Annotated in this window: 63 protein-coding genes (1 of these 63 running past the window's edge); 31 read left to right on the top strand and 32 right to left on the bottom strand. The window is 32.2% G+C overall.

Annotation, left to right across the window (positions count from 1 at the left end; translation table 11 throughout):
• Positions 1-1,453, bottom strand: partial view of a DNA-directed DNA polymerase II small subunit gene (locus tag AB0A59_RS15220; protein ID WP_458745138.1) — the 5' portion only. Its footprint begins 161 nt before the window's first position; the window shows 1,453 of its 1,614 coding nt (coding positions 1-1,453); its start codon is at positions 1,451-1,453; the stop codon falls past the left edge of the window.
• Positions 1,454-1,589: 136 nt separating this feature from the next.
• Here AB0A59_RS15220 and AB0A59_RS15225 point away from each other — a divergent pair, with 136 nt between their 5' ends.
• The 4 genes from AB0A59_RS15225 (at position 1,590) to AB0A59_RS15240 (ending at position 4,117) form a co-directional block, all read left to right on the top strand.
• Entirely contained in the window at positions 1,590-2,066 is a 477-nt protein-coding gene (locus AB0A59_RS15225; RefSeq protein WP_458747626.1) for a stage II sporulation protein M, read from the top strand.
• A gap of 108 nt (positions 2,067-2,174) precedes the next feature.
• Positions 2,175-2,468, top strand: coding sequence for an NADH-quinone oxidoreductase subunit I (locus tag AB0A59_RS15230; protein WP_144734520.1), 294 nt, complete (start codon positions 2,175-2,177; stop codon positions 2,466-2,468).
• A 146-nt stretch (positions 2,469-2,614) separates the two neighbouring features.
• Positions 2,615-3,337 (top strand): SAM-dependent methyltransferase, encoded by a 723-nt coding sequence (locus AB0A59_RS15235; RefSeq protein ID WP_458745140.1) that lies wholly within the window; start codon positions 2,615-2,617, stop codon positions 3,335-3,337.
• Positions 3,338-3,625: 288 nt separating this feature from the next.
• Positions 3,626-4,117, top strand: a complete 492-nt coding sequence (locus AB0A59_RS15240) for a DUF192 domain-containing protein (RefSeq protein ID WP_458745142.1) — start codon at positions 3,626-3,628, stop codon at positions 4,115-4,117.
• Between the two features lie 162 nt (positions 4,118-4,279).
• Here the strand turns inward: AB0A59_RS15240 and acs are convergent, their stop codons facing one another.
• On the bottom strand, positions 4,280-6,211 hold the full coding sequence (acs, locus tag AB0A59_RS15245; protein WP_458745144.1) for an acetate--CoA ligase: 1,932 nt from the start codon (positions 6,209-6,211) through the stop codon (positions 4,280-4,282).
• A gap of 270 nt (positions 6,212-6,481) precedes the next feature.
• On the opposite strand from acs, the gene AB0A59_RS15250 reads away from it, so the two are divergent.
• Positions 6,482-6,739, top strand: coding sequence for a winged helix-turn-helix domain-containing protein (locus tag AB0A59_RS15250; protein WP_458745146.1), 258 nt, complete (start codon positions 6,482-6,484; stop codon positions 6,737-6,739).
• A gap of 161 nt (positions 6,740-6,900) precedes the next feature.
• Here the strand turns inward: AB0A59_RS15250 and AB0A59_RS15255 are convergent, their stop codons facing one another.
• The gene (locus AB0A59_RS15255; RefSeq protein ID WP_458745148.1) at positions 6,901-7,779 is read right to left on the bottom strand and encodes a CdvA-like protein; all 879 of its coding nucleotides are present in this window, start codon (positions 7,777-7,779) and stop codon (positions 6,901-6,903) included.
• Between the two features lie 118 nt (positions 7,780-7,897).
• On the opposite strand from AB0A59_RS15255, the gene AB0A59_RS15260 reads away from it, so the two are divergent.
• Positions 7,898-9,583 carry an FAD-dependent thymidylate synthase gene (locus AB0A59_RS15260; protein WP_458745149.1) on the top strand — a complete coding sequence of 562 codons (1,686 nt, stop codon included), beginning with the start codon at positions 7,898-7,900 and terminating at the stop codon, positions 9,581-9,583.
• 73 nt (positions 9,584-9,656) lie between these two features.
• Here the strand turns inward: AB0A59_RS15260 and fen are convergent, their stop codons facing one another.
• The 4 genes from fen to AB0A59_RS15280 all read right to left on the bottom strand — a co-directional run bounded on the left by fen (position 9,657) and on the right by AB0A59_RS15280 (position 12,472).
• Positions 9,657-10,685, bottom strand: coding sequence for a flap endonuclease-1 (gene fen / locus AB0A59_RS15265; RefSeq protein ID WP_458745151.1), 1,029 nt, complete (start codon positions 10,683-10,685; stop codon positions 9,657-9,659).
• 560 nt (positions 10,686-11,245) lie between these two features.
• Complete coding sequence (locus AB0A59_RS15270; RefSeq protein WP_458745153.1) at positions 11,246-11,407, bottom strand: hypothetical protein; 162 nt, start codon at positions 11,405-11,407, stop codon at positions 11,246-11,248.
• Entirely contained in the window at positions 11,404-11,556 is a 153-nt protein-coding gene (locus tag AB0A59_RS15275) for a hypothetical protein (protein WP_458745155.1), read from the bottom strand. The genes AB0A59_RS15270 and AB0A59_RS15275 overlap by 4 nt, the downstream gene beginning before the upstream one ends.
• 157 nt (positions 11,557-11,713) lie before the next feature.
• Complete coding sequence (locus tag AB0A59_RS15280; RefSeq protein ID WP_458745157.1) at positions 11,714-12,472, bottom strand: SDR family NAD(P)-dependent oxidoreductase; 759 nt, start codon at positions 12,470-12,472, stop codon at positions 11,714-11,716.
• A 200-nt stretch (positions 12,473-12,672) separates the two neighbouring features.
• On the opposite strand from AB0A59_RS15280, the gene AB0A59_RS15285 reads away from it, so the two are divergent.
• Positions 12,673-13,029, top strand: a complete 357-nt coding sequence (locus AB0A59_RS15285) for a TFIIB-type zinc ribbon-containing protein (protein ID WP_458745159.1) — start codon at positions 12,673-12,675, stop codon at positions 13,027-13,029.
• A gap of 580 nt (positions 13,030-13,609) precedes the next feature.
• The gene (locus AB0A59_RS15290; RefSeq protein ID WP_458745160.1) at positions 13,610-14,575 is read left to right on the top strand and encodes a GNAT family N-acetyltransferase; all 966 of its coding nucleotides are present in this window, start codon (positions 13,610-13,612) and stop codon (positions 14,573-14,575) included.
• Between the two features lie 237 nt (positions 14,576-14,812).
• Here AB0A59_RS15290 and AB0A59_RS15295 read toward each other — a convergent pair whose 3' ends face one another.
• The 4 genes from AB0A59_RS15295 to AB0A59_RS15310 form a co-directional block, all read right to left on the bottom strand.
• Entirely contained in the window at positions 14,813-15,346 is a 534-nt protein-coding gene (locus AB0A59_RS15295) for a hypothetical protein (RefSeq protein ID WP_458745162.1), read from the bottom strand.
• Positions 15,347-15,432: 86 nt separating this feature from the next.
• Entirely contained in the window at positions 15,433-16,914 is a 1,482-nt protein-coding gene (locus tag AB0A59_RS15300; RefSeq protein ID WP_458745164.1) for a cytochrome P450, read from the bottom strand.
• 185 nt (positions 16,915-17,099) lie between these two features.
• The gene (locus tag AB0A59_RS15305; RefSeq protein WP_458745165.1) at positions 17,100-17,969 is read right to left on the bottom strand and encodes an arginase family protein; all 870 of its coding nucleotides are present in this window, start codon (positions 17,967-17,969) and stop codon (positions 17,100-17,102) included.
• Between the two features lie 96 nt (positions 17,970-18,065).
• Positions 18,066-18,704 (bottom strand): DedA family protein, encoded by a 639-nt coding sequence (locus AB0A59_RS15310; protein ID WP_458745167.1) that lies wholly within the window; start codon positions 18,702-18,704, stop codon positions 18,066-18,068.
• A 660-nt stretch (positions 18,705-19,364) separates the two neighbouring features.
• Between AB0A59_RS15310 and AB0A59_RS15315 the strand changes: the two genes are divergently transcribed.
• From AB0A59_RS15315 to AB0A59_RS15355, 9 genes are all read left to right on the top strand, one after another.
• Positions 19,365-19,664, top strand: a complete 300-nt coding sequence (locus tag AB0A59_RS15315) for a hypothetical protein (RefSeq protein ID WP_458745168.1) — start codon at positions 19,365-19,367, stop codon at positions 19,662-19,664.
• Between the two features lie 647 nt (positions 19,665-20,311).
• Positions 20,312-20,614 (top strand): hypothetical protein, encoded by a 303-nt coding sequence (locus AB0A59_RS15320; RefSeq protein WP_458745170.1) that lies wholly within the window; start codon positions 20,312-20,314, stop codon positions 20,612-20,614.
• A gap of 797 nt (positions 20,615-21,411) precedes the next feature.
• Positions 21,412-21,831, top strand: a complete 420-nt coding sequence (locus AB0A59_RS15325) for a VOC family protein (RefSeq protein ID WP_458745172.1) — start codon at positions 21,412-21,414, stop codon at positions 21,829-21,831.
• A 224-nt stretch (positions 21,832-22,055) separates the two neighbouring features.
• Positions 22,056-22,625, top strand: coding sequence for a macro domain-containing protein (locus AB0A59_RS15330; RefSeq protein WP_458745173.1), 570 nt, complete (start codon positions 22,056-22,058; stop codon positions 22,623-22,625).
• Positions 22,626-23,010: 385 nt separating this feature from the next.
• The gene (locus AB0A59_RS15335) at positions 23,011-23,724 is read left to right on the top strand and encodes an SDR family oxidoreductase (RefSeq protein WP_458745175.1); all 714 of its coding nucleotides are present in this window, start codon (positions 23,011-23,013) and stop codon (positions 23,722-23,724) included.
• Between the two features lie 230 nt (positions 23,725-23,954).
• A complete protein-coding gene (locus AB0A59_RS15340) occupies positions 23,955-24,503 on the top strand; it encodes a hypothetical protein (protein ID WP_458745176.1) in 549 nt (182 codons plus the stop codon).
• A gap of 101 nt (positions 24,504-24,604) precedes the next feature.
• On the top strand, positions 24,605-25,240 hold the full coding sequence (locus tag AB0A59_RS15345) for a DUF1326 domain-containing protein (protein ID WP_458745178.1): 636 nt from the start codon (positions 24,605-24,607) through the stop codon (positions 25,238-25,240).
• 54 nt (positions 25,241-25,294) lie between these two features.
• The gene (locus AB0A59_RS15350) at positions 25,295-26,272 is read left to right on the top strand and encodes a DUF2182 domain-containing protein (protein WP_458745180.1); all 978 of its coding nucleotides are present in this window, start codon (positions 25,295-25,297) and stop codon (positions 26,270-26,272) included.
• A gap of 119 nt (positions 26,273-26,391) precedes the next feature.
• Positions 26,392-27,033 carry a DUF1326 domain-containing protein gene (locus tag AB0A59_RS15355; RefSeq protein ID WP_458745181.1) on the top strand — a complete coding sequence of 214 codons (642 nt, stop codon included), beginning with the start codon at positions 26,392-26,394 and terminating at the stop codon, positions 27,031-27,033.
• A gap of 581 nt (positions 27,034-27,614) precedes the next feature.
• Here AB0A59_RS15355 and AB0A59_RS15360 read toward each other — a convergent pair.
• Positions 27,615-28,310, bottom strand: a complete 696-nt coding sequence (locus AB0A59_RS15360; protein WP_458747627.1) for a GNAT family N-acetyltransferase — start codon at positions 28,308-28,310, stop codon at positions 27,615-27,617.
• A gap of 451 nt (positions 28,311-28,761) precedes the next feature.
• Between AB0A59_RS15360 and AB0A59_RS15365 the strand changes: the two genes are divergently transcribed.
• The 5 genes from AB0A59_RS15365 to AB0A59_RS15385 all read left to right on the top strand — a co-directional run bounded on the left by AB0A59_RS15365 (position 28,762) and on the right by AB0A59_RS15385 (position 33,064).
• Positions 28,762-28,905 carry a hypothetical protein gene (locus AB0A59_RS15365; protein ID WP_458745182.1) on the top strand — a complete coding sequence of 48 codons (144 nt, stop codon included), beginning with the start codon at positions 28,762-28,764 and terminating at the stop codon, positions 28,903-28,905.
• A 595-nt stretch (positions 28,906-29,500) separates the two neighbouring features.
• Positions 29,501-30,454 (top strand): hypothetical protein, encoded by a 954-nt coding sequence (locus AB0A59_RS15370; RefSeq protein ID WP_458745184.1) that lies wholly within the window; start codon positions 29,501-29,503, stop codon positions 30,452-30,454.
• Between the two features lie 295 nt (positions 30,455-30,749).
• Positions 30,750-30,965 (top strand): dodecin family protein, encoded by a 216-nt coding sequence (locus AB0A59_RS15375; RefSeq protein ID WP_458745186.1) that lies wholly within the window; start codon positions 30,750-30,752, stop codon positions 30,963-30,965.
• Positions 30,966-31,355: 390 nt separating this feature from the next.
• Positions 31,356-31,685: a hypothetical protein gene (locus AB0A59_RS15380; protein ID WP_458745188.1), complete on the top strand. Its 330-nt coding sequence runs from the start codon at positions 31,356-31,358 to the stop codon at positions 31,683-31,685.
• Positions 31,686-31,828: 143 nt separating this feature from the next.
• Positions 31,829-33,064: a S8 family peptidase gene (locus AB0A59_RS15385; RefSeq protein ID WP_458745189.1), complete on the top strand. Its 1,236-nt coding sequence runs from the start codon at positions 31,829-31,831 to the stop codon at positions 33,062-33,064.
• Positions 33,065-33,547: 483 nt separating this feature from the next.
• Here the strand turns inward: AB0A59_RS15385 and AB0A59_RS15390 are convergent, their stop codons facing one another.
• From AB0A59_RS15390 to AB0A59_RS15410, 5 genes are all read right to left on the bottom strand, one after another.
• Positions 33,548-33,850, bottom strand: a complete 303-nt coding sequence (locus tag AB0A59_RS15390; RefSeq protein WP_458745190.1) for a hypothetical protein — start codon at positions 33,848-33,850, stop codon at positions 33,548-33,550.
• A 1-nt stretch (position 33,851) separates the two neighbouring features.
• Positions 33,852-33,977, bottom strand: a complete 126-nt coding sequence (locus AB0A59_RS15395; protein ID WP_458745192.1) for a hypothetical protein — start codon at positions 33,975-33,977, stop codon at positions 33,852-33,854.
• Between the two features lie 338 nt (positions 33,978-34,315).
• Positions 34,316-34,594 carry a DUF2795 domain-containing protein gene (locus AB0A59_RS15400; protein ID WP_458745194.1) on the bottom strand — a complete coding sequence of 93 codons (279 nt, stop codon included), beginning with the start codon at positions 34,592-34,594 and terminating at the stop codon, positions 34,316-34,318.
• A gap of 130 nt (positions 34,595-34,724) precedes the next feature.
• Positions 34,725-34,913, bottom strand: coding sequence for a hypothetical protein (locus AB0A59_RS15405; protein ID WP_458745196.1), 189 nt, complete (start codon positions 34,911-34,913; stop codon positions 34,725-34,727).
• A gap of 285 nt (positions 34,914-35,198) precedes the next feature.
• Entirely contained in the window at positions 35,199-35,561 is a 363-nt protein-coding gene (locus AB0A59_RS15410) for a hypothetical protein (protein ID WP_458745197.1), read from the bottom strand.
• 302 nt (positions 35,562-35,863) lie between these two features.
• Between AB0A59_RS15410 and AB0A59_RS15415 the strand changes: the two genes are divergently transcribed.
• Positions 35,864-36,754, top strand: coding sequence for a GNAT family N-acetyltransferase (locus AB0A59_RS15415; RefSeq protein ID WP_458745199.1), 891 nt, complete (start codon positions 35,864-35,866; stop codon positions 36,752-36,754).
• A gap of 112 nt (positions 36,755-36,866) precedes the next feature.
• Here AB0A59_RS15415 and AB0A59_RS15420 read toward each other — a convergent pair whose 3' ends face one another.
• Positions 36,867-37,682: an alpha/beta fold hydrolase gene (locus tag AB0A59_RS15420; protein ID WP_458745201.1), complete on the bottom strand. Its 816-nt coding sequence runs from the start codon at positions 37,680-37,682 to the stop codon at positions 36,867-36,869.
• Between the two features lie 1,538 nt (positions 37,683-39,220).
• Between AB0A59_RS15420 and AB0A59_RS15425 the strand changes: the two genes are divergently transcribed.
• A complete protein-coding gene (locus AB0A59_RS15425; RefSeq protein WP_458745203.1) occupies positions 39,221-40,357 on the top strand; it encodes a DUF7482 domain-containing protein in 1,137 nt (378 codons plus the stop codon).
• A gap of 100 nt (positions 40,358-40,457) precedes the next feature.
• A complete protein-coding gene (locus AB0A59_RS15430; RefSeq protein ID WP_458745205.1) occupies positions 40,458-41,162 on the top strand; it encodes a hypothetical protein in 705 nt (234 codons plus the stop codon).
• Between the two features lie 67 nt (positions 41,163-41,229).
• Here the strand turns inward: AB0A59_RS15430 and AB0A59_RS15435 are convergent, their stop codons facing one another.
• On the bottom strand, positions 41,230-41,415 hold the full coding sequence (locus AB0A59_RS15435) for a hypothetical protein (RefSeq protein ID WP_458745207.1): 186 nt from the start codon (positions 41,413-41,415) through the stop codon (positions 41,230-41,232).
• Between the two features lie 1,181 nt (positions 41,416-42,596).
• On the opposite strand from AB0A59_RS15435, the gene AB0A59_RS15440 reads away from it, so the two are divergent.
• Positions 42,597-42,821, top strand: a complete 225-nt coding sequence (locus tag AB0A59_RS15440; RefSeq protein WP_458745209.1) for a hypothetical protein — start codon at positions 42,597-42,599, stop codon at positions 42,819-42,821.
• Positions 42,822-43,146: 325 nt separating this feature from the next.
• On the opposite strand, the gene AB0A59_RS15445 is transcribed toward AB0A59_RS15440, so the two are convergent.
• From AB0A59_RS15445 to AB0A59_RS15460, 4 genes are all read right to left on the bottom strand, one after another.
• Positions 43,147-44,001 (bottom strand): sulfite exporter TauE/SafE family protein, encoded by an 855-nt coding sequence (locus AB0A59_RS15445; RefSeq protein ID WP_458745211.1) that lies wholly within the window; start codon positions 43,999-44,001, stop codon positions 43,147-43,149.
• 172 nt (positions 44,002-44,173) lie between these two features.
• A complete protein-coding gene (locus AB0A59_RS15450) occupies positions 44,174-44,488 on the bottom strand; it encodes a DUF190 domain-containing protein (RefSeq protein WP_458745213.1) in 315 nt (104 codons plus the stop codon).
• Positions 44,489-44,500: 12 nt separating this feature from the next.
• Positions 44,501-44,854: a fluoride efflux transporter FluC gene (locus AB0A59_RS15455; RefSeq protein ID WP_458745214.1), complete on the bottom strand. Its 354-nt coding sequence runs from the start codon at positions 44,852-44,854 to the stop codon at positions 44,501-44,503.
• A gap of 101 nt (positions 44,855-44,955) precedes the next feature.
• Positions 44,956-45,381 carry a winged helix-turn-helix transcriptional regulator gene (locus AB0A59_RS15460; RefSeq protein WP_458745216.1) on the bottom strand — a complete coding sequence of 142 codons (426 nt, stop codon included), beginning with the start codon at positions 45,379-45,381 and terminating at the stop codon, positions 44,956-44,958.
• A gap of 57 nt (positions 45,382-45,438) precedes the next feature.
• On the opposite strand from AB0A59_RS15460, the gene arsM (AB0A59_RS15465) reads away from it, so the two are divergent.
• The 4 genes from arsM (AB0A59_RS15465) (at position 45,439) to AB0A59_RS15480 (ending at position 48,449) form a co-directional block, all read left to right on the top strand.
• A complete protein-coding gene (gene arsM / locus AB0A59_RS15465; RefSeq protein WP_458745218.1) occupies positions 45,439-46,245 on the top strand; it encodes an arsenite methyltransferase in 807 nt (268 codons plus the stop codon).
• A gap of 163 nt (positions 46,246-46,408) precedes the next feature.
• Positions 46,409-47,218 (top strand): arsenite methyltransferase, encoded by an 810-nt coding sequence (arsM, locus tag AB0A59_RS15470; RefSeq protein WP_458745220.1) that lies wholly within the window; start codon positions 46,409-46,411, stop codon positions 47,216-47,218.
• Positions 47,219-47,244: 26 nt separating this feature from the next.
• Positions 47,245-47,697, top strand: a complete 453-nt coding sequence (locus AB0A59_RS15475; protein WP_458745222.1) for an arsenate reductase ArsC — start codon at positions 47,245-47,247, stop codon at positions 47,695-47,697.
• 53 nt (positions 47,698-47,750) lie between these two features.
• Positions 47,751-48,449, top strand: a complete 699-nt coding sequence (locus AB0A59_RS15480) for an MIP/aquaporin family protein (RefSeq protein WP_458745223.1) — start codon at positions 47,751-47,753, stop codon at positions 48,447-48,449.
• A 370-nt stretch (positions 48,450-48,819) separates the two neighbouring features.
• Here the strand turns inward: AB0A59_RS15480 and AB0A59_RS15485 are convergent, their stop codons facing one another.
• From AB0A59_RS15485 to AB0A59_RS15520, 8 genes are all read right to left on the bottom strand, one after another.
• On the bottom strand, positions 48,820-49,773 hold the full coding sequence (locus tag AB0A59_RS15485; RefSeq protein WP_458745225.1) for an endonuclease/exonuclease/phosphatase family protein: 954 nt from the start codon (positions 49,771-49,773) through the stop codon (positions 48,820-48,822).
• 164 nt (positions 49,774-49,937) lie between these two features.
• The gene (locus AB0A59_RS15490; protein ID WP_458745226.1) at positions 49,938-50,747 is read right to left on the bottom strand and encodes a cupredoxin domain-containing protein; all 810 of its coding nucleotides are present in this window, start codon (positions 50,745-50,747) and stop codon (positions 49,938-49,940) included.
• A gap of 176 nt (positions 50,748-50,923) precedes the next feature.
• A complete protein-coding gene (locus tag AB0A59_RS15495) occupies positions 50,924-51,382 on the bottom strand; it encodes a hypothetical protein (RefSeq protein WP_458745227.1) in 459 nt (152 codons plus the stop codon).
• A 429-nt stretch (positions 51,383-51,811) separates the two neighbouring features.
• Positions 51,812-52,219, bottom strand: a complete 408-nt coding sequence (locus AB0A59_RS15500; protein WP_458745228.1) for a response regulator — start codon at positions 52,217-52,219, stop codon at positions 51,812-51,814.
• Between the two features lie 44 nt (positions 52,220-52,263).
• Positions 52,264-52,440 carry an ATP-binding protein gene (locus AB0A59_RS15505; protein WP_458745230.1) on the bottom strand — a complete coding sequence of 59 codons (177 nt, stop codon included), beginning with the start codon at positions 52,438-52,440 and terminating at the stop codon, positions 52,264-52,266.
• Between the two features lie 32 nt (positions 52,441-52,472).
• Positions 52,473-52,736 carry a hypothetical protein gene (locus tag AB0A59_RS15510; protein WP_458745232.1) on the bottom strand — a complete coding sequence of 88 codons (264 nt, stop codon included), beginning with the start codon at positions 52,734-52,736 and terminating at the stop codon, positions 52,473-52,475.
• A gap of 32 nt (positions 52,737-52,768) precedes the next feature.
• Positions 52,769-53,443: a hypothetical protein gene (locus AB0A59_RS15515; protein WP_458745234.1), complete on the bottom strand. Its 675-nt coding sequence runs from the start codon at positions 53,441-53,443 to the stop codon at positions 52,769-52,771.
• Positions 53,440-55,215, bottom strand: coding sequence for a multicopper oxidase domain-containing protein (locus tag AB0A59_RS15520; protein WP_458745235.1), 1,776 nt, complete (start codon positions 55,213-55,215; stop codon positions 53,440-53,442). Before AB0A59_RS15520 ends, AB0A59_RS15515 begins: the two co-directional genes overlap by 4 nt.
• Positions 55,216-55,872: 657 nt before the next feature.
• On the opposite strand from AB0A59_RS15520, the gene AB0A59_RS15525 reads away from it, so the two are divergent.
• Positions 55,873-56,340 (top strand): NmrA family NAD(P)-binding protein, encoded by a 468-nt coding sequence (locus AB0A59_RS15525; protein ID WP_458747628.1) that lies wholly within the window; start codon positions 55,873-55,875, stop codon positions 56,338-56,340.
• Positions 56,341-57,125: 785 nt separating this feature from the next.
• Here AB0A59_RS15525 and AB0A59_RS15530 read toward each other — a convergent pair.
• Positions 57,126-57,281 (bottom strand): hypothetical protein, encoded by a 156-nt coding sequence (locus AB0A59_RS15530; RefSeq protein ID WP_458745237.1) that lies wholly within the window; start codon positions 57,279-57,281, stop codon positions 57,126-57,128.
• Positions 57,282-57,671: the final 390 nt, after the last annotated feature.

Below are 57,671 nucleotides of genomic sequence, written 5' to 3' on the forward strand. Positions count from 1 at the left end.
TTACGTGTACATGACCGGAATGGAAAATATCTGGAACGTCTTCAATAACCATCATATCCTCTAATTCTGGAGCAATAGGTGTTCTTTGACCGTATATGGGTGAAAGATGTCTTGATTTTAATAAAATCTTCATCGCCTCGGCTGGTTTAGAATAACTTAGACCAGGAATTGTAGCAATCGTATCGTCTAAGCTTTGACCATGAAACATTAAAGTTTTTACTCCTTCCATATTTATCATACAGGGATTTCCCAGCATAGTAATATTACTCAGAGAATAAATCTTATCGGCATATTTTCTTGGTATTGCTGGTTGAGGCAATGCTCGTCTTCCCAAGTCATGATTTCCAGGAATCATAAAGACCTTGATGTGTTTAGGAATTTTCGCCAACAAATTTGTAGCATGCTCCATCTGGGAAAATGAATCCTTTTCTAATAATTCTCTGTCTTGATGCGGAAATATTCCTATTCCATCAATTAGGTCTCCACAAATGCAAATATACTTTATTTTAGAAACAATGTCTTTATTCTCTTCCTTTCCATTTAACCAATTCAAAAACATTTGAAATTCATCTTCCATGAAGAATTTACTGCCTATGTGCAAATCAGATATTAACACACTATATACCTCAGAGTGAGATCTATTTGGAATTCTGTCTGGCACATCTAATGAAAATATTTTTCTTATTACGTGGTTCTTTCTTTTTGAATTATTCTCAAGTTCTATCATTACCATTTGATCTAACGTTAATGATGAAATCTGTTTTTTTAAATCATCATCGTATGCAAATGCTTCTAATAATCCACTCTGGTCATCAATAGTTAAATTATAGCTATTTTTTTTTATTTTCTTTTCCATTACTAATCCTGCTATGAATAAAGATTCTTCCGGATTCTCCTTAGATTGTGACTTTAGATTTATTCTTGATTGGTTAAGAGATTGTTTAATGAAAGCTATTCTTTTGATCCTTTTACTATCTGGCCTATTGGACAAAATTTTCAAGGATTTATCAAATCGGCTTCTAAACAGCGATGTATATCCTTCAACTCCTTCACTGCTGTTGATACTATTATTAGAATCATAAATTATATTATTGATATAATAGTTATTCTCAAAATCATCAGTATGAGTTACTAATTCTAAAATAGGCTCTTCATTATTTTTTTTGGTATCAATGATTTCAGAATGATCTAACCTATTTATGATACTAGTACCATTATTAGCATTATCATTCACAATCAATGAACTATGGGTTGAAAACTTTAAAATATTCTTTACATCGTCAGATAAAATAACCTTAGACTCGTCTCTCTTTTTGATTAAGAGAATCTCTTCTACTATTTGATACACATCTACCTGCAGATTCTCGATTAACACTAACGCATCGGGATGAATCTGAAATCCTTTGCTAGTTATAAAGGAAATTATTTTTAAGAGATTGGAATTATCGGTCAATAATCAAATTAACTAATCGACGATATTCTTTAAACCTTTTTATATAAATAATAAAGTATTATAATTGATAAAAAAAGTATTATAATTGATTATGCTTATCACATTTAAAAAGAGACTGGCGTTTTTCTTTATAGCCATGTTATTTTTCTTGAGTATATTTTACCTTGGATTTTCCTTTGAAATGGATGAATCGTTTTCTAAGGAGTTATCAAAAAACTTTATGAATCAGATAAGTGACATAGACGAATTTGGGATATTCTTAAATAACTTAAAAATAGCATTAGTAATGTTTCTTCCTGTCATAGGTCTGGTAATGGGAACTATCTCTGGCTTTTCTACCGGTTTAGTATTTAATTCAATAATGAATCTATCGGGTGTTACATATTCTAATCCCCTAGTCATCTTCTTAACACCATTTGGAATTCTAGAGCTAGCATCATATGGACTAGCAATTTCTCGAGGCTGTATTTTATTATTTGAACTACTAAAGAAGAAATTTACAAAAAAATCTTTGTTTTATCTGCTAATCGAAGTAGCATTAGTTTCTGGAATGCTTTTTGTTGGAGCAATAATAGAATGGATGATGATTGAAAATATTCCAAAAAGGTTATAATCATCTATTATTCACGCATGGTTTTCTGGATTAATTTTATATCATTGTTATAAAATGCCATAGTGTTTAAATAGTTTTAATGAAGATTTACCTACAGTGAATTATTAGATGCCAGTAGCAATACTTCCAGATATTAGTGAACAGCATTGTATTGGGTGCGCTTTATGTGTAGAAATTTGTACAGCTCTTGGTCCAGATGTATTAAGAGTAAAACCTGTGGAAGGTTGGAAAAGAGGTAAAGCATTTGTCTTTTATCCAGAAAGATGTATTTCTGATGGTGCTTGTATTGGCGTTTGTCCAACAAAAGCAATTTTCTGGATGAGACCAATGGATTATACCCCAGGACAACCAATTCCATTAAAGAAAAACGCCATATTTACAAAAGGCTGGGAAGAGGGCTAAACTCTCCACCAATTTTTATTTTTTCTCAAATTATAGTTATTTTCCCATACAAAGCTGATAAGATTATATTCAATATACTTATATTCTAATATCGTTTTCTCTAGCAATTAGTACTTAAATATCCAATAGGCTACTAAAATGCCTAATTGACAAAAGAATTGTATGTTATAGGTGTAGGTCCAGGATCAAAAAAATATTTGACGGATTTTTCAAAAGAAATTATCAAGAAATCTCGTTTTATTATAGGATATAAATACACTCTAAATACAATAGATCACCTGCTTGATAAATCATTTAATCAAGTATTTGAAATAACCATGAAAAATCAAGAGGAGACTTATTTGAATGTATATAATAATTTAATGGAAGAAAATGATATATGCACTGTTCCATTTACAGGAGATGTAAATTTCTCAGAATCAGAAGTAGTGGACCGACTTTTACATCTGTTCGGTGATGAAAATGTCCAAATAATTCCTGGTATTAGTTCCATACAGATAGCAGCTGCAAAGTCTAGAGTTCCATTGGATAAATCTAACATTATAACTTTTCATGTCACTGGTGATATTGAAGAAAAAAAAATAGAAATGGTTAAATCAATTGTTGATAAAAAAAGCGTAATATTAGTGCCAAGACCATGGCCGTCAGATCCATCAAAAAACTTTATGCCCTCGGAAATTTCTTTATTTATCAAAGAGAGAGGATTAGACACTTCAAAAATTGACGTTTGGCTATTTGAAAATTTGACGAATGACGGAAAGGAAACAACTTTTACGGGAAAAATGAGTTCGCTGGAAAATAAAAACTTTAGCGATTTATCAATAATGGTTATAGATCAGAACAAGCGACAAACTTACTTGGAGTTCTAAAACTATTCTATGCTTTATTATTTCGGTTCTTAATGTAAATAAAATATATTACAATTAATTTCATATATTGTTGAATGAGCAATAACGAATTTAGATGTTGTATTGAATGTGGTTCAAGAATGTCTAAAAATACTAAACTATGCCCAGCCTGTGGAGAATCTCAGGCCTAGGATTAGATATTTTTGCTAAACTCATTTCTATTTTATTGCTTTTATTTATCGATCATTATGACGGTTCATTGTCGCTATACTCATTATTAAAATACCTCTATTTTTTTATAATTAAACGATGGTAAAAAAAATAACTCTCCTTATTCCAATAATTATTTCGGCTTTTGTAATAGGGATTTTGGGAATTATCTTTGTTCCATCAGATATTAAAAATGTAAATACCGCTTTTTCAAAAGGAACCATAAAAATAGACGAAAAACTTTTGACTGTCGAAATTGCTGATTCGGATTTTGATAGACAACGATGGCTAACATTTAGGAATGACAAGCCAAATTTGGATTCTGGACTACTATTGTTATATGATAAACCTGATCTATATTCCATGTGGTTGTTAAATATAAAATATTCATTAGATTTAATGTGGTTTGATCAAAATGGTGGCATAGTTTATCTTAAAAAAAATGCCCAACCCTGTGATAATATTCTTGATTCATCCAAATGTACATTTAAGAATACAAAGCCGGCAAAATTTGTGTTGGTTAGTTCATCGGGATTCATCCAATACAATAATATAACGGAAAGTTCAAAATTAGAAATAATTTCAGTTTGAATTCTATTTTTCTCTTTTACTATACATTGCTTATACTAAGATCAATATCGTTATTTCAAGTTCAACTACAAAAAGCAAAAGGCATAATCGCTTTAAACTGATAACAAATAGAGTAGGATGTCTGTTAATCAGAGAATCAAGAATATCCATACCAGATTATTTTCATAGATGCTTGTTTATTTCTTGTAGTTCATGAGTTATCTCTTCAATGGATGCCTCATCCTCAAGAGTAGTGATATCTCCAATAGTTTCGTTATTCACAATAGATTTTAAAAGTCTTCTCATTATTTTGCCACTGCGTGTCTTTGGTAACTTATTCACAAAATAAATCTTTTCAGCCGATGCAATTGGCCCTATCGTATTCTTAATATGCTTATTTACCTCAATATCTAAATTTGAAGATGAATCCACTCCTGCCCTTAACACGAGAAATGCAATGATTGTTTCACCTTTAATTTCATCCTTTCTACTGGTGACTGCTGCCTCAGCTATTGAAGGATGAGAAATAAAAGCACTTTCAAGTTCTATCGTTCCTAATCTGTGACCGGCAACCTTCAATATATCGTCTGCTCTTCCTAGTATCCAGTAATATCCATCCTGATCCGAATATGCAAAATCACCTGCAAAGTAACTATTATGTGCCTTTTCCCAGTACGTTTTTCTATATCTTTCGTCATTATTCCACAATGAAAGTAGCATCCCTGGCCAGGGTTTTTTAACGGTTAAATACCCTTTTTTACCAACTTCTACTTTTTTACCCTTGTCATCGACTATTTCTATTTCTATACCTGGCAATGAGAATGTTCCTGAACCAGGTTTCATTTGGATGATCTCGATTCCGGTACACATACTTATCATAATACCACCAGTTTCAGTTTGCCACCATGTATCTATAATAGGACAGTTGTTTTTTCCAATTGTATTGAAATACCACCTCCAAACCTCTGGATTTATTGGTTCTCCTACTGTGCCCAATAATCGCAAACTTGATAAATCATACGAATTGGGTATGTCGTTACCATATCTCATATATGATCTCAAGGCTGTGGGTGTAGTGTATAGAATAGTTATCCCATGCTTTTCAATTATTTTCCAATATTGACCTTGGTCAGGGTAATCCGGTGCACCTTCGTAAAGAATTTCAGTTATTCCATGCATCAATGGGGCATATACTATATAGCTATGTCCAGTTACCCAGCCTATATCTGCTGTACAGAAAAATATATCTGTTGGGGCAAAATCAAAGACCCATTTTGCCGAGTTAAACAAATGAGTCAAATATCCTCCACTTCCATGTACAACACCTTTCGGTTTACCTGTGGTCCCTGATGTATATAATATAAACAAAGGATCGTTACTTTCCATCCATTCTGACACACAATAGTTAGATTCTTTATTTACTAAATCTTCAAACCACAAGTCTTTTTCATCCATGTCTATATCTTCATTAGTTCTTTTAACAACTATTACTTTTTCAATAGTAGGAGCTTGTTTTACTGCTTCGTCAACTATTTTCTTAAGTGGTATTGTTTTTCCCCTTCTGTATCCTCCATCTGCGGTAATTATTATCCTGGATCCAGCGTCATTCACTCTGTCAATAATTGATTGAGAGCTAAACCCTGAAAAAATAACAGAATGAATGGCTCCAATTCTAGCACAAGCAAGCATTGATATAACTAACTCGGGTATCATTGGTAGGTAAATTGTAATCCTGTCTCCTTTTTTTATACCTTGCCTTTTGAGTGCATTAGCTAATTGATTTACTCTATGAAATAGTTGATTATATGTAATAGTAACAGATTTTCCGTCTTCTCCTTCCCAAATAATCGCTGCCTGATTTTTCTTTTCACCTGTTAAATGTCTATCAAGACAATTATAGGCGGCATTTAGTTTTCCTCCTAAGAACCATCTAGCAAAAGGGGGGCTCCAGTCCAATACTTGCTGCCATTCTTTAAACCATGATAAGTTTTTTGCACAATTTGACCAAAATTGTTTTGGATCTTTTTCGGATATTCTCTTTATTTCTTTTATCTTATTTCCTTCTAGAGAAATGATTTCTTGATGTCCATCCTTGCGATATTGAGGATCAATCATGAAAAAGAAAAGATTTTTCTTTACTTAAATGCTATCTTTATTTATTATAGAGTATTATCAATATATAATTATAATATTCCATAATTGTACTATCTAATTTCTCTATCAAAAACCATACAAAACCACACTAACCAACATAGATTTTATCATTTAAAAGAATTTTTCCTTCAGAGACAAATATAATTTCAAATTATATAATAAACTTATATAGGAATGTTATATCTGATTGTTGCAATAAACTAAAATAAATAAAGAGAACGAAAATAAAGTGTGAAATATAGAAGTAGAACTGAAATAGTGGCCATGATTTTGGATGCAGGCAACGGTGGAGCAACCAAAACAAAAATTATGTACAAGGCATTTTTAAGTTATGCACAGTTACGTGAATATTTATCAGTATTAATTGAAAATAATCTAATCGAATATGTTGAAGGTTCTCAAACCTACAAAACCACAGAAAAAGGCTTAAACTTTCTTAAAATGCACAATGAAATTGGAGAACTATTAAGTTCAACTACACAAAAGTAAATCAACTTTTCAAAATTTTATGAACTCTTGTAGTTTATGATTTTTGATAATTTTACAAGTGCAATCAAATAAATAAATTAAAAATGAAGGAATGAGCAAAAATAATTAGCTTTTAATCAGATGTTAACATGTTTCACATACTCTTTGTTGTTTTGTACTCATTAATTGTTTGTAGCCATCATGTGGCTGGGTTCGTTATTTTCTACATTATTTTCTACTGAAGCTTCTACATAGTTTGTTACTTCGTTAGAAGAACCTCCCGCGCCACGTTCCTCTGATTCTACTTCTTGTTGTTCTTGGTCTTGTTGAATCTCTTGATTATAACTTATATTTGGTTCCGATTCTTGGGTTAGCTTTTGAATATTATACTCGAGTACCTCTTCTTTATCTTCATTTTGGACGTTTAATTGATCATTTTTGATGTCGTTATTGTTTGAGGTAACCGTGTTATCTACTGTTTGTTGTGTAAGCTTGTTAATTATATTATTTATTTCGTTTTTTTCTAAATTGACATGATCTATTAGTTCATTGGTGTGCATAGTTATCTGCTGATAAATATCTTCTGTTATTTCGTTACTCTTATACTGTAACTTTGCATCGAACAAAACCGCTTTTATTCTTTTAGATTCCATATCTATTTCAGATATTCTTTGATGAAGTCTCTCAACAATCTCTTTGCTGTTTTCGCCTAAATCATCCAACCTTTTTTCATACTTTAAATATACCAATTCTGCATCGTCTTTCATATTGTCGTTATCAGTTACAATTTCTTGCAAAGCTTTAATCCTCTTCAAAGTTAAAGATTTTTCTCTCAAGAGTTTTTGTGCGTCCAATCGCCACCTAGGAATAAAAATGACATAGTCACCTTGTACCAACAGTTGTTCATATGGTAAATTTTTGATGCCACTTGATCCACAATCTACACTTACGGACTCTATAGATCCTTCTAAATCTGTGATGATGCCTACAACTTTTCCAATGAATGTTCCATACATGTCTTTAACTTTTTTACTGACAAATTCGAGCTTCAATTCGCTCATGCAATTTAATTTGTAGACGAGTATAATGCTCGCGGTGTGAAAAAAATTTTATAATATTGTAAGATTTAATCAACTATAGTTACAATTACATACGTACAATAATCTTTATTTTAAGAAGTTGGATCAGGAAAATTTTAATAATGTAGAGCGAAAAAAACTCGAATCTCATTTTTCCAATTCAGATCGTAGTGTATTTGTAATAATTACTCCACATCAGGTCGATCGTGGAGCTTTGATGTCTAGATATTCTAGAACTGATAAAACGATGAGAAGGATATTTATCGATGAATTTCTACCAAATCCCAATAGAGGTCTGGAATTTTATAACAGAGTTCTTTTAGAATATGGCGATGAATCTGTAGCTGAACTCGGAACAGCTCAATGTGCTTTAGAATGGATATCCAATATATCTGCACAAAAAATAGAAGATCATAGGATCGGATTATCATTTTTAGAAAAATCATCTCGTTATGTTGCCTTTGATAAAAAAATCAACGGAGTTTATAAATATTTTAGGGATGAAAAAATTATGTCATCCGTTTATGCCGATAGGTATATACAGTCATGTGACTTGGCATTTGAAACTTATTCAAAGAATATCTTACCTATGCAACAGTATCTAAAAGAAAAAATTCCAATAGATAATCTTACTTTTTATGATTCTGAAACAAAGACTGATAACCTCTTTAGCCACTTAAAAAACTCTATAGATGTTGATAGCGCAAAAAAAATATATAATTCATCCATTAAGGCCAAAGCTCTGGATATATTAAGAAATCTCCTTCCGTCCTCAACCCTCACTAATCTGGCAATTACAGGAAATGGAAGAGCGTTTGAATATCTTTTGTTTAATATGAACTCTTCCGAATTAGGAGAAATCAACAAGTTAGGTGATTTATTATATAAAGAACTGGAAAAGTACATCGAACCATTTATCAAGCGATCAAAAGATAAACACAGTATTTCATATTGCAATTACATTGATAATACCGAGAAATCTATTTTAGGAATTCTGGATAAGGATCTTTATCAAAAATATGATAAGGTTTCTGATAATAATCTTTTAGCCCATACTTCAAATAATATCAAAAGTTTCATAGATGTTAAATTGCTTTATCATATTCCCAATATTGAAGCAGAAATCAAATTGGTCGCTTCTATTTTGCATGAATATGGTAGAGATTTATTAATGTCTTTTTTACTAGATCTTGTTACTACTTTCTCTCGAGAAAAGCGACATGAGATTATCCGTGCTTATTCTCATTTTAGAGAAAATAGAAGACATAGACCAGGAAGAGCTTTTGAGGTAATTGATTATTCGTTTGAATTAGTAACTAATTATGGAATATTTAGGGATCTACATAGGCATAGACTTTTGACCATGAGTCGACAGTTGTTATCTACAAAGTATGGGTTTGATATTCCAGAGGAAATAAATGAATTAGGAATAGAAAAGGACTATAATGATTGTATGTATCACAGTGGTGATACATATAAGTTAATCTCCTCTACAATGCCTGCAGAAGCACAATACGCTATAAATTTTGCTTATAGGTATCCGTATTTTATAAAAATGAATCTTCGTGAAGCATGTCATATGATTGAACTACGGACAACTCCACAGGGCCATGAAGATTATAGAAATGCTTGTCAGAAGATGCATTCACTGATAAAACAGGTCAATCCCGTTATTTCTGAAGGTATCAAATTTGTAGATATGAATAGTTATGATTTAGAAAGATTCAAATCAGAAAAAAATATAGAGTTGAAAAAATCTAAAATAAATATATCTGATAATAGTTGATACATTCTGATTCCTCATTATGGTATCTCTATACATATAACTGTTATTTGTATCAAGATCACTACTTTTTTTCTTAAAACCATTTGTCAAGCGATTGACTTTTCTTAATAATGCTTTTTTCAAGTCTTCCCAAGTGGTTGATAACTCTTTCATTGGAAAAATTTTTCTCATCACAGAGATATTTTATAGTTTTTTCCTTCTCTATCTGATTAAATTCAATATTTAAGTCCTCTAAGTCAGTAACCTGAGGGTTCAGAAATATTTCCCTTATTTCATTGTATGGAGTAGTTAATAATTCTGTTTTTATTTTTTCTATATCTTCAAGTTTCTTGTACTTTTGTATCAATTTTAGAGCATTTTTAGGACCGATGCCACTAAATCCATCGGGATTGAAGTCAGTACCAATCAAGATTCCAATATCCACAAGCTGCTGGTGAGTTAGATTATTAGTCTTTAGTACTTGAGAGTACTCTATTATTTCTGGTACAATATCAACATACACATTTCTATTTGGGATTTTTCGTTTCCCACTGACTGTCAAATTCCTTATCAACCTTTTCGCACCAAACAGTATTGAATCATAATCTTGACTCACAGATGAATATGCTAGATCCTTTTTAGATAAGAGAGCAGCGGTTGCTTCTCCTTCTGACTTTGCATTAATATATGGAATTCCCATTAATGACAACAAATATTTTGATTCTTCAATCATTTTGGAGGTTAGAACTGAAGTCCCCTGACTAAATTTTTTTGCATCATCCATTCTTCCCTCTTCCAATGCCACATTATACTTCTCAGTTGCTTCTTCTTTGACTTTTCTTCTTCTTTCAATTTCTCCTGATTTCAGTCTGTTGGGTAATCCGTCAAAAATATATACTAATTTGACCCCATCACTAAGTAAATTTATGTTTCTATAAAAAAGTCCACTGAGATGACTGGTGGGTTCTCCTTGGTTATTTGCCAGTAATTCTCCAGTCGGGCCTCTAATTGTCGCTAAGAATTGATAAATTACATTAAAAGCATCTATTGCAACCACTTTTCCATCCAAATCAGAAATTCTAATAGGGTTAGATGTAATCAATGGTTTTAGATTTAATCCCATATTTTGATATTCTATCCTTTATGATTTTTAAATATTTGACAACTTAAAGCCTTGTAATAATGTGAAATTTTTTATTTATGATACTATCAATTTCATTAAATATACCCACTAAAAATAAAAAATTTAAATACTGATAAACAAATTGTTCAATACGATTTACAGATAACTGCTAGATAACTATCTAATACCTTCAAAATGTATCAAATTCTCAAAAGTTTTGTCAAAGGATTTAAAAAGTACATTCTTTTGATTTTAGTATGTTTAGATATTATCAAATAGTTTGTTATGAATAAAGTTCTGATCTGAAAATTATTATGATTTACAAAACATATTATTTGGTTATCAAGTAAATAGTTCTAATAAAGAAAGAATAAATGATTGTTGATTAAAAAAAGATAAAATAGTTACTATTGTTTAATACAATAACCACATAAATACACGGATCTTTATAATTAGACATTTCTATTCCCTGTTTTTGTTTTGTTATCTTCATTATTGTTACTAATGAAATCAATATTATTAGTTTGCTTACTAGCAATTATATTATTATATCTATTAACTCAATTTACAACTATTTTATTCGTATTTACTATATCTTCATCAAACCCGTTCTGAAATATATAGGATAATTTTTGTCCCAAAAATGGCTGTAAAGAAAGCAAAATTCTATTATAGGTTTTTTCATTGTTTACTGTATTTAACTCATTTTTCTTTTCAATCACTTTACTTTCAAAACCAACTTCTTATCATAATTATCTTCAATATCCTTCAAAAATATTAATACAGCAAGATCATTAGGTATCTTATTAGCTTTTGCAATTTCTTGAATTGTAAGCCAAAGCTGTTTAAGCTCTTTAAGACCCAGTCCCATACACTACAATTCTTCATATATGTTCATAGTTTGACGATTGATGTTTACAAGCTGTAGCATAAAATATGAGAAGAATATTGATTCACAATAATAAAATAAATTTTATAAGAAATTAAAAGTATTTAATAACATCTCATTATTTTTTACTTTGAAGATATTATAGTTTAGCTGATATTCCTCCATCTAGTGTCATCACTGTTCCAGTTATCCATTTTGAATCATCTGAAGATAAAAATAAAATGGCGTTAGCAACATCCTCTGGATCGCCAATTCTTTTTAATGGAAATGATCCCTCTAACATTCTTTTTGCGTTTTCGTCCTGTAAATATGGTTCCATCATAGGACTCCGAATGGTAGACGGTGCTATACAATTACATCTTATATTGTATTGTCCATATTCTACTGCTATACTTTTTGTTAACATTATGATGCCTGCCTTTGTTACACCATATACTGAAAATGGTACTTTTGGTATGGCTCTAATTCCCAATAATGATGATATATTGATTATATTACCTGATTTTTGTTCGATCATCAAGGGAATTACTGCTTTGATAGGCTGAAACGTTCCTTTTAGATTAACATTCATCAGGTTCGTCCATTGATCTTCAGTCATTAGATGGAATGGTGTAGGATCATTAATTATTGCTGCACAATTTATGAGATTATCTATTTTATCAAAAGCAGTCAAAGTCTGTTCAATGACACTTAATACTTCAGATTCATGAGATACATCAGCTGCTACATATATCAAATTATCATTATTGCCCAACTCATCTACTGTTTTTTTTAATTTATTTTTATTTCTGGAAACTAAAACTACTTTACTACCTTCTTCAAGAACTTTTTGCGCTACTGATTTTCCAATCCCACCAGATGCACCTGTAATTATAGTTACTTTTCCATTCAGTTTCATGAAGTAATTACAATACAATTAATTAAAAGGCTTTTCAATTTTACACATACAATTCTCGTTGTTTATGTAAAAAGGCATTAATAATGTAGTTTGTTGTTACAAAATGCTGAATATGATTAATTATGAGCAGGTAACATTACTTGTCTAACGATAAGAATTGCGCCAAAATAGATTAATATTGGAAAAATCTTATTTTCTATATGGTTAACGAATTAACTTGTCCTAATTGTTCAACCATGATGAGAACCAATCAAAGATATGGAGTTGATATTGATTTCTGCCCGTCTTGTAAAGGTATATGGTTAGATAGAGGGGAAATAGAAAAAATCGCTAATGCTTCAAAAAGATATGATGAGGATCCTGCATATTCAAATGAACGTCCTGCATATTCAAATGAACGTCCTGTAAATTATGATGATCATCCAAGGGAAATAAGAAAATATCGAAACGACGACGACAATTATGATCATGATGATGATTATCGTTATAAATCTAGTCAATATGGTTACAAAAAGAAAAAACGAGGATTTTTCACCGACTTTTTTGATTTTGACTAGCGAGTAACAAATATCCTTATTTTTTGAGATATTCAAAATTTATCAATTCTGTCCTATTCAAATAATTAAGAAACCAGAACTTATCAATCACAAAGTAGGATTCCCCTCTCTATCTCGATTTTTGCTGTTCTTTTTGATAATGATTTTCTTTTCTCTGTTTAATATGATTATTATGAGAAGAGGGAAAATAAAACCTAAAAGAATCATTATTTCAAATGTAATGATTATAAAAAAACAGATAATAATCAACCAAACGTAACAAATTGTTAGAATATAGTCATACGTACTCTTCAGCATATAGTTGGATATATTTTACTTTATAATAAACTAAAAGATCAATGTCTAAAGTAATCTATCAAATATCTATCGTCACCTCCAGCACCACTCGAGCGATTCCATAAGTCTCTATAATACGTAAAATTTAACTACTTTATTCTTGGTTTTTCATTTGGATCATCCTCCCCGACGGTTGAACATTATTTATATCCTTTTGAAAAAATATCATATAGTAACATGCATAGATTATGATGAGTAAATCGGTATATTATAATAATTTGGAAGTTCTTTGATTATTCTTGACATGAATATACGTAGAGCTAGATCCTCTGACAAGAATAAAGTCTTGGATTTCTGCATGAATACATTTGAATGGGGAGATTATATTGATAGAGCTTGGGATAATTGGATAAGTGAGCCATCAGGCCTATTATTAGTCTGTGAAACTCATCTATCACCTTTCATTTCAAAATCAAATCTCGTAGGAATCATCCATATTCTCCAATGTTCGAATAATTCATTATGGATCGAAGGATTAAGGATAAATAAGTTATATAGAAATAATGGTTTTGCCACTGCCCTCATAAATCATAGTATTGATTATGGAATCGAAAATAACTTAAATGAATGCTGTGCTTTAGTTTCTAAAGGTAATTTTGCCTCACAAAAAATGCTAGAAAAATTAGGATTTTTGAAACTCTTTAACTGCAATTATTATAATATAGAGTTAGAAAAATTAGGATTTACTGGCAAGAAATTATCTGCATCTACAAATATGTCATCATTGAAATTAATTATAAAGACACCACAATTGGCTGATGTCCCAAAGATTCTCAGATACTTATCTAATCCAAATACTACAAAGTATATGGATAATAGATATTTTCATTCTTGGAGATTCTATAAATTCAATATGGATTATTCAAATTTGATTTTACTCATAAAGAGTGACGAATTATTGATAATTCTAAATGAAGATGATGGAATAATAGGACTTGTAATGATAAAAACGTTTGTTAGTCGTGATAGCTCCGACAAAAAATCCGTGATACAAATTGGTTACTTTAATTGTATCAAAGAGTCGTTATACTCAAAAATCATTTATCTCTTATTGGAGAAATATTATGATGATAAGCGATTTAATAATGTTCAAGTTTTTTTACCAACCTTCCTTGAATTGAGAAAACTTCTTAGTTTCGAATCAATTAATTACTCTGATCAGTTCTATTTGTATTCAAAAAAATTAAAAAACATTAGGCAGAATCTGTAAGACACCACAGTTAAATCAATTATTATCATATTGTTACATTATTATCGCTTAATCAATTCTGATATGCTAGAAATATCCAGCAGTAGCGGTGAGAATTCAAATAGTTGTAGCCTCGAAACCGGGATTGTCAGATAATCCAAAAACATTCTTAGATAAGGTAATAATATCGACGTCAATTTGAATAGTAAAATATACAAAAGTCAAAATTCAAATAATTCTAATGAGGATGTAAAAAATCTATTTAGTTTCCTCTTTTACTTCTTCTTTTCCACTCAATATTAACCTATAATGAACTAACATTCGCCTGTGCATACCTGCCAACACGGCTTTCCCGTAAATTAATAAAAAGTCAAAAATAATTGTAACAAGTATAAATATCGACATGGCCTCTCCAAAGAAAAAGAAAGTCAATTCAGAATCCATTCCTATTTTTTCGAGTAATCCAAGCCTCAAAATTAAGCCAAGAGAAGTAATGATGATACGCGTTACGGTAGCTAATATATAACAGAAGTTAGAAAACCATCCGAGATCAACAAAAATTATACCTTTACTATTTTTATAGAATCTTAATATCTTATCAGAATATTTGTTGGCTAAATATAGTACTATCCCAAAAACAATCAAATAGGGAACTATAAGCTCGATTGGAACTCCAATGATGAAAAATGAACTATAGAGTAAAAATAATGTAAGCGCAAATTGTATAATTGAATGGATGATAACTTTCCTCTTATTTGGTTTTTCAACTTGTCTTATTGATTTAAATCTCATATCTTTACCGCTAATTCATTTTATTCTTTGATTCATGAATTGTGTCATTTTGTATTTAAACAATATATGGTTAATGATATCTGATTTCATATCGATCTGATGCTTGACTTCATCTTTATGCCATTTTTCGGATTAAGTGTGATTCCGGGATCCATTTTAATTTTCTGATTTGGGATCAGTTCTAATTTCCAATAGCTCGAAACGGTAGCGATTAATAATATTCCTTCTTGCCATGCGAAAGATTCCCCTATACAACCACGTAGTCCTCCTCCGAATGGAAAATAACTAAACCTTGGTAAATGTCTTTTGAATTCATCAGTCCATCTGTCAGGATTGAATTCGCTAGGATTGTCATAATATCGACTATCATGATGCATGACATATTGACTCATTAGGATTGAAGATCCTTTTGGAATTGTATATTTATCAATCAAATAATCTTCTTCAACCAACCTGCCAATGCTCCAAACAGGTGGATAAATGCGCATTGATTCTCTAAATATCTTTTCAATATACTTGAATTTGGGAAGATCCTTGATCGTTGGATTTCTATAAATCTTTTTCTTTCCATCACTATTTTTTAAAAGTATGGAATCTATCTCTTCAAACATTTTTTGTTCTACCTCCGGATGTTGGGATATGAGATAATATGTCCATGTAACTGCATTTGATGTGGTTTCGTGTCCTGCTATTAGCATAGTTATAACATTGTCTCTGATTTGCTGATCAGTCATGGGGCTAAGGTCTGATATGGTGTTGGTTTGAAGTTTGTCTAATTCATTATTTTGCTCCACTTTTGATTTAATGGTTGATAGTAACTGTGCTTTTATTAATCTGGATAACAAGTCTTCTTCCTGATCTACTAGCTTACTTGATCCTATACCATCATCCATACTGGTAGTTTTCTTTCTATCTTCAATTAATTGATAAACTATGGAATCAAGTGTCTTTATTGATTCCCTACTTTTAGATACTTCTGGTAGAATTTTAAAATGATCTAAAATGTGTCCTATTGGATGTTGAAGGCGTTTAAAGTATTTTTTTGAAACTTCTAATGCAGACGAAAATTTGGATGCCTCTTCGGAATCAATTTCATAATTCATGATAGATTTACAAATTATTTTTAGAGTAACATTCATCATTTCTTTATGAATATCCATCATGGAACCATCTTTCCATTCTTTGCACATCAACGATGTCTTGTCCACAACAATTTGACCGTAAGAAGCAATTCTCTTTGGCAAAAACAAGGGGTGAATTATTTTTCTCTGACCATCGTGCTTCTCGCCTTCACTTGTTACTAAACCTTCACCCAACAATCTTTTAGCTGTTTGCAGTCTTTTACCTTTTTTAAAATTTTTATGATTATAGATCAAAATCTTTTCAATGTAATCTGGATTGTTTATTAAATATACATGACCATTACCAATTCTAAAGTGAGTAATCTCTCCATAACTATGAGCAAAATCACTTAAGGTTTTGATTGGATCTTTTGATAATTGACGTAATAATCTTAAGGAAAACTTTGATGATGGTCCTGGAGGAAAGTCTAGTATTGCCTTTGACATTTTAGATTAAGACAGGGATAACTTGCTTATATAATTTGGTTAACTTTTCTATCTATATGACCATAAATAATTTATAAAAAATTATATTATCTAAAATGTTATCAAAGATCACTATCTTACATTGGTTAGAAAAATAGATTATTAATAGTTATATATCTAGTGTTAAATTTTAGAAACAATAAGAATCAGTATGGCGGGAGATCAATTGAAGCAATCGATTCAAGTAAGATTCTAGAGGCTAGAACTGAAGTTGCATTATTGATGTCAAAATCCGGTGAGAGTTCTACTATATCAAGACCGAGAATACCTGAACCAACTGCCAACTTAATCAGAGTTATCAAATCAATACTTGATAGTCCACCTGCTGAGGGAACAGAAACTCCAGGAGCAAAAGCTGGATCCAAGCAATCCAGATCAATAGAAATATACTTCTTACCCTTGTTGCTTTTTGCTTTCACTTTGTCCATAATTTTCGCAATTCCGGATTCATTTATATCTAGAGGTGTAACAATTTCTAATCCTGCTTTTGAAGCATTTTCTAATTCTTCTGGCTCAGCCGAGCGTGTTCCTATTAAAATGCTTTCGTTAAAATCTATCCATCTTGAGGCATCATACAGTACAGAACCATAATAGTCATTTGTGGTTGAAACAAAGTCGGGATGAGCATCAAAATACATCAGTCCCGTTTTACCTTTACCTATATAATCCCCTATTGCATGTAATATAACAGTAGTAATCGAATGATCTCCTCCTATAACTATGGGAATTTTTTTTGAAGAAACTAGCTCAAGTATTAATCGGTACAAGTCATCTCTACTGATATTGCCGTAGTCCATAATGCATTTTCCGTTTATTACTCCGCGCATTGGACATATCGGAATAGTTTTTCCTCCTCTCTCAAAAAAATTAGATTCATTAGATGATATTCTAAGAATGTCTGGACCCTTTATTGTACCCTTTCTCTTCGAATGGGATTTAGATTCATCAGGTACACCAATTATAACAATATCAGCTTTTGAGACCTCATTTACATTTGAATAATTAAAAGTAACCATGTATCCGTATTACACTAGTTTTCATAATAATCTTGCTCTAAATTAATTCACTTGACAATGAATTGCAATATGGAAGTAGATGATAAGCAACAACCGTCACTTTGAACTTCTACTTCTATTCTTTCTCAAAGATTTTATTTTTACAAAAAATCTTTCGAGAAAAACAGCCCATTTAATCTTTAAGAAGAATACAAATAAAATACTAAATACGACTAATGATATTATTACTGCAACAATTAACATATTAATATCCAAAGACATTTCAGAAAAATTTCCTATTATTGGTTTTCCAATAATTATGGTTCCCCACACAACTATTACATTCAGTAGTATTTTCGAAAAAAATGTGATCAAGATGAATTTTAGAGGACTATATCTATACATTCCAAATGGAATAAAAATAATATTGTCCGGTATAGGTGTAATACCAGCCAGAAATATTGTTAAACCTCCATATTTTCTCAGGATTCTATAAGTTTCTGGATAATCTTCTGAATTAAAGTTTCTTTTTAAATTACCAATGTTGGTTCCATAATAGCTAGCCATGTATACAATTGATTTAGCACTTACTGCCCCAAGTGCGCCAAATAGAATTATTAAATTTGGATCTAAATTAGTGACCAAAACTGCTGTCATCAGAATGGGAAAATAAGGAATTGGGACAATAATTAATACTGCAGAAATAAATGTCAATAGAAATATTGCCAAGTAATCCATTCCCTCAATGAAGTGCATAAAGTCAAAGACCTCCATGATAATAAGTACATTAAATATTCTTGATTAATTACTTTTTTTTATGATCCAGCGGAATCTTTTCGTGATTATTGCCCGAAAAGATATTCCGATCTAATTTTAAGGCTTAAAATTCGTGGTATTTCACCAGTTGTGATCATATCTGAACATATTAGTCTTAAACCTTTTTGATTTATTTAAAACTATTTAACCTACAAAATGTATGACATACTATAATTTTAAACAAATTTTATACATTCGTCTTATCAAATTCAACCTACTAGAATATTTTTAGTAGTATCTATAGGTGAATTTTCATATGTTACACACTTCTGTAAACATAAATTTTTGCAATCATGTTCTATATTTGCACAAGTTGATAAACCTAGATAGTCGTAATTTAATTCTAATATTGGTAGTTAATTTTAGAAATGACTAGATCATGGGAATCATCATTATATTCCCGGTCTGAATAATTGATTGGAATTGTTAGGAACTATCATCTCATCACTGTAGTTATAATCATAAATTCTGAGTTTAGGCATCATAGTCAATATTTTAGTGATAAAATGATGGTTTTTGAGATCGTTACTATATTCTTATTGTATTTCAATTCAAATCAGAGCCAATAAATTTATTTAATACCCCATAATAGATTGATTATTGGATAATAATCAGAAAGCAACAAAAGCAACAAAAGCAACAAAAGCAACAAAAGCAACAAAAGCAACAAAAGCAACAAAAGCAACAAAAGCAACAAAAGCAACAAAAGCAACACCTGTAAAAAGTGGAACAAAAGCAACAAAAGCAACAAAAGCAACACCTGTAAAAAGTGGAACAAAAGCAACAAAAGCAACAAAAGCAACACCTGTAAAAAGTGGAACAAACGATAAACCTGTAGTAAAAAAGACTGTAACCAAAACTAAATCAAAGCCATCTACAAAAAAAGAGAAATCTCTGTAAGTTAGTTTTTTTACAATTTTTTCATATTTTATTAAACCTGTTTCTCTCTTTTATTTGCTCTACCATTTGGATGATAAAATTTCAATTTATTGGATCATGATACAATAGAAAATTCAAAATAACCAGAAAAAGGATCATCTACATTCTTGAGCTCACAAGTAGAAAAACCCTGTCCTTATAAATGTAGTATTAAAAAATTCAGTAAAAAGACTCTTCTGATTAAGATGATTAACTTATACCTCGATAATAACTGATTAAGAATAAAATTAAAGTCGATCAAGCCGGTTTATCGAAACTATTCAGTTTTTTTGTTACATATATGAAATATCTTTACCTAAAATTTAGTACATTGTACATTTAAATCTGTAAAGTCGCGAAAATTAAAGTCATTCATTACTTTTATCTTTGGTATATCATACTATAAAGGCCAACATCGGAATAGATGTACTTTGTCTATGCAAATATGATTACAATGAACAAATAATATATTACCTGTGATGTTTGTACAATATTTGAATTTAAACATGGTGTTAAGATTGTCGTATAACTATCTTGGGAACTGTAGCTTTCTATCTCGAGCATTCATAAAATGACTCTTGATCAAGTTGTAGTTAATATAGATAAAGGAGGACTCAAGTTAAGTAGGTATGGGTATTAATATAGTATATACTTCTGAGGATAATAAATTTAAGCCGTTCAATCTATACTTTGAACCATATGTTTCTGACAGCAATGCCCCAAATCATTCTACTTTGAAGCTAGTTAACAAAGATTTGGCATTAGAAATTTACTTGGAAAATAATGACGATGAACTTATCATAAATCAAAAAATACAATATGATCTTATGTTGTCATATGAAAAAATTGTGATTGAATATGATGATAGTAAACAAATATTCCGAACTTTGAAAAAAGTTAGAACAAATCTAGAGAACTTAGTTAACCAATGATTACAGATTTACAAATATTGCTAATTAAATAGAGACGTATAGTCAAACATGTCTACAGCTGGTAAATTAAATTAATAAATTGATGATTAAAGCCAAGCTCAATTTTTATTATCAACAATGACATTGAATACAGATACCTTTTTCCAGTGTACAAAGAATATGAAATTTGCAATTGTAACACATATTGATATAAAGATCCTCCATTAATCAATTCCCATTATACTTCTATATGTATTGGATATTTGTTAGTGGTACTTATGCCTATCGAATCAACGTCTCTCCTCCTCCTGCTTCTTAACCTGCTTTTTTTTATATCATCATTAAATTAGCTACCTAGGATTGTTACTTCATGTTAAATCTGTGAATATAATATTAGTTGACAATATAGTACAATTTTACACTGCGTAATATATATAAACATAGTACACAACTAAATGTAATGAACAAAAAAAAACAAATGATAAAATTGAAAATTATTAGTCGATCTCCATATCTAATGGGCATAAGAAAGAGGATAAGGATACATAATGAAAAATAATAAAGAAACAAATTATGAAAAGAATAATATTACTAAATATGAGCAACTTGAGTATTATATGGACATTATCCCATGATATATTCTTTTATTCATAATCATTTTATGAACTCTAGTCTACTTACATTTGTATAATAAAATTGCTGTCATAGAACTATACCAACTTGAAGGACTGAACTTTTAACATCAGAGTCTCGGGTTACTAATGGAAGTCTTTCCCACCTTAATGCTTATTAGTATGGAAAAAGATATAGTGGAACTAATGACAACAAAAATTTTCGTGAACCTGCCTGTGAAGGATTTAAACAGAGCAATAGAATTCTTTACTAAACTTGGTTTTAAATTTAATTCTCAATTTACGGATAAAAATGCGACGTGTATGATAATCAGCGAGGATATTTTTGTCATGTTATTAGTTGAAGATTTTTTTAAAACCTTTACTAAAAAAGAAATTTGCAATACTTCAAAAAATATAGAAGCTATCATAACACTCTCAGCTGAGAGCAAAGAAAAGGTTGATGAAATGATTAGTAAAGCGATAGAGGCTGGAGGGACCGAACCTAGAAAACCACAAGACCATGGATGGATGTATGATCGTGCTTTTGAAGACATTGATGGACATCTATGGGAAATAATATTCATGAATGAAAGTGGGTTAAAACAAAATGAAAAAAATAACTAGATTATGAAAGTAAAATAGATGACTCAATTTTGATCTAATCTACTTTAGTGAGTTAGAGATCTAATTATTCCAACTATTGTGTTTGTTATGATAAATGGCTTGTATTAAAATATTGATAAAACTCAGCTTATTCATGCACATCAAATACGATGGATTATTTTCACAAAAAAATTAACGTGTTTAAATTTAAATAAAATGGACTGTTTTCTTGCATAATAATATAAATGAATTCTAAGGTAGTGGATGAAATTAAAATTAAAGGTGGTAGGATGTTGACATTAGTTGAGGGGGATATTACGGAAAGAAATGTCGATGTAATAGTCAATCCTGCAAATTCTTACTTACAACATGGTGGTGGAGTAGCTGGTACCATAGTAATGAAAGGAGGACGCATTATACAGAAGGAAAGCGATAAGATAGGTTTTCTCCAAGTAGGATCCTCAGCAATAACTTCTAGTGGGATTTTACCATGTAAAGCTATCATACATACTGTAGGTCCAAGAATGGGTGAGGGGTATGAGGACGAAAAATTGAGCAAAGCGATCAATAGCTGTCTTCAACTTGGATTTCAAAAAGGATTTGAAAGCATGTCTATCCCTGCAATCAGTTCAGGAGTATTTGGTTTTCCTAAAAATAGATGTTCTAAAATATTAGTAAATGAAACGATATCTTTTCTAAAAAATCTAGAAAACTTATCTAGAGGTATTAAATTGGTAGAATTCTGCATACTTGGGAAAGACACATTACAAGCTTTTCAATACGAATTCAAAAATCAAAACCAGAATCTTCGTTAATTTCTTTTTCCCGCAATTATGATCTATTTAACGGTAGCGAGGATAGAAAAGAATTAAAACTTGTAAATTTTCCTTACTGTTGATTAAAATACCTAAATTTGATATCATCATTTTTAAGATGTAACATTATTGGCGGATGACACGATATTTCCAAGCTATTTAAAACCTATAAATAGGAGGAAGTAACAGTAACAATAACAGCTACAATAGTAACGTAATAGTCAGGAAGAACGATGATCTCAGTCATTTATGGATTTCAGAACGCACTTTTATTAACCGATTACTCTATTTAGATAAGGAATCTATTAGTAGTTTAATTCTCACATATCAAATAATCATCTAGAAAATCTTAATATTAATAAAATAGACTTGATAGTTGTGTTATATGCATGTAAAAATAACCAAGAAAAAAATTGCATTGGTAACTGGGGCTAATAGGGGATTAGGATTTGAAACTTGTAAACAACTTTCGCAATTAGGTATTACTGTTCTGTTAACCTCTCGCGATCCTACAAAAGGTGAAGTTGCAGCGAAACAACTAATAGACAAGGGACTAGATGTAATCTTTTATCAATTGGATGTATCAGATAGAAGTAATATAAAGGATATTTTTACCAAAATAGAAGATCAATTTGGACGTCTTGATATTCTGATTAACAATGCTGCAATTCTGTATGATAAAAATCAATCTACTATGAATGCAAATCTAGAATTGGTTAATCAAGCATTGACAACAAATCTATTTGGTCCATGGCTTTTATGTCAAGCTTTCATTCCATTGATGGAAAAAAACGGCTATGGCCGTATAGTTAATGTATCCAGTGGTGCAGCTTCCATGCATTATATGGAGGGTGGAACACCTGCCTATGGTATATCAAAAGTTGCACTTAATGCTTTGACTAGAAAATTAGCATCAGAATTAGGACGTAAGAATGTATTGGTAAACTCGGTTGACCCTGGATGGGTAGCAACAGACATGGGTGGTCATGGTGGACGCCCAATAGAAGATGGTTGTAGAGGGATCGTGTGGGCTGCTACCTTGCCAAATAATGGCCCTAGTGGAGGATTCTTTCATGATGGAGAACCCGAACTTTGGTAATGATTCTAATGAAAAGAAAAGAAAAGATAGGTCCCGCAGTCTATCTTATTTCAAATCCTACTTAAAAGCATAAGACTGTTTTGGATTTGAACCTTATCATAAATATAAAACAATTTAATAACATATTATTTGGTTAGATTACCTTGATGTTTATTAATATTTTATCATTGTTATGATAGTTTTGATCTCCACTATTATACGCAGCGTAATACTTAAATAAAAACTCTATAATGGAAAATATGGGTCGTAGTATTCCATCCTTCAGACAATTAATCGAAATTGAAAGGATGAATTGGTCTGAATTTAGAAAAGAATTATCATCTAAGAGTGATAAAAAAGCGTTTGACCTAATTTTCGAAAATGCTAAACTCTATACATCATATCTATCTAATGCTTGTAATCCTATCCCATTGGATTCTATCATTATGGGAACACTTTTTCATAACTATAAGTTACTATTTACATTAGATAACAAAGAAAGAAAAAAGGTTATTGACAGTAATCTAAATCCAGACTTAACTTTTCAACGTAATGGCAAAACGAAAGGAGACATACTGTTTGATGAGACCTGTGAAAAATGGAAAGACTTGATAAATGGCTTACATAAGGAGGACAGAGAATTAATGTTAAATATGTACTCCGATATATGCAGAAATGAAGGTAATCATAGTTTTGCATACGGTAGCAAAGATTCAAAATTAAATAGTTTTCTATATTTCTATTTCATTACTCTTCTGCATCACCAAAAAATAATCAATGAAATAAAAGGAGAGACATGACTAATAAAACCACCCAAGAGCAAGATTATCCAATTGCTTGTGTCAACAATTACATTTCATGACTATTAAAAATTAATATAATTGCATTATGGTAATGGAATATGTCATCATCTTCTCTAGATCAAATTCCAACCTGGAGTTTTAAGGCAGACTATGTTGAAACATGTAACTGTGATTATGGATGTCCATGCAATTTTAATGGTTTTCCATCAAATGGTTTTTGTAGAGCACTAGTTTTATTTCATATTCGTTCCGGAAGGTATGGTAGTGTAAATCTTGATGGAATTAATGTGATATGTGCATTTTCATGGCCAAAAGCAATTCATGAAGGTAATGGAACTGCTCAGTTATTCGTTACAAAGGATTCAGACGAAGAACAAAGAAGAGCAATCATTTCTATTTTTTCAGGACAAGCTAAAGGAGAGGGCCCTTTTGCACTTTTTGCTACTACAATAAAGTTTTTCCTCGAGCCTCAATATGTGGATCTAATAGTAAATATAGATGGTAAAAGAAGCAGTTTTTCAGTTCCAGGTATAATAGACGTAAAATCTGAAAGTTTCGTCAATCCCGTAACAGGTGAAGAACAAGATACGAGAATACAACTTCCAAAGGGTTTTATCTGGAAGCTTGCAGAAGCTGCAAAAACAAAAGTGATGAGAATTACTACATCACATCTTAATTTTGACCATTCCGGTAAAAATGCATTGTATTCAGTTATAGAATACAAGGGTCCTTAATTTTTAATAGTTGTAGTATTAACCGATTTAATAAAACAAAATAGTGTAATCTGATTGGATAAAGTTCAAAAGATAATTTTAGTTTCTATTATTTCTGTTTCTGTCATTGCATGGATTTTTTCCTTAAAACAACCTGACATGATGGAGGCAATGATGACATTAAATCCCATAGCAACTTTAATTTTTATATTAAGCTGGACTATTGGAATGGCTGCCATGATGTTTCCTGCAATTATTCCCATAATATTGCTATATAATAAATTGATATCTAAGAGTATTGACGATAGTCATAATAATCACAATAGTGATTATGACACAAGTTCTATACTGGGTAACTTTAAACACGAGTTTGGTACTTCTAAACCACAAAAAAATGGACGAGTTTCCTTTATGTCACTGCCTTTCGATTTACCAATCAAAACAGCTGCATTCATAGGAACTTATCTTTTGATATGGACATTGACCGGCATTTTCCTTCTAGTAGTATGGTCTATCATAATGAACAGTCTTCTTGTTAACTACAGTTCAAGAGATATTGAAATTATCGCGGGAATAGTGCTCCTGATTTCAGGCATTTATCAATTTAGTTCTATAAAGCGAAAATGCCTTGGATATTGTGAATCTCCTTTGGCCTTTTTTATGAAAAGATGGAAGGGCAATAATTTAAGAAGCGGGCTAACCATGGGTCTCTATCATGGACTGTATTGTCTTGGATGCTGCTGGCCCTACTTCCTTCTTATGATTGCCTTAGGTTGGATGAATATTTTTTGGATGGGATTATTTGCAGGTATAATTTTTGCAGAAAAAGTATGGTCCAAGGGAATTTATGTATCCAAAGCAACTGGAATCATATTTATGTCAATTGGTATACTTGCAATGATAGGAACAGTATCGATTATACCTGAAGATGAAAATATGGGTTCATTATATGAGATGGAGATGATGGATATGAGCAATTCAAATCATGATAAAGAATATGGTGTAATTGACAATACTATGAACATGAACATGAACATGAACACGACAAAATAGAATAGTAAAATATATTTATTTATACTAAAATTCTTGAAATGTTTACATTATTAGGTTTTTGGGGAGGAATACTGAAACAAAATAATGTACCTTAAATTTTATTAGACTGATCAGTATGTATGACTACAAATAGTATTCCATTTTGGAAAGCTTCGGGGGATTGGTTTGACGTATGTAAATGTAAGATCCCTTGTCCCTGTGAATTTGCACAAGAACCAACCTATGGCGATTGTGAGGGCGTACTTGCATATCATATTCGTAGTGGAAATTATGGTAAGATACCTCTAAACGGATTGAATGCAATAGGTCTAGGATCATTTGAAGGTAATATATGGACAGGTGCAACAAAAATAAACCTTAGTTTCTTTTTTGATGAACGCGCTGACAAAGAACAAAGAGAGGCTCTCCAGATGATATTTAGTGGAAGGGCGGGTGGTTTTATGGCCGAATTGGCTAAAATGATAGGTGAAATTAGAGGAATAGATTTTGAGCCAATAAAATTTGAAATTTCAGATGATTTGAGCTATTGGAGTGCAGAAATCCATGGAAAAGTACTTGCAAAAGCAGAAGCTCTTGGCGGCCCAATGACTCCAGCTGGTAAGCGGGTTCAAACAATAAATCCACCCGGTAGTGAGGTGGGTCCAGGTGCAGTAGCCACGTGGGGAACATCTTTAAAGGATGAAGTAGATGCAATGGGTTTTAAATGGAAAAGAGAAGGCAGATCTAGCAAACACATACCGTTTACTTGGAAAGGTCCATAAATAGGATTACACGGCTAAATATTACAATAGTTATCTGCATAATCATTTTCTCATCCACTGCAGTAAGTTCATGACTGATTCGATGATCTCTTGTGCTTTTAAAATTAGACTAATTTCTTAAAGTACTGTCCTACCACTAATAACATTGAAATTTGGTTTATAAATGTCGCTCCATTCATTGTTGTATCATACTTTCAAATATTTGAAATTCAACAAGAAATAAATATCAAATAGATAGCAGCATTGGTTGTTAAAACCTGTCAATGAATTCTTTGATCCCTAAACTCACGTTCTAAATTTAAGGCCTAACATGCAATAATTTTATATATTCTAAAAAAATGAATTAGACGATTGTCGGAATTGAAATTCTTGAGTATGACTGAGAATTATTATTGTTATATTTGAATAAATAATTTCCATAATCTACTCATTCAAATATATTTGCAAAGATGAGGGGGTTTTTTATCGAACCGAGTCTGAAAGTCGTTTAGTATGCCAATGATGGAAGAAAGGGCTTGAGTGTTTCTTGATAGGGACCCCTGGTCATAAGGTTTGCAGGCCAACCAATGCGAAAACCATTTTCAAGCAACCAAACAAGAATCTCCTGATTTCGAGCAGGTACAAAAAAACCAGGACCAATAATTCTCCGAGCATTGGTAATGAGTTTTAAGGTCTTCATTTGATAGAGCTACAGCATGACCAAATATTCCTATACCTGCCGTATAACCTTTGACCATACTATCATGTTCTAACATGGTGGCAACTCCTTGACTGATGGCATGACGCAACTCCATTTCTCTAGTAAATCCATATGCTGACATACATGATTCATTGCATAAAGAAATATCACGTTCGTTCTCAATCAAAAGTACATTAATGTTATGGACGTTATTTTTTTCTTTAAGTGACTGCCCTTGCATAAAAAGTAACGGCTCTTGAAGGGGAAAGCCTGTTTTAGTATATAAAACAAGAGAGCGAATGTGACTTGGTGATTGCACCAATCTAATCTGCTTGTAGTTCTGTTTATGAGCCTGGGCTATGGCAGCGTCCATTAATATCCTACCAATACCTCCCTCTGTAGAAGGATGTACTGTCAGTGACCCAATTACTGAAACCGGCGATGGCGGAAATTTATGAAGGAATATACTACCCAATACCTTATCTTGTCGCTCTGCTAAAACTCCATATGAGTTTGGATTACCAATAATTATCTTGATTAATCCTATGGCATATTCTTCAGAGGGTTGTTCAGATGGATAGCCATGAGATGAAGAAATAGATTTGTGAGCCTCCTACCCAATCTTTTCACAAGCTTCCACATCATTTTCTTCCACTAGTCTAATTTTTAGACTCATTTATACATGTATATTATCTGATTAGTTATTATTATACATCTATTTAGTATCCAAGCCTGGCATGTGAATCTATGCCTTTTATAGAATGATTCCCTTTACATCGGTTTGATCAACCGAGTATAGTGGAGATAATTAGTTTCTAAAAAGATTCTTACCAAGGTTTAGTAAAGATGATATGAGTTTTGGATTTGATTCTAAATAACAGTAATTTAGAAACAGTATCTATAAATCAAATACAAATGATGAAACCAATTTAACAGATTTCATGTAAACAAATTCTCATTTTTAAGTTTTTGAACTCATTCTCATGCTTTTTTATCATAATTTAATACATCGGTAATAGCTATTTAAGGGATAATGTTCTAGTCTAACAATGCGATACCTGCTACCTTCGATCTTAATACTTATTATACTAATAACTCCTGCAACCCAAGCTGTGTATGCACAAAATATTTTAGATGAAATTAGCCAATTGTTTGACAGTTTGACATCTGGACTTTTAGGAAATAAAGGATGATGACCAGTCTTCGACCAACTCTTCTAATGAATCGGCTGCACTTCAACAATCCGTAAGTCAAAGTCGGCTAATAATCACTTATTAAGGTAAAACCAAATAAATAAAAAATAATAAATTATTTCAAAATACTGAAAGCTAATTTCAGACCAAATATCCCCATATTCCTCTCATTGAAGAGTATTAAGTCCCCAACTCCAAAGTAAATTTTGAAGACCAATTTCTTATTCTTAATAGATCTTAATCCATAGGTATGTGCCTATGTTGTATATTTAGAAAATTAATAAAAACTAATTGACCCCTTTTATCTTATTTTCAATTCCTTAATCTAACAACAAGATTTGGGTATTACTGTTTACAAGATCTGTGATAATATTGTTGCTAAACCGGAAACGGTTACCCTTAGTAAAAAAATTATTCTATTCTATATCTTTATTTGGAAAAATTTAGATTGTTAGAAAATAATCTTTGCTGCCCAAGGGGATAATATAAAAACTTTATGGAAAACTATTACAAATTTTTTAAATAGAACAAAATTTGCAAAGTATATTCAAAAATTATTATATCATATATTATTACTAAAGGAATCAAGAATAGAATGTTAAAGTCAAATAACACAAAATTAAATGCAGTATTAGTTGTAGCAGTATTTGCGATAGCAATGACCCTTGGTCCTGCAATATCTAATTTCCAGACAGCATTTGCACACTACGGAGTAGACATAGATCAATGTAAGGATGACGAAGATTACTATGAAGATAATGAAGAAGCATGTGACAAGAACTTAAGAGCACATTATGATGACGATTATGATGGTGATTTTGGTTCTAAATCCATAGACGACGATAATGATGACAATGACCATGATGACAATAACGGTAATGGAAACAGTGCTTCACAAGGAATAGGCCAATCTCAATCGTCAAAACAGAATTCCCAATGTGTCTCTGGTGACGATACAAATGACTCTTGCAACAACGTAAGTGTTCAAAATCAGGACAATGATGGAAATAACGCACTAGGCCAACAAGGCGGCAACGGAAAAGGCAAGGGCGGTAATGATGCTTCACAAGGAATAGGCCAATCTCAATCGTCAAAACAGAATTCCCAATGTGTCTCTGGTGACGATACAAATGACTCTTGCAACAACGTAAGTGTTCAAAATCAGGACAATGATGGAAATAACGCACTAGGCCAACAAGGCGGCAACGGAAAAGGCAAGGGCGGTAATGATGCTTCACAAGGAATAGGCCAATCTCAATCGTCAAAACAGAATTCCCAATGTGTCTCTGGTGGTAGTTTGGGTAATTCTTGCAACAACGTAAGTGTTCAAAATCAGGACAATGATGGAAACAATGCAGCTGCTCAAGATGGCGGCAACGGTAAAAAAGGCAAGGGCGGTAATGATGCTGACCAAGGAATAGGCCAAGACCAAGACAGTGAACAGAATTCTCAATGTGTTTCAGGCGAAGATGCAACTGTTTCTTGCAACAACGTAAGTTTCCAAAATCAAGTAAATAGCGGGAATAATGCGTTAGCACAACAAGACTGACATCCAATTTTTTTTATTGGTCTTTTTAAGACCGCATTAATTTGGAAACAAATCTAATATACCAAAATTTTCAATCTTCTAATTAAGCAAACTACCTGATTCATTCCTAATCATCTCGTGTGATATCTTAACCTGTTTTAATTTCTTAATAAATACTAAACAGACTTTTGATCTGACTTTCCTAGTTGTTCATTTTTAAAATATTCCAATTTTTATTATCAAATAAAGGTCAATTTACCTACATGAAACCATGCTACTAGATTACCTATTTAATATATAATCTATAATTTGAAGCATGACACATGTAGCAAAAATAATAGAAATAGTAGGTTCATCTGACAAGAGCTGGGATGATGCTGCTCAGGTAGCATTAGCTGAAGCGACAAAAACAATCCACGGTATAACTGGAATTGAGTTAACCGATATGACAGCTAGGGTGGATCCAAATACCGGAAAAATAACTGAATATCATTCTACAGTAAAGATAGCCTTCGGAGTGGAACATTCCTAAGAATTAGCAGATTAGGAACTTTAATATCCATTTTTCCATAAATTGGCATGAATTTTTTGCCGTAATACGCCTTGGGTAGAGAGAATATTGATTGTGGTTTTTTGAAGATCCGTATCTTGATATATTTATCAATATAAGAAAAAAAATTAAACCAGATTGAATAGTCTGGGTATGCACGAACTTCGTTATATACTATGTATTGACAGCCTGTAGTTATCCAGTCTATTGTATTTGGCCGTCTACTAATATTATGATGGGATTCGTCAAATTGTTTAAAAACATCACATGATTCGCTGTTTTAGTATATGATGATTTTCTAATATCAAAATAGTAAGAATTCTTAACTGACATCTTGATATTTCTTTTATTCTAAATGATTATTTTGTGTTTGTGAGTAAAAAACATAATATTATTGCAAAGTTCATTGTAACTTTTTTTATAATGACAATGGGATTCTTGTCATCTATTTCTACGCCAACATCATTTGCACAAAGCGTTGGTATGCCTGATCTTCCATTTCTTGATTTTAATAATGATGATAAATTGGACAATAATGAAATTTTTTATGGCGATATTAGCGATGAAGAGAATAACAATTTAGAAAAATTATACGAGATAATTCCAGGTCTAAATACAAAAGACAATAGTGGCCGAGACAATTCAGATTCTAAAACTGGTAATAAAGATGCCAATGAAAGGTCGTCAATAAAGGATCTATAAATTCAAAAAATAAAGCTGAAAGCGAAATTAATGATTATACAGTTTATTCTGATGATGTAGTATATGACATCGACAACTCGGACTCTGGAAATGAAAAACATAAAGGAACAACAGCAACAACTCCCAGCATTCTTATCTCTATCTTGGATAAATTACCTTATTCCGATGTTTTATCAAGTTCTTTGTTACCATCATCATCTCCATCGCCTTCTTCCTCAGAATCCCCTATGGGACAGGTAATACCGGACCAATATATTGTGGTTCTAAATGAAGATGCTTTGAATTTGCGTGACATTCTTTCAGAAGTTGCAAAACAGGTAAATATTGAGGGAACTGAAATACTCTATATTTATGAAGATGTATTAAATGGGTTTGCGATTAGCGTTCCAAATGAAAGAGTTATCGAGGTGCTGGAACAAAGCCCATTTGTAGATTATATCGAAAAAGACAAGACAGTTAAAGCATTTGCTCAAACACTGCCAAGTAGAGTAAATAGGGTTGATGGCGATCTAAGCTCTACAAAGTCCGGTAACGGTGGTGGAGCCGTTAATACAGACATAGCCATCCTGGATAGTGGAATACATACGAGCCATTCTGATCTGAACATCTATCACCAGAAAACCTTTGTTTCAGGTACGTCGTCAGGAAACGATGATAACGGACATGGGACCCATGTTGCAGGAATTGCAGCCGCTAAAGACAATTCGATTGGAGTAGTTGGAGTAGCACCTGGAGCAAAGCTATGGGCAATCAAGGTCTTGGATAGAAACGGTTCGGGTGCCTTATCGACCATAATAAAAGGTATTGACTATATTAGACAATATGCAAGCCAAATAGAGGTTGCTAATCTCAGCCTTGGATGCGAATGTAAATCCTCTGCTTTTGATACTGCGATAAACAATGCTGTAAAGGCTGGAATCACGTTTGTAGTGGCTGCGGGAAATTCGGGAAAAGATGCTTCTACATTCTCCCCTGCTAATAACCCCAGTGTTATAGCTGTTTCAGCCATCGGAGATAGTGATGGCAAATGTGGAGGCACGGGTCCTAGCACGGGTTCTGGAAGAGATGACACACTAGCAAGTTTTAGCAACTATGGCTCTGTAGTAGACCTCGCTGCACCTGGAACCAAAATATACTCAACTTATAAAGGGAACTCATATTCAACAATGAGCGGAACAAGCATGGCCTCACCACATGTTGCCGGAGCAGCTGCCTTATATGAGGCATCTTATCCTGGTGCTTCACATTCAGAAGTACGCAAAGCGTTATTAAGCAATGGATCAACATCCTCAATAACCTGTGATGGAAAAGGCCGTGGCTGCTTTACTGGTGATAGGGATAGTTATAGAGAACCATTGTTGTATGCGAGAAACTATTGATGGTGTTATTAATGCTAATATTTATCACCTCCAGTATGTAAGCAAGTTTAGATACAGAAAAACGAACGCGTATATTTTATCTTAATTTTATTATTCCCTGATTGATAGCCGGAATTGGAACTCGAACTTACGTCTTTCGGACGTAAGTTCCATTAATAAGATCACTGATTAGAATAGATTAAAGCACGATTATAAAGAGGAGGGCTACTATAGCAACATACATCCTGTTATACAGAGAATATGACTGCAACAACTCTTTTAGATACTAATAAAACTATAGATACGCTGAAAATAAAATGGAATTTTACATTATCATAACATAGTTGCTTTAACTCTTCTATTTATTTGTCAAGATACTTTTCTTCTAAATTTTAATGAATTGGTTATACTCGTCTTATTCATTTCATTGTAATTGAAAATTGATGTCTTAGTTATCTGTTTAGTGCGTATATCTAAATATTATTTTGATAATTATAAGTTAGACTAAACATCTGTATTATCAAGTTTGTCGAAATTTGACTCGTAACCATTACAGCATCCATGTGGGGCAATTATATTATATAGTTTTCCAAAAACATCGGGACCTTCTTTGTCTACTATCATACATTTTCCACCCAAAGAATCAATCCAATAAATACAATTATAGTAGAAATAACCTGAGTGCAGATTGGCATCTTTAAACTCTTTTCGTTCGACATAAGCCGATTTTAATTTAGATAGCTTTTGAAGTTTTGTTATATTCCCAACAACATCTGCAGCCTTTTCAATTATGTTTTTATCCGACATTTTATTTAATCTCCTTTTCGTTTGGTGTCCAAAGCGAGCAGATACCATAAGGTGCTATTACATTTGATACATTACCGTCTACATCTTGTCCTTCATCGGTAACAATTGCACAGTGATTGGATTTCATAAAATATATACAATTATAGCAAAAGTAGCCTCTATGTGTATCAGAGTTTTTAAAAGCAGAAATTTCAAAATATCCTGAGGATACCTTGGTCCATTTATTAAGCTATAATGCTTCCTGTGGTATTTTTTGGGTAGATATAAAATTAGAATTTGCACTCATGAGTATAACTGTGAAACATACTTTAAATATGTAAAATTATATTACTTATAGTTCAGTAAAAGCTATATCTAAATACTAAATATTTTATCATTTCATTGTATATTGTAATTTTATTAAATGAGATTGTACATGTTTACCATTGGATAGTTATAAACATGAAAAACAAAAGCCTTTCCCTATTATTCTCTTTTAACTAATCCTGTTGCACTAACAACTTCTGATGCATTATTATATACTTTATCTTCTATTCGTCCTAATAATTCAGCTATATTCTTATCTGTATTATCGCTTATAACAGAATTTACTATTGTATTTTTGGATGCCGGATAATCAAGACCTTTTAAGATATTCGCTAACTCCATTACCGATGAATAATCTTTAACACTGATTTCATTTTCCTGTCCACGAAGGCTATTTTGCTCATTTGCTGTTGCATGCGAATTATAGTCATTACTCATAACTAATTGTATCTTACATAGTATTAATACAGTGATTCTATGTGTGTAATATTTAAAGGCGTTTTTAATTATTTATTATGAATGTTGGCCTAATAACATAGTTAAACAATTGCTTGATGAAGTAGATATATTACAAATTATTATCATCCCAAATCAATTCTTTTACATCATACGTAGCAATATAACTACAATGTGAGCATCTTTCTTCAGTTGCAGATCCTGTAGAGTGAGCAGTTTTAAGATAATCCTCTCCTGCAAATGCTACTCCTTGTATTTTAAAAACTCTCCCGCATTTTTTACATTTTGCTGTTGCATTCATATGATTAAAAAATAGTATAGAAAAAACATTATATAATTAATTAATCTTAAAGTGCTAATTTTTGCTAATATTTAATTTTTTGTTATTTTCTGTCTGACTTTACTTATACATATCCTGAAAATACATAGATGGAATTATGAGAATTTCATCTCACTATTTTTTGCTTTGGCAGTATATCAGAGAATCTACGGAGCTATATTAAAAATTTTTTGTTAGCATATAAAACGTGATTGTAAATTATATGATAAATGTAATAGGTATATTCGAGGTATTACTATATGATATTCAATAATAGTCTGAAAGTATCTTTTTTAAACTATTTTGAAATTCCTGTCCACGTTGATTATCTATATCCTTATCTATAGTCGTCCGCTCTTCTGATACCAAGTTATTAATAGCCTTGTCTGTTTCGGCCACTCCAATTAATGCTTTATTTAGCCTATTAGATAAAAAAAATATAGTAGAAAAAATATAACTGATTTTATCATTATCAAATTCTAATGTAGTAGAGGGTGGAAAAATCGTATCCAGCCTACTTCTCAATTCGTTGCCACATTGTTCTATACATTTAGGATCGCCTTTACAGCTCTGTAATTCTTGTGTCCATGATGCCAGACATTCTATTATTTCAGTCGAATACTTTGTCATAATAATATCAGGTACTTATAGTACTTATAGTACGATCGAGTATGCTTATCTAGATCTGAATCTATCGTTTTGATTCATGAATCAGGTTAAACGAACCAATAATTATTATTAAGAAGAGATATGATTAAGTTATTAAAAATAACTGTTCAAGTTATACCATCATACTATTATAAATTTCAGCTCCGTAAAGTTAAGGATATTTATTTTCAATTTTTCGTTAAACTGAGTTGAATCTAAAGTGAACAGATCCAGAAAAACAAATAAAAGAATAAAAATCTGAACAAGCATTTTCATGTATTAAGTTGACCGGTACAAAGCATGATTTAAGATTAAGACCTGGAGTCATAGATGATGCAAAGGAGATTGGAACAATAATTTTTGAAGCATTTTCAGAGATTGCAGATAAGCATGGCTTTCCTCGTGAGTTTCCCACTGTTGATATTGGAATAAATGTAGCATCTTATTTTCTCTCTAATCCGGGATTCTATTCAGTAGTTGCCGAAGATACAGAGGGAGGGGGTAACAAGATAATAGGAAGCAACTTTTTAGATGAACGATCAAATATAGTAGCAGGGGTTGGACCAATAACAATTGATCCTAAATTCCAGAATAAAGGGGCGGGTCGACAGTTAATGAGCAATGTAATGGAGAGAGCTAGAAGCAAAAAATATCTGGCAATACGTTTGCTCCAAGCGTCATATCATAACCGATCACTTGCACTATATACCAGCTTAGGATTTGATGTTAGAGAACCAATCTCAACGATGCAGGGAAACCCAATTTCAGCAGTCATTCCTGGAAGATCAGTGCGGGTAGCAACAGAGTCAGATTTGGAATCATGTAATGCAATCTGCAAGGCAATTCATGGCCATGATAGAAACGGTGAGTTAAAAGATAGTATAAAGCAAGGAATTGCGAAAGTGGTTTTACACGGGGAAAAAATTACTGGCTATACAACTGGATTGACATATTTTAACCACTCCGTGGGTTTTACTAATGATGATCTTAAGGCCCTCATTGCCTCAGAAACTGTTTGTTATGGAGGACCAGGTATTCTTATTCCGACTAGAAATGCCGAGTTGTTCCGATGGTGTCTTGACAACAATCTAAGACTAGTCCATCAACTTACCCTCATGACTATTGGAATGTATAACGAACCTGCAGGATACTACATGCCATCTATTCTATACTGAAATAGTCCTAGATCGATATCTATCAATAGTATATTCAGTTTGAAAAACGAGATAAGCATCTTAAGCTTCTATAAAAACTGGGATCTATTTTGTAAAAATTTTTAATAAACTACTATGCTTGATTTGTATCATTTAAAAATTCCTCTATGGCCTTATCTAATTCAACTGGATTATGAAGTATCAGCCAATGACCCTCTCCATTAATGATTTTAAATCTGAATTTTGGAATATCTTGTTTCATTGTTTTCTTAAGATTTAAAAATACATCATCTTCACTGCCTACAATTCCAAATAATTTACAATCAGAATTTTTTAAAAAATTATTTATATCTTTTGGCATTGTCCTCAAGGCATTTCTTGAAGCTATAAATCCTTCTACCATAGTTTTCGTAAATATTTCTTTAAATCGATTCCAATCTTTTTCATCTTGAAATGCTTTTTCCTTTTGGTAGTTTATCTGCCGTTCATACTCAGCTACTGCAGCCATTCCCTTTGTAGACGCTATTTCTATCATTTTGGAATCTTCAAGATCGTCTTCAGGGATAGGAATTGATGAGCCACTGATAAACATTATTGAATCTACAACGTCAATGTTCTTTTTTGCAAAAACAGCAGCTATTTTCCCACCAATCGAATGACCGATTAAAGTACATTTCAAAATATTTAGATGCTTTAGCAATTTATCCAAGTCATCAGCGAGATCTTCCATAGTGAAATTAGCTTTCTTTCCCATAGAGGATCTGTAATGACCGCGTAGCTCGTACGAAATGATTCTATATTTTCCAGATCTTAAAATAAGGGATATTTCTTCTTCCCAGATCGATATGTTTCCACCTAATGGATGAATTAAAACAATTGGATAACATTTTTCGTTTCCATAAGTTTCATAGTAAATTTCAAGATCATCCTCTAAAAATATAAAAGGCATGTAGTTAACAAATTCAGTTTTAGATTGTAGATAGCTTCCTCTAGAAATCATAAGTAAATATCATAAAGTTTATCAGTATCTGACTTACATGACATTGCCTCAATCTAATTATTTGTATTTTCAATTTTGTATGTCCTGCATGAGACTGATTTTGTCTTTATTAGTTAATAATTGTGCTGTGTCAATTTTTTTATAATATAAAAGTTCATTAGATTTGCATGAAGGTTACCAAAATATTGCAAACTACCTTATAAATAATAGTGTGGATTGCGGAAATTATTTAAAAATATGGTATGATTCCCTGTTTTAGGCGCCGGGAGTGGGACTCGAATCTACGTCTTTCGGACGTGGGTTCTAACAATTTATCTTTAGATCCACTAGTTAAATCTCTTATTAAAGGAAGGGAAGGAGTTCGTATACATGTTAAGTAGTCATGGTTTGCACTCATCCATTGAAGTCAATTTAGATAATATGGTTTCTTACTACAGTCGTCTCAATCTCATATTTTCTAAAAACAATATTTAGATTTGATATATCAATTCCTATAGAACTGAGATAATTTGACTTCTCTTGAGATCGATTCAATATCTTGCGATTATTCGCTCATATATAGAGGAATGATTTCTTTGTGAAGGATTATTGAATTTTAGACCTTTAGAAGCCTTTCTAAGATCCTTATTAGTTAATACCTTTTTCTTCTTGTATATATTATTCAAATTATCTCCATCTGTCGCTCCGATATTATTTTCTCCTGTTTCCTTACTGGTTTGCTGTGCTTTTAGATTACGATCAAGAGACTGGTTTAAATCCAGTACGAAAGTGTAACTATCATCACTGGTTATCTTTTAATACTCTAATTTTTGATTTCTTTTTCATTTATTTTCACCTTTTCGAACAATTTCGGAGTTTCTTTGAATTTGTTTAGCAATCTTCAATCAAATTGAAAATAAACCCTCTAAGGAATAATTAACAATAACGATTCAATTACTAGCTAAAAAATTACTAAACAGAAAAATTCAAGGAAGAAAGTCTAACAAATTGTTCTACCTTTTAAAGAATCTAAATATAATTAAAATTTTCTAATTCTTCTCGGATTATATTTTTTACTAAAACCAATATGAATTAGCTCCATGATAGATGAAGTTCTTATTCATTGGCATTGATATATAACTTTATTATGAAAGGGTTTCAATCACACATACGTATGAAATGTGCAGATTGCAATTGCTTACCAGATGGATGTGCACACAGTACATCAGATAAAGAGTGTATTAATTGTAGTTTAGAGAAATGTTGTTGTTGGTACGTGATAAATAAATGATAATTGCAGCAAATCAGAGGCTAGTCTTTCATCATTTGTATAATAGTTAATTTTTTTATTCGCTGTCTAAAATTAAAATATATGACTGACTGATATACGTTTGAGCTTTAATCTTGATTCATACCGTTCACATCAATGTCTTTAATATTGAACCGTTAAACTGTTTGTTAAACGATTAAAGGATCACAATTTATAGTTACATTATATTTGTATTGCAATGTCAAATAATTTCTTTAATAGAAATATAAAAACTTCGGTTGGAACATTGTTCTTCTTGGTTATTTTTTTTAGCATGATAACTATGCCAATTCTGAGTGTTAATGCACAGACAGAATCACAAATGAATATGTCACCACAACTAACTTCTTCAGTTCTAAAATTGGCAAATACCAACGTTCCAATTGATATACCACTTCTTAAAGGATACGAGAACGGAAATGAAATTTATTTCATTGCAACAGATGTTTCAGATGAAAATACAGCATCTCTTCTTACAAATAAAACAGGATTCAAGGTTAATTACGCTCCTATCTTGTCTCAAACACCCGAGTCCGCTAAAGGTCAGGTATTTGTATTTACAAACGGAATTGATGGAAATGGATCTTTAGGATTTCAAAATGAAGTAATGAATGCAAAGCCAGGAGATAAAAACTATAGTCCGCTATTTCAAATTAATCTAGTAAGATGGAATGATAATGCTAATGTAAGTGAAATCAGATCAATTGGACAGTTAAATCAATCATTGCAAAATAATGAGTTAACCATAAACAAAACAGATATTGTTGCTAATCATCCAGCCATTCAATGGAACAACGGTTCTTTAATGATTAGAGAAGACAGTACGAACATACATGATGAAACTCCATATATGGGCGGTCAAGTATTGGACATTAATACTGAAAAAATGATCGTAACAATGGTTGCACATAGAGGATGGGGACCAGATGGAAGTACCATTTATTATATAGTTACTGATGCAGCTCCAAAGATGCCTGCAGATATGATGGGTGTTCCTTTTGTAGAAGCCGATTCTCAGTTGGTTGGTAAAGGAGCAGTCGATCTATTCCAGTTTACAAACGGAATAAATGGTTCAGGTCCTATGGGTTTTCAAGCTGGTATTGGAGCTGCTAATCCAACTGATGAGAGCTACAGTCCAATGTGGTTTATTAAATTTATAGAATGGAAGGAGCCATCACAGGCTAGAGTGTTACAGACTTTAAGCGATATCACTAGCCTGCAAAGTTCAGGCGCCATAGAAATAACTCCAGCTATGGACGGAAAACATGTAGTCAACTGTTCATTCTTTGACGAAGAAACTGTACTAAAGCATAAGAGCAAACAAATGGGATTGTAAAATAAACGAACAAAACATACCTTTTTGTTTCAAAAATTGTCATATAGAAAGAAAGGAAAAATCGATTAATATCATTTAACTGAGGTTAAAGTATACATATATGCAAAGAACATTAACACTACAAATTGCAACTTTTGGTCCTAATGATAATGAAGCAATTGTTAGTGGAATAAAGAGTTTTCCAGTACATAAACTTGCAATTATATGTTTTGATTATGATAAATCAAAAGCAGAAGACTTTTCAAGGAAGATTAAATCAGCATTAGGATTGCCTATAGATCTTTATCTAGTAAATGAAGAGAATGTTGTCCGTGATACACTAGAGCGAATCAATGAAATATTGATACATTCCAAAGAATACGATCAAATACTAGTAAATGTAAGCTCTGGAGAAAAATTACTGGGATGTGCTGCATTATCGTCTTCATTTGTAAACGGTATTAAAGCATACGGTATGGATCGTACCAAGACCTTTCCTATTTTAATGCCTGTTCTTAAACTAAGTTACAATGAAATTGTGTCTGAAGCAAAGATAAAGATATTAAAAGCAATTGATCAAGCGGGTGGATCTTTGGATAGCTTAGAGGATTTAGAACAGGCATCTGGTTTTGGCAAACCACTTTTGTCTTATCATGTTCAAGGTGGAAAAGACGCCAAAGGATTAGCTTCGCTTGGATTATTAGATGTTGAAAGAAAAGAGAGAGGTAAGATTTCTGTCAGTATTACAGTGTTAGGAAAACTTTTGATAAGCAATAGTAGTGACTCTGCTTTTAAGACATCAAATAATAATGCAAATGCGAAATAAATAATAGATAGAAAACTTGTTATCATTAGCTAATAATTAATCTTGAAAGTTTTGTCTGACATACTGATTATTGTGAGAAAACATTATTCTTATTTTCATCATCTGGCTTTTCATTTATTCTCTGTTCTTTAAGTTTTTTTAAAATCTTGTTGACTCTGTACTCTTGATGTAACTTTTTAATACCTTTCATCATAATTGGAGCTAAAATCATGCCGACTATCATGCCTAACGACATATCAATAATATTGACCATTAACTGCTTCAAAATAGGATAAACCTCGACCAAATTAAATTTTGCAAATTATCAATTTGTTTTTCTCTCTTCTGGTTAACAAAGTTCTCAATCAATATGCGTTTTATAGCCGAGTAAATTTGAAGCTCACAAAAATAGGGAATACAAAAAAAGTGGAACATCGGGATAAGTAGTAGGATGGGATTTGAACCCGTTTCTTGCATTCACGGGTTTATGCTTTAACAAATAAAGACATTCTTTATCTTCAATCTTGAACATTGAGACTGTATTCATGATAAATATCTTTTAGTATTAATAGGCGAATTGAACCTACAGAAAAGCTCCTCTAGAATTAATCTTCTAAATTTTGATAGTAGCAGATGTTTTTCTATTTATTCTGAATATTCTTCTTTATCCATTCATGCTTCCAACAACTGTAGCAAGTGCCAATCCTAAGTTGATTCAGCTTTCAGTTTATCTCATATTCTATCAACATTGAGAGCATAACAATAGGAACATTAAAGGCCATATATTTCCTGAGTATTGCCTTAAGTATATAAAAAAAGGTTATTGAAAGAAATAATCTTCCTTATTATAATCAGAAAAGTGACCGCATTTAGTACAGTTTTCTGAATTATTAGAAATAGTACTGGCCTCAAGAGAATCTTCGCCCATTTGAAGAGCAGAAGGATGTTGAAATCCGCATTGCTTACACTTTACCATCATTGTCATGATAAAAAATAAACAATGATTTCTTATATGTAATTCTTGTTTGCAATTGCGTAATTAAGATAATTTTAATTTGATAATTGATTATCCGTTGATCAATTACCTCTGTGCGTTAAAATGATCTGGTATTAAATAGTATGTTGATTAAGCTATTCTACTTTTATTTGATGTGTCAGATTCTGAGGAGTTTGAGCAATGAATAAAGGGGTAATAAGGCTACAATCATGTCATAAGTTAGCCATCGAATTAGTCTTCCAATAAGCACTATCATGCAACCCGCCTGATAGTCTCGTGGATAACAAAAACATGGGAAGGTCTGAGGTTCTCTATGTATTAGAGATGCCAAGTTTACTGCCATAAGAAACAAGACCTTTATTGATACCTTATTACATTTGAAAATTGTTTTGTATATATTATATAGTTATAAATATACAATTAAGAAAATATAAAAACCATTATTGCTATACTAATATATGTCTAACATCACTAACACAGGTCTAACTAATAGAGCGTATGATATACTACGAACATTGGGTAAAGATGCTGACTTTTTATATGATACTATCGGTAGATATATCCAAGATGCTGAAAAGGACGGACGACAAGATTTAGTTGATATGTGGAAAACTATAAAGCAAGATCGAGAAAAACATATTAGATTATTAAAAGATGCATTAGAAAAAGAAATTCATCAATAGATCGGACATATCATCAACTTTTTAAAATTTTGTAGAAAGTCAATACACTTTTTATATTTTAAAAGAATTGGGATATTATTTCTTAATGTTTTTCTAATAATAAATTCACCTTAACAGTAGGTTTGCGTCTTTCAGTAATCCAACTACTAGTTGAGGAATGTAATATAATACAATAACGGATCTTTGACGTGTTCGTTCGTTCAAAAATTCTTTGGTAATCGTTTTAGTAAATAAATTAAATTTAGGTTTAATTTATGAAAAAATATACTTATCTTCATATATTTGTAATAATACTAACGAATTACCTATTAACCGTAACAATTTATTACGTAGAGATCAACCCTAAAACTCTCAAGAACATAGAGACTGCAATTACGATCAAAACTATTGAAATCATAAACTTCATAGTTGACTCATTTATTTTGTTAGTAAACTTTGATCCCAAAAATGCTCCTAGCATAGCAGTTGGACCCATTAAAGTTAGGATGACAAAATCTATATTATTATTTATCAAGTGTCCTATTACTCCTACTGTTCCCATAAATGCTGATGAAGCCAGATTAGTTCCTATTGCAATTCTTGCGGGAAGTTTTAGAATAGATATCATAGCAGGCATTCTAATGCTTCCCAATACGAGTCCCACCATTCCGCCAAGGAGACCAACAGCTAATCCGATCACCATTTCTTTGATTATTTCAATATTTTGCTTTTTGTTGATATAGTCTACTCTCGTTTTGTTTGAATCATAATCTGCTGCAGTTAGGCTAGTATTATTTGACCATGAACCTGTTAGATTGGTATTACTATTCTTGTACGCTTTTTTCCCAACTTTTCCAGACTTTATCATCAAATCAATTGCCTCATACGATACAATAATTATGATTATGCTTAGGAGGATTACAATGGATACTAAATTGGTCAAAAAGGACCCAACAAATGCACCTAATGCTCCAGAGAATGCGATTACTAGAAAAATTTTTAAATCAATGTTGTTTTGGCGGTAATGACTTATTGCACCTGATATTGCACCAAGTGTACTTATAGAAAGATTCGTTCCAGCCGTAATTGATGCTGAAGTTTCAGCTTCTAAAATAAACGGAAATCTTATTACTCCTAGAACTAGTCCAACCATTCCTCCAATGAATCCAATAACTCCACCCAGAACTGAATAGAGAATCATGGCAAACACATCCATCGCTATTGTTCATTGACTGATGTCCTAACAAGATTAAAATGTATTATATCAAATGACCCAAAAGAAATTATAAAGAAAGCATTGAAATTTTGGAATAATTAGCATATTCTATTATTATATTTGTAAAATTGATTCTAAAGAATTCAACGAGTCTTAATTAGACTACTTGAACCTTATGAATTGTAATAAAGCCATTATCACCTATCATCTGTTTTAGTGGTAATAACAAAGGTTCTATTTTTTCTTTCTCATCTATTGATTCAATCATCATAGGCTGATTTATCATTAATCCTTCTAAATGAACAGTTGATTTTCCTCTTCTACCAAATCCGTCTATTCCTAACCAAACTATAGCGCCCAAAACATTTGATTTCATCAAAAAATCTATAATAGTTTTCTCAAGTCTTTTTCCATTTACATTATCATTTTTCTTTATACGAATGGCAAGACATATCATTTCTTTTAATGTCATTATTAACAGGTTTTATTGCAGCAATTGAATTATTAAGATTCTTCCTCCATAAAGAGCCAAGAAGGACAGTCCTACATTTGCAATTGTATTAATCATCATGTTTAGAATTTGTTTATTTTCTATCATTACAATATTTTCTAGAGCAAAGGACGACATCGTAGTTAAAGACCCGCAAAATCCAATTGCTACTAAAAAAGAGTACCTTTGGTCGAGATTCCAATTGACTAATAATATAGAAAATATACCGAGAATGAAACTGCCTATAATGTTTACAATCAATACGTTTGAACCTATTATTCCTAGAATTAAAGGAAAAGAGGTAATTTTATAACGAATATAAGCACCTAAAACTGCTCCGGCTGCCAATAAAACAAACTCTATTCCTTTTCATGAAAGTGAGTGGTTTTTTACACACTTATTTTTTTGCCTAGATATATGAAATTAGTATCAATGGGAGTATAACTTATTTATTTATTCGACCATTTTCTCATCCATTGTAACAGATTGATAATGGATCCTACAAGTTCTTGTCCTTTAGGGGTAAGACGATATTCTACTCTGGGAGGAATCTCATTAAATGATTGTCTGTTCAGAATACCACTCTTCTCTAATTCCTTTAAGCGTATTGTTAGAGTTTTACTGCTAAAGCCCTTCATTGATTTTCTAAATGTGATATATCTAACAGGATCAGTAGAACAACATAAAGGTATCAATATTTCAAGTGTTCCTCTTTTAGTAATTATATTTCTCAATTGAGACGTTTCTTTCATTAAACTTTCAATATCATAACCATAGAAATTACAAGGATTATTATCGTCCTCAAGTTTTGGTAGTTTCGATGATTTTAGTATTGCTTTATTAGGTACGTTTTCTTTTGGTTTCCGTAATTTCACTTACTTTACTATTTTACTCTTACCAATTTATATAGTTTACTTGGTAAACTAAAGGTAATGAGTAAACAATCAACCATAAAAAACAAGATTAAAGAGCAATACAGAAAAATAGCATTGGCGGAGGGTTCGTTATCATGCTGCTCTACGTCATCAGGATGTTGCGGTACTAACGAGGCTTTGATATCACCCATAGAATCGTCTAAAACAGTAGGGTATGATCAAAACGATTTGAAATCCATTCCTCAGTCGTCTATCCTAGGTTTGGGTTGTGATAATCCATCTACCTTTGCGCCTCTTAAAGAGGGAGATATAGTAGTCGACTTAGGTTCTGGAGCAGGTATTGATGTATTTATAGCCGCAAATATTGTCAAAGACAAAGGAAAGGTCATTGGTATCGATATAACAGATGCGATGTTAGAGAAGGCAAGAAGGAACGCCGAAATTCACGGGTACCAGAACGTAGAGTTTAGAAAGGGTGACATCGAGGCAAAAATTCCAGTAGAGGATAATTCCGTCGATGTAGTAATAAGCAATTGTGTTATCAACTTAACAGAAGATAAGGTCAATACCTTCAAAGAAATTCATAGAATCTTAAAGCCAAATGGAGTAGGAAATTTGATAATATCGGATGTAGTGACCTCCAGAGAAGTAGAAAAGACGTTAATCAATGAGGCTAATTGGTGCGGCTGCATTGACGGAGCTTTAACAAAAGATAATTACTTGGACAGTATTAAAAAAGCAGGTTTTACCAGCGTTGAGATCTTAGAAGAAAGACCAGGTAACATAGTAGAGGATTATACTGAGGACATTGAAAAGAAGACCGGAAATATAACTAGCATAACTGTAAAGGCTGTCAAGCATTGAATATGAGACTATGAACTTTCTACACAAACCAAAAGAGTATGAGTGCATACAGAGAAAACCCTTTTTTATTTTTAGACAATTTTTCCTATGGTTTCCGTAATTTCACTTAGTTTACCCAATTTCTCTTACCAATTTAAATAGTTTTTCTAGTAAACTTATACTTATGGATAAACAATTACATCTAAAAGAAAAAATTAAGGAGCAGTATGGAAAAATTGCTCTAGATGGTAATTCCAATTCTTGTTGTGTGCCCTCTAGTGATTGCTGTGGTAAGTCATCTGAGATTCTCAGTTCACCATTTGAATCATCAAAAGCTGTTGGATATGACGCTGACAAATTGAATCTAATTCCGGAATCATCAGTGTTGGGAGTAGGATGTGGAAATCCTACTAGATTTGGTAATATTAAAGAAGGAAATACAGTAGTTGATCTGGGTTCTGGGGCAGGCATCGACGTATTTCTCGCCGCTAATTTGGTGAAAGAAAGTGGAAAGGTCATTGGAATTGATATGACAGAAAATATGCTCAAAGAAGCAAGAGAAAACGCTGAAAAACATGGATATAAAAATGTCGAGTTCAGACAAGGTGATATAGAACAAGAAATACCTGTTAAGGACAATTCTGTTGATTTAGTCATAAGTAATTGTGTAATTAATCTGACAACAAACAAGGAAAGTACGTTTAGAGAAATTTACAGAATTCTGAAATCAGAAGGAAAAGGAAAAATGGTTATATCCGATTTAGTTACATCTAGAGAAATAGATGCCGATTCTATTAGTACAGACAGTTGGTGTGGTTGTATAGATGGTGCATTAACAAAAGAACACTACATTACTAGTATTAAAAAAGCTGGATTTACCAACATTGAGATACTAGATGAGAAACTATATATGGAATTAAGTGAAGACAGTGACCAAGAAAATCCAGAAAAAAGACAAATTACTAGTATCTCCATCACGGCTGTTAAAGAGTAAAACGATTAGCGAGAGAAGTGATTTAGATGAAATTTTCATTTGGCAAAAAAGATCATAATGATGCAAAAAAAACTGTCCTGTTTGTATGTGTTCAAAATGCTGGAAGAAGTCAGATGGCTGAGGGTTTCTTTAGAAAATATGCTCCAAAAGGCTATGAAACTATTAGTGCTGGTACAGTTCCTACTTCTCAAATCAATCCTATTGCAGTAGAGGTGATGAAAGAGGCTGGAATAGATATTAGCAAACAAAAACCCAAAGATTTGACAGAAGACATGATGCGAAATGCAACAAGTATTATCAACATGGGTTGCATGGATGATAAATTCTGTCCTGCTTTATTCATACCAAAAGTTATAGATTGGGGTATAGAAGATCCAAAAGACAAACCAATAGAGAAAGTTAGAGAAATAAGAGATGCAATTGAAAAAAGAGTATTGGAAATAATTGATTCAGCCAGAGACAATAAAATTCCAATTTAAAATGCTGTTTATTTAGTTCGATTAAAGTGATATTCTGACAATAATCGATTTTCATGTCAAAGGAATCTACTTTTGAATCTGTAGTCGATAAACTAACTGTTAATCAAAAGAAGTTTGTCGCAGAACTCATAGGAACCTTTATTGTTGTTGTTTTAGCTACAGGTTCAGTAGTTATTGATGCAAAGTTAAATGGTGTTTTAGGTATACCCTTCATTGCATTTGCTCCTTTCGTGGGTGTTGCAATAGGTGTATATCTTTTTGGAAAAATTTCTATGGCTCATTTTAATCCTGCAGTATCGTTAGGATTCTTGATAACAAAGCACATCACAAGAAAGCTACTTGTTTTGTACCTTTTAGCGGAGATTGTCGGTGCTTTGTTAGCAAGTCTTTTTGTAAGTATTGTAATAGGTAATGAGGCTAATCTAGGAGCAAACGCCCCTAATTATTCATATCCTTTACCTTTGATATTTGGAATAGAAGTTTTGGCATCAGCCCTTTTGATGGCGGTGATATTGACTGTTGTTTATACAAAAGGTTTGAAAGGATTCGGAGGTATCGTTATTGGAGGGATTGTTGGATTAGATATTTTATTTTTGGCTTTTATATCAGGTGCATCAATGAATCCAGCTCGTTCATTAGGTCCAGCAGTGTTATCTGGAGTATGGACCGATCTATGGTTGTACTGGACTGCAACATTTGTGGGTACTTCGGTGATTGCATTGTTCTATAGAAAAAAGGGATTGAATGAATAACAAATATTGATCTACTATTGGTAACATCCGATATGCACTGCCATTTGATTTGACCTGTTATTTCGCATAGACAATATTTGATGTACATATTATAATACGTCTATTAAATATCAGAGTTTATTAAGACAATTCTGCAATATTTCATAGTATAATTTTTCTCAAAAGGAAAGAACCTGTTAAATCTAAAGAATACAAAAAATAAACCAGACGAATTTGGGACTCGAATCTACGTCTATCAGACATGGGTTCCAGCCAAAAAAAGTATACCTTCTTAAAAATCGCAACTTACCCCTGGTTTTACATTTTATTCAAGAATATTCAAATTGGGATAGAATATAGTGTGAGAATATGAAAATAAAGTGATAGATAATTAGACGTCGATTTCAATTACTACTGGACAATGATCTGATGACTTGGGCTTTTTTTGACCTATGCCTTCAAATCGGGGGCCTGTATACTTATCAGCACTTAACGGAAGCCCTTTGCGAATAATCTTTGGTATAGAAGATAAATTCACATCCGCCAATGTCTTAGATAAAAGTATGTAGTCTAGTTGTTTGTAGGTTTTTGGATGTCCACATTGCGAATTACCTGCATAATAATGGGTCCATTGGTCCTCAGAGGGTAATCTTTTTACTACATTTTCAACTTTATTCCAATTTACAATTTCGTTAATGCCTGTTTTTCCTTGAGAATCGGTTTCCAGATAATCATTGAGATCTCCTAATATAATATAATTACCATCCCCACTAGGAAATTCGTCTTCTACCAGATCCTTGACTCTTTCAGACTGAATCTGTCTCTTTCTGTGAGAATTACTCCTGCCATTACATGGATCATTTTTATCAAACATTGATTTAAAATGATTTACAAATAATCTTATCCGTTTATTATCTGGTAGAACAACATCACATTCTAGACAATCCCGTGAAAAGGTATACCATCTTATTTCTTTGTTCCATTCATCCACATGAGTATCAATATTCTCTAAAGGGTATTTGCTCATAATTGCAACATCTATGAATCTCGGATCGTTACCATCCAATACCATGATATGATCATAACCTTTTTGCTTGAGATATTTGTTTCTAAATCGACGCAAGGCCAATAAACTCTCCACCTCTTGTAATGCAATTACGTCAGCTTTAGTCTCTTTTATTGCCGAAGCAGTCAGTTTTTTCGATTCCTCATTATTTATCGTAAAGTTAGTTCTGTCTGCAAGCCAACCATCAATAACGGCGTCCTCTGGTTTAACATCCTTGTTAAACTTAAAGCGAGCAAATAGATTTTCACAATTAAATGTGGCTATGCGAATTTTTGTCATAGAATTACAATATCAATTAAATATTTAAATTATTTGGTCTAAAAGTCAAGTTGTAAAAGAAGTTCGAGACTCGAATCTACGTCTTTCGGACGTGGGTTCTTTCAATTATCACATTACATAACTAATTGATAGAGAGTACTTAATAAAATAGAAAGAATTTTAGATTAACTATATGGTAATTCAGATGAAAGGCCGCTTAAGGATGAAAGTGTTTGACCTAAATCTTTACCACCTGTAGTCCATACAATTAATGTTTGTGTATCTCCTGTTCCTTCTTGCCCTCCTCTCAAGTCTTTAAAGTCATATGTGTTATCGACAGTAATTCCTGCACCTGTTATCTGTGTAATATATTCGCCAATATCTTGCGTTGGTATCATCAGAATACCGACTGTGTCAATATTGCTAGAATTTGAAGTTGTTGCAGCGTCTGAACTAGAGGATGTTGTTACGGGTGGTTGTATATTACCTACAGTAACTGAGCCAGTCATTGTTACACCTGGGTCTCCTTCTGCTTCATAGTTAAAGACACCGGGATTACTGAATGTAAATGGTGGAGATGCTTGACTATCAATAATTTCTCCGGTGTTAAATACTGTATTACCACTAGCATCTTTTACATCTATAGCGCGTTCATGGCCAGCATCACCATTAAACCATTGTACTGTAGTTCCAGTGTTAACTATTGCATTTTCTGGGACAAAGTGTTGGTCTAAGAAACGAGCTTCGTTGTCTTCACCAGCAGCATGATGACCTTCATTTGGGATAAGAATAACGAGATTTTTTATATTGTCGCCCAAAGTCATTGTTTTGGTATTAAAGATACTTTCTGCGTTGATGTTTGGTTGACCTTCAGAAGAATTTGTTTGTGCAAATACATCGTTAGATAAAGCAAAAGAAACGACTCCTGATGAAAATAATATGCCAGCAATAGCGAAGAGTATTTGAATATTTGAAATTTTATTTTTATTATCCAATAAAAAAAGGAGTTTTTGAAGGTACATAAAAGCTACTCTCATTCTAGAGAATGAGAATTATATGATAGTTTATTAATAGGAAGTGAGATTGACAACAACAAAAGATCATCTTTTATCTTGTATTCAAATTTTCCTTTATGACCATTTTTTCTATCTGAATTTGGAGTTTATCCTAGTCACACAAATCCTAACAATGGCCAAAAATAGAAGATAGGATTAGTCATGAGAAGCTGGAAGTATTTGCTTTCTTGGATATCCTTGCGATAGAATGGCCTGTTAATAATATCGAGAGCCTCCATTGGCCATTTTAACGATATCATCTTCTTGTCTGATTCAAATGGGTGTATGTTAATGGGGTTAATGTCATCATTTTCGTGTATCACAACAAAACAATTCATTGTTTCTCTTCTGTCATTGTCTATTAGAACGGGATTGGTTCCATCAAACAACGGTATCATATAATTATTGTTTTTCACTGGATTTCCATTTTTCAAAATGGTGAAAGTTTTTCCCCTCCCTGAAAGGTCAAATCCTACACTAGCATTCTGAATGTGGTATTCTTTGATTAGCTTGGCTGCCTTAATCCAGTCAAATACTTTTACTGATTTATCTTTTTTTATGATTGCCATTATCATTATTTATTTGATCCTCCTCATTTTGACGTGACATATCTTTGTTATCCTCCTAAACGAAAATTCTCTATTTAACATTTGACGATTTAATATATGGATAAATGTGAGTATCAAAATGGAATTGAACCCGTATGCCTAGTTAGCAGGCTATCTTCTATAGCATCTAATTGAATAGAAATAATTATTGCATTTGCATGATAGTAAATAATATTATATACATACTTGTGGATGTTTTCCTTGCATCATTTAGGCTTGGTGCTTCACCTGGGTTAATCTTGGAAAAGACTACCTGGGGAAAATCACTCTCATATCTAGATCGACTTTATTCTCTTGCCTTTAAACCTAAAACATTGATTAGCCAATTTATAAAATTTATACATAAATATTGCATATCTTGTAACTAATCTTGTGAGATTAAGATATATGATGAAGTTATTTTTTGATTGTGAATCTTGTAACTACATCGAGTATTTCATCTATGGAGGAAGGTTTTCTTAAGATGTATTTAGTACCACCATTCATCATTTCATTTATTTCACTGTTCTGCGTGGATGAAGCAGTAAATATTATTACATTATTTGAATTTAACATATTCTCTTCCTTTAGTTTGTTAAAAACATCTAATCCGCTAAATTCTGGCATGGCCAGATCCAATAAAATTACATCATAATATCCATCCTTCTTTCGTATTTCATCTAAGCCATCTATCCCTCTATTAATTATTTTACATTCTATATCTTCTGTTTCGAGGTAGTCTTTTATCAACTCAGTTATATCCTCATTATCATCTATAATAAGAACTCGGGAAATAGGTGTTACTGATGATGATGATGACGACATATCAGGACTCGTTGTATCTTTATTATAACCGAATTCTTCTCGGTTTAAAAAGGTATTGTAAATCTAAAGGCTGCACCATGATTATATTCTTTATCAATCCATATTTTACCACCGTGTGCCTCGATTATATCTCGATATATTACTAAACCTAAGCCGTTTCCACCGTATTTCCTTGCAAGAGCAGTGTCGATTTGATTGAACTTGTGAAATAGTTTTTCCATTTTATCTGCTGGAATACCTGGACCATTGTCTTCTACTGAAAATATGAGATAGTTTTTACCAGAGTTTGAACATTATCTGCTTCCTTTAATTCCTCTACTTTTAAGATAATTTTCCCGGATTTATTTGGAATAAAATCAAGAGAATTCTTAATTAAATTTCTGTGTTTTATTTCATGTTCACTATGTTTTGAAATCTGTTCAATGGTTTCTGTGGGCCTAAATATTTTACCATAATACATCATTAATGCTGCAACTACATCAATTACTAATCCAATCACAATTATTAGGTCTATCATAGTGTCAAAGGCGACACAATTTTAGGTAGAGGTTAATTTGATACACTGTTGCTGCTGCTATTTGCAACAAAATGATAAACTAGCGGAACCATGAGATCTGTTTTATCATTATCAACGGTTGTAATCTCTACATCTATTTCATATTCACCTGCTTCTGAAAATAATGGTCCCTTAACGACTATCTTGCCCGCTGGATCAGGAACAATAGCGTTGGTCAGTACATCAAACGTCCCGCCAACAATCAAGTGCGGTGAATCGCTGTCTCGAGCTAAAATTGTCAAGTCACCTGTGTGCGAATGAAAGAATTCAGAGAGCTTTAATTGATCACTATTTGATATAGTTAGTCTATAGGTAACATGTTGGATTAATTGTCCTGTTTTCTGATCCATCAGGTGCATAGTTAGCTGAGCATCTTGGTCTGAAATTATTTTCTTTGGTTCGATTGTGAGATTCATAGAGATGCTTCGATCTCCTAATGTTGCCATTGGAGGTGGTGCACCATGATGTTGTGCAAAGGAGGGTTCGGTGTTAGAAGATATTGCTGTAGTTACGATAAGGAACATGCTCATGACAATAATTATCAGCGACTTACTCAAATTGATATTCGATTGTAGTAGCATTGCTTTAATTGCAACTCTGTTCTTATGGCACATGGGATCTATATTCTCCAATGAAAAGTCTGATCCTAGACCAAATCCACTACTCATTTTATGATTATCTTATCTATCATCCATGGATGTAATGTACAGTAATATTCAAATTCTCCTTCCTTATCAAAAACGTGTTTATACGAACTGCCATCACCCATCAAGATTCCAGAATCAAATACTCCTGTAGGACCAGTACCTGAATTACCCGATGTCACTGTATGGGGCATATTGGTGTCGTTATTAACCCAAGTAACCTCTGTACCTACTTGAACTTCGGCATTAGGAGGATCATAAAAAATCTTACTATCTGGACTTGAAGAGCCTGAAACTATTGATATTTGACTAGAATTGGAATTTACATTGTTTGATTCTGTGATGTTTGTTGCCAAAGTCTTGTCTACGGCTAGAGAAAGGTCTTCACCTTGTTTTTGGATGTTTTTTGTTTCATCCATTTCTTTCATTATCTTTTTTTCTGCTTTGTCTATTCCTTTATGATCCGACTGTGCGACTATTATTGGATTTTGTAGTTTTTTTTGCAGTTCATATTGCCAATTAAACATCGATACACTTTCTGTTAATTGTTCTGAGGTGTTGTTGGATTGTTGTTGTGGGAGGTTGGAATTTGTAGCAGTATTACTATCATTGCCGACTCTTGAATTGAGTCCTTCTGATAACTCATTCTGATCAAATACTTTTATCTGTCCCATATTTCCCTTTTCTTCTTGAATTCCATGAGTATGGAAGAAATAGTTACCCGGGTATTTCCATTTGGCTTCGATTATTGATGCATCGCCTGGTGCTACTGAGACAGTTTGAGAGTAGATAGGGGAATTAGCCCATAGGCCTGATGGGTAAGTTAAGAAGGTAGTACTATGAAGATGGAATGACGCAGGTATTGTGGTACCCAAATTAATCAAATAAATACGCATAAGGTCTTGCTGATTGATTTCAAGTGGATTGTGTACATATTGATCAGCATATCCGTTTATCATGTAATAGTCGGCCTCAAATCCCATCTGATTTTTAAGACTATATTCACCCATGACCATCACAAACTCCTTTGCAGGGGCAACTTGTTGTTTATTTAAAGGATCAACTATTAGGGCTCCATACATACCCATTCTAATATGCAAAGACGTTGGAGGAGCATGGCAGTGATACATCAATGCACCTGCAGGTTCACCTGTTATGTTATATAGATACGTTTGTCCAGGCATCACTTGAGGAATTACTCCATCATTTACATCATCGTGATTACCATGAAAATGAATTGTATGTGGTATAGGAGATTTATTTATATATTTGATAGTCACATTTTCACCTTCTGCTAATCTTATAGTTGGACCTGGTACCGTTCCATTAAATGTCCAGGCTTTGACTTTTTTTCCCGGAGCGATATCAATTTCGACATCCTCTGTAACTAGCGTTATGAGCCTCGTCGAATTATCATTACCTTTGTTTGCTGCCTGCTTACTGATTTTAGCCACATTATTTTTATCGTTAACCGAAATTGTAGGCAACGGAGTTTCATTATCACTATTATTTTCAGTTGCAGCATTTTCATTTGGTTCAATTCGGGTTGATTCTTGGGCTAAAACAACTGCCGGCTCTAAACTAGTATAATTAACAGAAAGGCTAATTATCATGATTAAGGCACACATCGAGAATATTAAAAATGGTAAGGGGGCAACAAGTTCCTTTTGTTTTAATTTTACCTTCTTATCAATTTTGTCACAAAATTGTATATGTAGATTTGAATTACTATATAATGATAGTCTAGACTCTTTTGAACCGTTTTCTATCAATTTAGTCGCTTTATTCTGATTCAACAAAATTATTACTTGTTGCCATAATATAATTTTGACTAATGTTGTTTTACATTGTATAACAAATGTTGTTTTACATTGTATAACAAATGTTGTTTTACATTGTATAACAAAAAAATATGTATAAAACAAAGCATCGCATAATATGTGATTGTACAGTATAGCCTGAGATTAAGATTCTTGTGTAATATTCCTGCAGGTAAAAAACAAATTGAAAAATGCTCAAAAGAACGAATAAACGATACTATTAAATATAAATTGTATCTGGAGTGAACAGGTTTTCCTTGAGGCAGCCTCATACTCATACTCATAGTCAGGTCTCCATTATCTACGCTTCGCTATCGATGTAATCCAGTCATGTTAATTTATACCTATATCTAAAATGACTAATACTAATTACAGGTGCAACTGGAAGTGTAGGAGAACATCTTGTAAATATTCTATCTTTGTATGATAATGAATTCTGTATATCTCTTAGATCGACTCGTTGTCCTAATCATTTAGTGAGTCGTAATATCGACGCTTTCAGAGATCAAGGTATAATCAAATTTATTGACATGGACTACAATAATTTAGAATCCATTAGCCACGATAAACTGGAAGGTATCGAAAAAATCTTTTTGCTAACACCGTATCTCAATATCTTATGTAACTAAAAAAATTGTTACAGAAGCACAAAAAACCAAATCAGTAAAACACATTGTTAAATTATCAGATATGGGGACAAATTTGAGTCCTATTACGTATGGAGGAATGAAGAATAGACAAGCTGAAAAGATAATTGCAGAATCAGGTCTTCAATTTACTTTTTTGAGACCTAACTACTATATGCAGAACTTCATAAAGGTGTCATATAGACCTTCGATAAATGGAAAGACCTTTTATCTTCCTTTAAAAAATGCAAGATCTAGCTTTGTAGATATTAGAGATGTGGCGGAGGTTGCAGCTAGAATCCTTCATGAAAAATCCAATAAACACTACAATAAGATTTATTATATAACGGGTGGACAACTGCTTAATTGTAATGACTTTGCTGACATTCTTGAAGCAATACTAGGCGAACCCATTAATTATGTTACTATAACCGAGCAAACAGCAAAGACAGAACTGATAAAGGCAGGATTCTAATCAGAATCGGTAGACTATATACTTGATTTCTACAGGATTATAAGAGAGGGACCTATGAGGCAAATCTCAAAAATAGTCGAAACGATTTTAGGACGAAAGCCAATACCGTTTGAAGTTCTCGTCCAGATCATGTAGAGTTATTCAAAAGTAGACTTGAACTGAAAGTCCCCAGCCGATAATTAGATATCTCAAATTATTCATGAATCAATGAATGCATTCTATTACATCAGGTATTGAATAATGTATTTATTCAGTAATCCGCCGGAGATGCTATATTATACAGATTTAGAAGTATCTCTAATTTATAACAATTCAATTGTTTTCAGAAGCACCAATTAGTCTAAAGATTATCTGCCTCATAACAATGCATAATAACGTCTGGCACCGTAGTTATATGCTGAATGTCAAAAAATTCGACTACAGATACCGCAATACGTATACAACTGAAATCTATTAGAAAATTGAATTTCAGGCGTCCACTGAAGATAAAACAGGATCAGCAATAATAAACAATATACTTGGAAAACATGTATCATTGGATCAATTTGTAAGTGATATAGGGTTTGTTTTTTTTCAAAAACCGTTTGTGCGAAATATCTTCGAACATATTTCAGACGAAGATTTGGTAAAAGCAGCAAAGACTTCATGTTATACAGGGATGAGGGGATGCAATTTCTTTTATTCACGGAAAAAATGATATAGAAAGTATTGTAGATGTATTAAAGTTAGGTTTTCTCCATCCAATTTTAATAATAAAGTTATTCAAGTCGACGGGAAAATAGAATTTAGAATCCAACATAACCTGGTCGAAAGGGTTCGTTATATATCGGTACACTAATTAGTTCTCTTTTTGCAGATTTAAACATCAAATCAAAAGAAGCTTTGCCAAAAGACCATTCCTTGGTTATCGTGTTTAATTCTACCTCAAAAAAATGATTCAAAAAAACATAGAGTAGTGTTTATTAAAAATACACTATTCTATCAATTCCTGATATCAATAAATTTGGACCTGCGCATTTTATCTACCAATAATACCAATTCATTAGTACAATCATAATTTTTTACAAAAATATTGTCATCCAATAAGATGTTCTGTTAAGAAGTCATTTACCTGGATAGCGTTATGTTTGATTCTGGCGTGCCAGCTACATATCCTTGAATTACCTGTGGCATTCCTTAATAAGCGTCCAATTATACTTATATTCTCGCCTGATCAAGTGCTTTCTCTTGATATATTTTTCTTCCAAGTATCAAGATTGTCAGGTTCAGGCAAATTTTTAGAATCAAGATCAGATTGCAAATTATCGATTTTTCTGGGGCCTCTTTAGAAA

The sequence above is a fragment of the Candidatus Nitrosocosmicus sp. T genome (assembly GCF_054408485.1).

Excerpts from the sequence above, each read along its gene's own strand:
- AB0A59_RS15225 (WP_458747626.1), top strand. The coding sequence starts at position 1,590 with ATGTTATTTTTCTTGAGTATATTTTACCTTGGATTTTCCTTTGAAATG.
- AB0A59_RS15230 (WP_144734520.1), top strand. The coding sequence starts at position 2,175 with ATGCCAGTAGCAATACTTCCAGATATTAGTGAACAGCATTGTATTGGG.
- AB0A59_RS15240 (WP_458745142.1), top strand. The coding sequence starts at position 3,626 with ATGGTAAAAAAAATAACTCTCCTTATTCCAATAATTATTTCGGCTTTT.
- acs (WP_458745144.1), bottom strand. The coding sequence starts at position 6,211 with ATGATTGATCCTCAATATCGCAAGGATGGACATCAAGAAATCATTTCT.
- AB0A59_RS15255 (WP_458745148.1), bottom strand. The coding sequence starts at position 7,779 with ATGAGCGAATTGAAGCTCGAATTTGTCAGTAAAAAAGTTAAAGACATG.
- fen (WP_458745151.1), bottom strand. The coding sequence starts at position 10,685 with ATGGGATTAAATCTAAAACCATTGATTACATCTAACCCTATTAGAATT.
- AB0A59_RS15275 (WP_458745155.1), bottom strand. The coding sequence starts at position 11,556 with ATGGGACTGGGTCTTAAAGAGCTTAAACAGCTTTGGCTTACAATTCAA.
- AB0A59_RS15280 (WP_458745157.1), bottom strand. The coding sequence starts at position 12,472 with ATGAAACTGAATGGAAAAGTAACTATAATTACAGGTGCATCTGGTGGG.
- AB0A59_RS15285 (WP_458745159.1), top strand. The coding sequence starts at position 12,673 with ATGGTTAACGAATTAACTTGTCCTAATTGTTCAACCATGATGAGAACC.
- AB0A59_RS15290 (WP_458745160.1), top strand. The coding sequence starts at position 13,610 with ATGAATATACGTAGAGCTAGATCCTCTGACAAGAATAAAGTCTTGGAT.
- AB0A59_RS15295 (WP_458745162.1), bottom strand. The coding sequence starts at position 15,346 with ATGAGATTTAAATCAATAAGACAAGTTGAAAAACCAAATAAGAGGAAA.
- AB0A59_RS15300 (WP_458745164.1), bottom strand. The coding sequence starts at position 16,914 with ATGTCAAAGGCAATACTAGACTTTCCTCCAGGACCATCATCAAAGTTT.
- AB0A59_RS15305 (WP_458745165.1), bottom strand. The coding sequence starts at position 17,969 with ATGGTTACTTTTAATTATTCAAATGTAAATGAGGTCTCAAAAGCTGAT.
- AB0A59_RS15310 (WP_458745167.1), bottom strand. The coding sequence starts at position 18,704 with ATGCACTTCATTGAGGGAATGGATTACTTGGCAATATTTCTATTGACA.
- AB0A59_RS15320 (WP_458745170.1), top strand. The coding sequence starts at position 20,312 with ATGGGTATTAATATAGTATATACTTCTGAGGATAATAAATTTAAGCCG.
- AB0A59_RS15325 (WP_458745172.1), top strand. The coding sequence starts at position 21,412 with ATGACAACAAAAATTTTCGTGAACCTGCCTGTGAAGGATTTAAACAGA.
- AB0A59_RS15330 (WP_458745173.1), top strand. The coding sequence starts at position 22,056 with ATGAATTCTAAGGTAGTGGATGAAATTAAAATTAAAGGTGGTAGGATG.
- AB0A59_RS15335 (WP_458745175.1), top strand. The coding sequence starts at position 23,011 with ATGCATGTAAAAATAACCAAGAAAAAAATTGCATTGGTAACTGGGGCT.
- AB0A59_RS15340 (WP_458745176.1), top strand. The coding sequence starts at position 23,955 with ATGGAAAATATGGGTCGTAGTATTCCATCCTTCAGACAATTAATCGAA.
- AB0A59_RS15345 (WP_458745178.1), top strand. The coding sequence starts at position 24,605 with ATGTCATCATCTTCTCTAGATCAAATTCCAACCTGGAGTTTTAAGGCA.
- AB0A59_RS15355 (WP_458745181.1), top strand. The coding sequence starts at position 26,392 with ATGACTACAAATAGTATTCCATTTTGGAAAGCTTCGGGGGATTGGTTT.
- AB0A59_RS15365 (WP_458745182.1), top strand. The coding sequence starts at position 28,762 with ATGCGATACCTGCTACCTTCGATCTTAATACTTATTATACTAATAACT.
- AB0A59_RS15370 (WP_458745184.1), top strand. The coding sequence starts at position 29,501 with ATGTTAAAGTCAAATAACACAAAATTAAATGCAGTATTAGTTGTAGCA.
- AB0A59_RS15375 (WP_458745186.1), top strand. The coding sequence starts at position 30,750 with ATGACACATGTAGCAAAAATAATAGAAATAGTAGGTTCATCTGACAAG.
- AB0A59_RS15390 (WP_458745190.1), bottom strand. The coding sequence starts at position 33,850 with ATGTCGGATAAAAACATAATTGAAAAGGCTGCAGATGTTGTTGGGAAT.
- AB0A59_RS15395 (WP_458745192.1), bottom strand. The coding sequence starts at position 33,977 with ATGAAATCCAATCACTGTGCAATTGTTACCGATGAAGGACAAGATGTA.
- AB0A59_RS15400 (WP_458745194.1), bottom strand. The coding sequence starts at position 34,594 with ATGAGTAATGACTATAATTCGCATGCAACAGCAAATGAGCAAAATAGC.
- AB0A59_RS15405 (WP_458745196.1), bottom strand. The coding sequence starts at position 34,913 with ATGAATGCAACAGCAAAATGTAAAAAATGCGGGAGAGTTTTTAAAATA.
- AB0A59_RS15410 (WP_458745197.1), bottom strand. The coding sequence starts at position 35,561 with ATGACAAAGTATTCGACTGAAATAATAGAATGTCTGGCATCATGGACA.
- AB0A59_RS15420 (WP_458745201.1), bottom strand. The coding sequence starts at position 37,682 with ATGCCTTTTATATTTTTAGAGGATGATCTTGAAATTTACTATGAAACT.
- AB0A59_RS15425 (WP_458745203.1), top strand. The coding sequence starts at position 39,221 with ATGTCAAATAATTTCTTTAATAGAAATATAAAAACTTCGGTTGGAACA.
- AB0A59_RS15430 (WP_458745205.1), top strand. The coding sequence starts at position 40,458 with ATGCAAAGAACATTAACACTACAAATTGCAACTTTTGGTCCTAATGAT.
- AB0A59_RS15435 (WP_458745207.1), bottom strand. The coding sequence starts at position 41,415 with ATGGTCAATATTATTGATATGTCGTTAGGCATGATAGTCGGCATGATT.
- AB0A59_RS15440 (WP_458745209.1), top strand. The coding sequence starts at position 42,597 with ATGTCTAACATCACTAACACAGGTCTAACTAATAGAGCGTATGATATA.
- AB0A59_RS15445 (WP_458745211.1), bottom strand. The coding sequence starts at position 44,001 with ATGATTCTCTATTCAGTTCTGGGTGGAGTTATTGGATTCATTGGAGGA.
- AB0A59_RS15450 (WP_458745213.1), bottom strand. The coding sequence starts at position 44,488 with ATGACATTAAAAGAAATGATATGTCTTGCCATTCGTATAAAGAAAAAT.
- arsM (WP_458745218.1), top strand. The coding sequence starts at position 45,439 with ATGAGTAAACAATCAACCATAAAAAACAAGATTAAAGAGCAATACAGA.
- arsM (WP_458745220.1), top strand. The coding sequence starts at position 46,409 with ATGGATAAACAATTACATCTAAAAGAAAAAATTAAGGAGCAGTATGGA.
- AB0A59_RS15475 (WP_458745222.1), top strand. The coding sequence starts at position 47,245 with ATGAAATTTTCATTTGGCAAAAAAGATCATAATGATGCAAAAAAAACT.
- AB0A59_RS15480 (WP_458745223.1), top strand. The coding sequence starts at position 47,751 with ATGTCAAAGGAATCTACTTTTGAATCTGTAGTCGATAAACTAACTGTT.
- AB0A59_RS15485 (WP_458745225.1), bottom strand. The coding sequence starts at position 49,773 with ATGACAAAAATTCGCATAGCCACATTTAATTGTGAAAATCTATTTGCT.
- AB0A59_RS15495 (WP_458745227.1), bottom strand. The coding sequence starts at position 51,382 with ATGATAATGGCAATCATAAAAAAAGATAAATCAGTAAAAGTATTTGAC.
- AB0A59_RS15500 (WP_458745228.1), bottom strand. The coding sequence starts at position 52,219 with ATGTCGTCATCATCATCATCAGTAACACCTATTTCCCGAGTTCTTATT.
- AB0A59_RS15505 (WP_458745230.1), bottom strand. The coding sequence starts at position 52,440 with ATGGAAAAACTATTTCACAAGTTCAATCAAATCGACACTGCTCTTGCA.
- AB0A59_RS15510 (WP_458745232.1), bottom strand. The coding sequence starts at position 52,736 with ATGATAGACCTAATAATTGTGATTGGATTAGTAATTGATGTAGTTGCA.
- AB0A59_RS15515 (WP_458745234.1), bottom strand. The coding sequence starts at position 53,443 with ATGAGTAGTGGATTTGGTCTAGGATCAGACTTTTCATTGGAGAATATA.